At 58.3% G+C, this 56,011-nt stretch carries 58 protein-coding genes, 2 pseudogenes and 1 riboswitch (2 of these 61 running past the window's edge); of the genes and pseudogenes, 28 read left to right on the forward strand and 32 right to left on the reverse strand.

What is annotated here, in order from left to right:
* The 9 genes and pseudogenes from VHE58_07875 to metK all read right to left on the reverse strand — a co-directional run.
* Positions 1 to 52 carry the 5' end (the start) of a hypothetical protein gene (locus VHE58_07875; protein ID HVS27198.1) on the reverse strand. 626 nt of this gene lie to the left of the window's left edge, so the window shows 52 of its 678 coding nt (coding positions 1-52); it begins with the start codon at positions 50 to 52; its stop codon lies off the left edge, out of view.
* A 140-nt stretch (positions 53 to 192) separates the two neighbouring features.
* Positions 193 to 1,053: a M48 family metalloprotease gene (locus VHE58_07880; protein HVS27199.1), complete on the reverse strand. Its 861-nt coding sequence runs from the start codon at positions 1,051 to 1,053 to the stop codon at positions 193 to 195.
* Positions 1,050 to 1,574, reverse strand: coding sequence for an SH3 domain-containing protein (locus VHE58_07885; GenBank protein ID HVS27200.1), 525 nt, complete (start codon positions 1,572 to 1,574; stop codon positions 1,050 to 1,052). The genes VHE58_07880 and VHE58_07885 overlap by 4 nt, the downstream gene beginning before the upstream one ends.
* Positions 1,571 to 1,963 (reverse strand): adenylate/guanylate cyclase domain-containing protein, encoded by a 393-nt coding sequence (locus tag VHE58_07890; protein HVS27201.1) that lies wholly within the window; start codon positions 1,961 to 1,963, stop codon positions 1,571 to 1,573. Before VHE58_07890 ends, VHE58_07885 begins: the two co-directional genes overlap by 4 nt.
* A gap of 40 nt (positions 1,964 to 2,003) precedes the next feature.
* A pseudogene (locus VHE58_07895) lies at positions 2,004 to 3,464 on the reverse strand (CHASE2 domain-containing protein).
* A gap of 5 nt (positions 3,465 to 3,469) precedes the next feature.
* A complete protein-coding gene (locus VHE58_07900) occupies positions 3,470 to 4,405 on the reverse strand; it encodes a hypothetical protein (GenBank protein HVS27202.1) in 936 nt (311 codons plus the stop codon).
* A gap of 19 nt (positions 4,406 to 4,424) precedes the next feature.
* Positions 4,425 to 5,840 (reverse strand): adenosylhomocysteinase, encoded by a 1,416-nt coding sequence (gene ahcY / locus VHE58_07905; GenBank protein HVS27203.1) that lies wholly within the window; start codon positions 5,838 to 5,840, stop codon positions 4,425 to 4,427.
* 18 nt (positions 5,841 to 5,858) lie between these two features.
* Positions 5,859 to 5,942, reverse strand: a riboswitch (S-adenosyl-L-homocysteine riboswitch).
* 13 nt (positions 5,943 to 5,955) lie between these two features.
* A complete protein-coding gene (locus VHE58_07910; protein HVS27204.1) occupies positions 5,956 to 6,099 on the reverse strand; it encodes a hypothetical protein in 144 nt (47 codons plus the stop codon).
* A gap of 7 nt (positions 6,100 to 6,106) precedes the next feature.
* The gene (metK, locus tag VHE58_07915) at positions 6,107 to 7,294 is read right to left on the reverse strand and encodes a methionine adenosyltransferase (GenBank protein ID HVS27205.1); all 1,188 of its coding nucleotides are present in this window, start codon (positions 7,292 to 7,294) and stop codon (positions 6,107 to 6,109) included.
* 133 nt (positions 7,295 to 7,427) lie between these two features.
* Between metK and VHE58_07920 the strand changes: the two genes are divergently transcribed.
* From VHE58_07920 to VHE58_07990, 15 genes are all read left to right on the forward strand, one after another.
* Positions 7,428 to 8,297: a lipid A biosynthesis acyltransferase gene (locus VHE58_07920; GenBank protein ID HVS27206.1), complete on the forward strand. Its 870-nt coding sequence runs from the start codon at positions 7,428 to 7,430 to the stop codon at positions 8,295 to 8,297.
* A 146-nt stretch (positions 8,298 to 8,443) separates the two neighbouring features.
* Positions 8,444 to 9,274 (forward strand): diaminopimelate epimerase, encoded by an 831-nt coding sequence (gene dapF / locus VHE58_07925; protein ID HVS27207.1) that lies wholly within the window; start codon positions 8,444 to 8,446, stop codon positions 9,272 to 9,274.
* A 12-nt stretch (positions 9,275 to 9,286) separates the two neighbouring features.
* Positions 9,287 to 9,937: a DUF484 family protein gene (locus VHE58_07930; protein HVS27208.1), complete on the forward strand. Its 651-nt coding sequence runs from the start codon at positions 9,287 to 9,289 to the stop codon at positions 9,935 to 9,937.
* A gap of 17 nt (positions 9,938 to 9,954) precedes the next feature.
* A complete protein-coding gene (xerC, locus tag VHE58_07935; GenBank protein HVS27209.1) occupies positions 9,955 to 10,872 on the forward strand; it encodes a tyrosine recombinase XerC in 918 nt (305 codons plus the stop codon).
* Between the two features lie 153 nt (positions 10,873 to 11,025).
* The gene (locus VHE58_07940) at positions 11,026 to 12,204 is read left to right on the forward strand and encodes a class I SAM-dependent rRNA methyltransferase (protein HVS27210.1); all 1,179 of its coding nucleotides are present in this window, start codon (positions 11,026 to 11,028) and stop codon (positions 12,202 to 12,204) included.
* A gap of 328 nt (positions 12,205 to 12,532) precedes the next feature.
* Positions 12,533 to 12,841, forward strand: coding sequence for a hypothetical protein (locus tag VHE58_07945; protein ID HVS27211.1), 309 nt, complete (start codon positions 12,533 to 12,535; stop codon positions 12,839 to 12,841).
* Between the two features lie 67 nt (positions 12,842 to 12,908).
* Positions 12,909 to 14,330: a hypothetical protein gene (locus VHE58_07950; GenBank protein ID HVS27212.1), complete on the forward strand. Its 1,422-nt coding sequence runs from the start codon at positions 12,909 to 12,911 to the stop codon at positions 14,328 to 14,330.
* Between the two features lie 31 nt (positions 14,331 to 14,361).
* The gene (locus VHE58_07955) at positions 14,362 to 15,267 is read left to right on the forward strand and encodes a zinc ABC transporter substrate-binding protein (protein HVS27213.1); all 906 of its coding nucleotides are present in this window, start codon (positions 14,362 to 14,364) and stop codon (positions 15,265 to 15,267) included.
* Positions 15,264 to 16,025, forward strand: coding sequence for a metal ABC transporter permease (locus VHE58_07960; protein ID HVS27214.1), 762 nt, complete (start codon positions 15,264 to 15,266; stop codon positions 16,023 to 16,025). The genes VHE58_07955 and VHE58_07960 overlap by 4 nt, the downstream gene beginning before the upstream one ends.
* Positions 16,026 to 16,147: 122 nt before the next feature.
* Positions 16,148 to 16,474: a hypothetical protein gene (locus tag VHE58_07965; GenBank protein ID HVS27215.1), complete on the forward strand. Its 327-nt coding sequence runs from the start codon at positions 16,148 to 16,150 to the stop codon at positions 16,472 to 16,474.
* Entirely contained in the window at positions 16,444 to 17,268 is an 825-nt protein-coding gene (locus VHE58_07970) for an STAS domain-containing protein (protein ID HVS27216.1), read from the forward strand. The genes VHE58_07965 and VHE58_07970 overlap by 31 nt, the downstream gene beginning before the upstream one ends.
* An 11-nt stretch (positions 17,269 to 17,279) precedes the next feature.
* Complete coding sequence (locus tag VHE58_07975) at positions 17,280 to 17,657, forward strand: DUF2946 family protein (protein ID HVS27217.1); 378 nt, start codon at positions 17,280 to 17,282, stop codon at positions 17,655 to 17,657.
* Between the two features lie 95 nt (positions 17,658 to 17,752).
* Positions 17,753 to 18,304 carry a hypothetical protein gene (locus VHE58_07980; GenBank protein HVS27218.1) on the forward strand — a complete coding sequence of 184 codons (552 nt, stop codon included), beginning with the start codon at positions 17,753 to 17,755 and terminating at the stop codon, positions 18,302 to 18,304.
* A gap of 8 nt (positions 18,305 to 18,312) precedes the next feature.
* Positions 18,313 to 18,690: a hypothetical protein gene (locus tag VHE58_07985; GenBank protein HVS27219.1), complete on the forward strand. Its 378-nt coding sequence runs from the start codon at positions 18,313 to 18,315 to the stop codon at positions 18,688 to 18,690.
* A 6-nt stretch (positions 18,691 to 18,696) separates the two neighbouring features.
* Positions 18,697 to 19,062 (forward strand): copper resistance CopC family protein, encoded by a 366-nt coding sequence (locus tag VHE58_07990; GenBank protein HVS27220.1) that lies wholly within the window; start codon positions 18,697 to 18,699, stop codon positions 19,060 to 19,062.
* Here VHE58_07990 and VHE58_07995 read toward each other — a convergent pair whose 3' ends face one another.
* The 6 genes from VHE58_07995 to VHE58_08020 form a co-directional block, all read right to left on the reverse strand.
* Entirely contained in the window at positions 19,063 to 19,971 is a 909-nt protein-coding gene (locus VHE58_07995) for a septal ring lytic transglycosylase RlpA family protein (GenBank protein HVS27221.1), read from the reverse strand.
* Between the two features lie 9 nt (positions 19,972 to 19,980).
* On the reverse strand, positions 19,981 to 21,075 hold the full coding sequence (gene rodA, locus VHE58_08000) for a rod shape-determining protein RodA (protein ID HVS27222.1): 1,095 nt from the start codon (positions 21,073 to 21,075) through the stop codon (positions 19,981 to 19,983).
* Positions 21,068 to 22,969 (reverse strand): penicillin-binding protein 2, encoded by a 1,902-nt coding sequence (gene mrdA / locus VHE58_08005; GenBank protein ID HVS27223.1) that lies wholly within the window; start codon positions 22,967 to 22,969, stop codon positions 21,068 to 21,070. The genes rodA and mrdA overlap by 8 nt, the downstream gene beginning before the upstream one ends.
* Positions 22,966 to 23,487 (reverse strand): rod shape-determining protein MreD, encoded by a 522-nt coding sequence (mreD, locus tag VHE58_08010; protein ID HVS27224.1) that lies wholly within the window; start codon positions 23,485 to 23,487, stop codon positions 22,966 to 22,968. The genes mrdA and mreD overlap by 4 nt, the downstream gene beginning before the upstream one ends.
* Positions 23,487 to 24,392, reverse strand: a complete 906-nt coding sequence (gene mreC / locus VHE58_08015) for a rod shape-determining protein MreC (GenBank protein ID HVS27225.1) — start codon at positions 24,390 to 24,392, stop codon at positions 23,487 to 23,489. The genes mreD and mreC overlap by 1 nt, the downstream gene beginning before the upstream one ends.
* A 76-nt stretch (positions 24,393 to 24,468) precedes the next feature.
* Positions 24,469 to 25,512: a rod shape-determining protein gene (locus VHE58_08020; protein HVS27226.1), complete on the reverse strand. Its 1,044-nt coding sequence runs from the start codon at positions 25,510 to 25,512 to the stop codon at positions 24,469 to 24,471.
* Positions 25,513 to 25,656: 144 nt separating this feature from the next.
* On the opposite strand from VHE58_08020, the gene gatC reads away from it, so the two are divergent.
* The 5 genes from gatC to gatB all read left to right on the forward strand — a co-directional run bounded on the left by gatC (position 25,657) and on the right by gatB (position 30,622).
* On the forward strand, positions 25,657 to 25,944 hold the full coding sequence (gene gatC, locus VHE58_08025; GenBank protein ID HVS27227.1) for an Asp-tRNA(Asn)/Glu-tRNA(Gln) amidotransferase subunit GatC: 288 nt from the start codon (positions 25,657 to 25,659) through the stop codon (positions 25,942 to 25,944).
* Positions 25,945 to 26,054: 110 nt separating this feature from the next.
* Positions 26,055 to 27,512, forward strand: a complete 1,458-nt coding sequence (gene gatA, locus VHE58_08030) for an Asp-tRNA(Asn)/Glu-tRNA(Gln) amidotransferase subunit GatA (GenBank protein HVS27228.1) — start codon at positions 26,055 to 26,057, stop codon at positions 27,510 to 27,512.
* Positions 27,513 to 27,537: 25 nt separating this feature from the next.
* Entirely contained in the window at positions 27,538 to 28,404 is an 867-nt protein-coding gene (locus VHE58_08035) for a site-specific DNA-methyltransferase (GenBank protein HVS27229.1), read from the forward strand.
* Between the two features lie 53 nt (positions 28,405 to 28,457).
* On the forward strand, positions 28,458 to 29,120 hold the full coding sequence (locus VHE58_08040) for a PmeII family type II restriction endonuclease (protein ID HVS27230.1): 663 nt from the start codon (positions 28,458 to 28,460) through the stop codon (positions 29,118 to 29,120).
* Complete coding sequence (gatB, locus tag VHE58_08045; protein ID HVS27231.1) at positions 29,120 to 30,622, forward strand: Asp-tRNA(Asn)/Glu-tRNA(Gln) amidotransferase subunit GatB; 1,503 nt, start codon at positions 29,120 to 29,122, stop codon at positions 30,620 to 30,622. Before VHE58_08040 ends, gatB begins: the two co-directional genes overlap by 1 nt.
* A gap of 12 nt (positions 30,623 to 30,634) precedes the next feature.
* Here gatB and VHE58_08050 read toward each other — a convergent pair whose 3' ends face one another.
* Together VHE58_08050 and pyrE are read right to left on the reverse strand one after the other, a co-directional pair.
* Positions 30,635 to 31,264 carry a DUF4124 domain-containing protein gene (locus VHE58_08050; protein HVS27232.1) on the reverse strand — a complete coding sequence of 210 codons (630 nt, stop codon included), beginning with the start codon at positions 31,262 to 31,264 and terminating at the stop codon, positions 30,635 to 30,637.
* A complete protein-coding gene (gene pyrE / locus VHE58_08055) occupies positions 31,254 to 31,907 on the reverse strand; it encodes an orotate phosphoribosyltransferase (protein ID HVS27233.1) in 654 nt (217 codons plus the stop codon). Before pyrE ends, VHE58_08050 begins: the two co-directional genes overlap by 11 nt.
* Before the next feature lie 27 nt (positions 31,908 to 31,934).
* Here pyrE and VHE58_08060 point away from each other — a divergent pair, with 27 nt between their 5' ends.
* Both VHE58_08060 and VHE58_08065 read left to right on the forward strand, forming a co-directional pair.
* A complete protein-coding gene (locus VHE58_08060; protein HVS27234.1) occupies positions 31,935 to 32,711 on the forward strand; it encodes an exodeoxyribonuclease III in 777 nt (258 codons plus the stop codon).
* Positions 32,712 to 32,789: 78 nt separating this feature from the next.
* Positions 32,790 to 34,031 carry an MFS transporter gene (locus VHE58_08065; GenBank protein HVS27235.1) on the forward strand — a complete coding sequence of 414 codons (1,242 nt, stop codon included), beginning with the start codon at positions 32,790 to 32,792 and terminating at the stop codon, positions 34,029 to 34,031.
* Positions 34,032 to 34,106: 75 nt separating this feature from the next.
* Here the strand turns inward: VHE58_08065 and metW are convergent, their stop codons facing one another.
* The 11 genes and pseudogenes from metW to VHE58_08120 form a co-directional block, all read right to left on the reverse strand.
* Positions 34,107 to 34,739, reverse strand: coding sequence for a methionine biosynthesis protein MetW (metW, locus tag VHE58_08070; protein HVS27236.1), 633 nt, complete (start codon positions 34,737 to 34,739; stop codon positions 34,107 to 34,109).
* Complete coding sequence (locus VHE58_08075; protein HVS27237.1) at positions 34,736 to 35,914, reverse strand: homoserine O-acetyltransferase; 1,179 nt, start codon at positions 35,912 to 35,914, stop codon at positions 34,736 to 34,738. Before VHE58_08075 ends, metW begins: the two co-directional genes overlap by 4 nt.
* 198 nt (positions 35,915 to 36,112) lie before the next feature.
* Entirely contained in the window at positions 36,113 to 37,837 is a 1,725-nt protein-coding gene (gene ptsP, locus VHE58_08080) for a phosphoenolpyruvate--protein phosphotransferase (GenBank protein ID HVS27238.1), read from the reverse strand.
* A 101-nt stretch (positions 37,838 to 37,938) separates the two neighbouring features.
* Positions 37,939 to 38,208: an HPr family phosphocarrier protein gene (locus tag VHE58_08085; protein HVS27239.1), complete on the reverse strand. Its 270-nt coding sequence runs from the start codon at positions 38,206 to 38,208 to the stop codon at positions 37,939 to 37,941.
* Positions 38,189 to 38,602 carry a hypothetical protein gene (locus VHE58_08090; protein HVS27240.1) on the reverse strand — a complete coding sequence of 138 codons (414 nt, stop codon included), beginning with the start codon at positions 38,600 to 38,602 and terminating at the stop codon, positions 38,189 to 38,191. The genes VHE58_08085 and VHE58_08090 overlap by 20 nt, the downstream gene beginning before the upstream one ends.
* A gap of 343 nt (positions 38,603 to 38,945) precedes the next feature.
* Positions 38,946 to 40,095 (reverse strand): annotated as a pseudogene (locus tag VHE58_08095) (FAD:protein FMN transferase).
* A 42-nt stretch (positions 40,096 to 40,137) separates the two neighbouring features.
* A complete protein-coding gene (gshB, locus tag VHE58_08100; GenBank protein HVS27241.1) occupies positions 40,138 to 41,088 on the reverse strand; it encodes a glutathione synthase in 951 nt (316 codons plus the stop codon).
* 9 nt (positions 41,089 to 41,097) lie between these two features.
* Positions 41,098 to 42,390, reverse strand: a complete 1,293-nt coding sequence (gene gshA, locus VHE58_08105; protein HVS27242.1) for a glutamate--cysteine ligase — start codon at positions 42,388 to 42,390, stop codon at positions 41,098 to 41,100.
* A gap of 124 nt (positions 42,391 to 42,514) precedes the next feature.
* Positions 42,515 to 43,981 (reverse strand): ammonium transporter, encoded by a 1,467-nt coding sequence (locus VHE58_08110; GenBank protein ID HVS27243.1) that lies wholly within the window; start codon positions 43,979 to 43,981, stop codon positions 42,515 to 42,517.
* Positions 43,926 to 44,264, reverse strand: a complete 339-nt coding sequence (gene glnK / locus VHE58_08115) for a P-II family nitrogen regulator (GenBank protein HVS27244.1) — start codon at positions 44,262 to 44,264, stop codon at positions 43,926 to 43,928. Before glnK ends, VHE58_08110 begins: the two co-directional genes overlap by 56 nt.
* Before the next feature lie 27 nt (positions 44,265 to 44,291).
* Positions 44,292 to 45,476: an outer membrane beta-barrel protein gene (locus VHE58_08120; GenBank protein ID HVS27245.1), complete on the reverse strand. Its 1,185-nt coding sequence runs from the start codon at positions 45,474 to 45,476 to the stop codon at positions 44,292 to 44,294.
* A 216-nt stretch (positions 45,477 to 45,692) separates the two neighbouring features.
* On the opposite strand from VHE58_08120, the gene VHE58_08125 reads away from it, so the two are divergent.
* The 6 genes from VHE58_08125 to VHE58_08150 all read left to right on the forward strand — a co-directional run bounded on the left by VHE58_08125 (position 45,693) and on the right by VHE58_08150 (position 53,251).
* Positions 45,693 to 45,938, forward strand: a complete 246-nt coding sequence (locus VHE58_08125; GenBank protein HVS27246.1) for an accessory factor UbiK family protein — start codon at positions 45,693 to 45,695, stop codon at positions 45,936 to 45,938.
* A 39-nt stretch (positions 45,939 to 45,977) separates the two neighbouring features.
* A complete protein-coding gene (locus VHE58_08130; GenBank protein HVS27247.1) occupies positions 45,978 to 47,480 on the forward strand; it encodes a YifB family Mg chelatase-like AAA ATPase in 1,503 nt (500 codons plus the stop codon).
* A gap of 51 nt (positions 47,481 to 47,531) precedes the next feature.
* A complete protein-coding gene (locus VHE58_08135) occupies positions 47,532 to 48,164 on the forward strand; it encodes a MalM family protein (protein ID HVS27248.1) in 633 nt (210 codons plus the stop codon).
* 4 nt (positions 48,165 to 48,168) lie between these two features.
* Positions 48,169 to 49,218 (forward strand): VIT1/CCC1 transporter family protein, encoded by a 1,050-nt coding sequence (locus VHE58_08140; protein ID HVS27249.1) that lies wholly within the window; start codon positions 48,169 to 48,171, stop codon positions 49,216 to 49,218.
* Positions 49,219 to 49,394: 176 nt separating this feature from the next.
* Positions 49,395 to 53,075, forward strand: a complete 3,681-nt coding sequence (metH, locus tag VHE58_08145) for a methionine synthase (protein HVS27250.1) — start codon at positions 49,395 to 49,397, stop codon at positions 53,073 to 53,075.
* Positions 53,076 to 53,110: 35 nt separating this feature from the next.
* A complete protein-coding gene (locus VHE58_08150) occupies positions 53,111 to 53,251 on the forward strand; it encodes a DUF2905 family protein (GenBank protein ID HVS27251.1) in 141 nt (46 codons plus the stop codon).
* Positions 53,252 to 53,257: 6 nt separating this feature from the next.
* On the opposite strand, the gene VHE58_08155 is transcribed toward VHE58_08150, so the two are convergent.
* The 4 genes in view from VHE58_08155 to VHE58_08170 are tightly spaced (each overlapping or abutting the next) and all read right to left on the reverse strand, a layout consistent with a single transcriptional unit that may run on beyond the window.
* Complete coding sequence (locus VHE58_08155) at positions 53,258 to 54,316, reverse strand: spermidine/putrescine ABC transporter substrate-binding protein (GenBank protein HVS27252.1); 1,059 nt, start codon at positions 54,314 to 54,316, stop codon at positions 53,258 to 53,260.
* A complete protein-coding gene (locus VHE58_08160) occupies positions 54,313 to 55,092 on the reverse strand; it encodes an ABC transporter permease (GenBank protein ID HVS27253.1) in 780 nt (259 codons plus the stop codon). Before VHE58_08160 ends, VHE58_08155 begins: the two co-directional genes overlap by 4 nt.
* Positions 55,085 to 55,984 (reverse strand): ABC transporter permease, encoded by a 900-nt coding sequence (locus tag VHE58_08165; GenBank protein HVS27254.1) that lies wholly within the window; start codon positions 55,982 to 55,984, stop codon positions 55,085 to 55,087. Before VHE58_08165 ends, VHE58_08160 begins: the two co-directional genes overlap by 8 nt.
* Positions 55,977 to 56,011, reverse strand: partial view of an ABC transporter ATP-binding protein gene (locus VHE58_08170; GenBank protein HVS27255.1) — the 3' end only. The gene runs 1,051 nt beyond the window's last position; only the last 35 of its 1,086 coding nucleotides appear in the window; its start codon lies off the right edge, out of view; it ends in the stop codon at positions 55,977 to 55,979. The genes VHE58_08165 and VHE58_08170 overlap by 8 nt, the downstream gene beginning before the upstream one ends.

Here is a 56,011-nt window from a genome sequence, read left to right on the forward strand (position 1 = left end):
GGAGCGCGCGCCGCACCGCGCCGGATTTCGCTTTTTTTGATTTTCGGGTCACGCTGCGCGCGATGCTTTTATTTGCGCCTGCCGCCCGCGGGCTCAAGCGTGCCGGCAAAGCGCGCGGCCTGCGCAGGAAAACAGAAGGCTGCGAACAGGATCAAGAGGAAAATTCGGCTTCCCATTCGCAACCCCGGGGAATTACTGCGAGGAGAGATGCAACTTCCCGGTGTACTGCTGGAAGCGCATCATGTTCTGCGGCGCCTTGATGCCGTCGAGCGTGGCCAAGCCGGGCGCGAGCTTGTCGAGCCGGTCCTGCGGCAGCGGGTGGGTCTTGTACAGCAGCGTTAGGTAATTATCCTTGGGATCGGCGCTGGCGAGCGTGGTCAGCACCGCCGGCAATCCATACGGATCATAGCCCGCCCGCGCCGCCAGCACCACTCCCATACGGTCGGCTTCGTATTCGTCGGTCTTGTCGAGACCGCGGGCGTAGAGCTCCTTGGTTGGACCCGCCAACTTCTGCACCAGATCGGCGTGCCGGCTTTCGGCGGTAGCCGCCGCCGCCCCCGCGCTCAGCAGATTCATCACGGCGGACTTGCGCAACGCCTTGAGATGATGCTTCTGCGTCACGTGCGCCACTTCGTGACCGAGCACACCGGCAAGCTCGGCTTCGTTGCGCAACTGCTTCATCATGCCTTTGGTGACAATGATGTAGCCGCCCGGCGCAGCAAACGCATTGATGTGGTCCGAATCGTTGACGCCGAAATGCCAAGGCAGGTCCGGCCGTTCCGACTGCTGTGCCACCCACATGCCGACGGCATTCACGTAGCGCTGCAGCTCTGCGTCATTGAACAGCGGGCGGGCACCGAGCAGCGTTTCGGCAATGCCGTCGCCGATTTCGATCTCCTCGGCCTGCGTCGGCTCGCGCAGGTTCTTGAGCGATTGCTGCAGACCGCCCGACTCGTTGATGTTGCGAAAGAAGGCCTGGGTCTGTTGTTGCGAGCAGCCACTGAGCGCCAACGCCGATAGGAGCAGAATGAAAGCAAAGCGCATCGAGCTCATTTTGTTTCCTTAAGCGGCTTGCCGTTTTCGTCGAAGTAGGCGACCTGGTGTTGCCCTAGTTTGCCCTTGGCGGCCAGTTGCTGCGCGTTAGCCGGGGTCGCGGCAAAGCCCTTCATCTTTACCACTTCAGCGGGATTCGGCGCGGCTTTGGCGAGATCCTCCTCGGAGAAGCCGCGCACGCCGGTGGTCACCGTCGCGGTCGTCACTGGTCGCGGCCGGTTGGAGAATCCAATGGCCGACAACAGATTGCCGCCCTGGGGTTTCTGGTCCGGATTGCCGAGGCGCACCGACAGCATGCGCACCCAGCCCTGCTGCTCTTCCTTGGTCTTGATCTGCATCCAGGCGCCTTGGCGGGTCAGGATCTCAACCTGGGATTTCTCAGCGAGCGTCGTCACCGTTTCCGCGTCTAGAAAAGGCTTCGCCTTCAATTCGGTCGGGCCCAGCGTGTAGCCGGTTTCGGCTGTGTGTGCCGGCGGGATGAACAGGGTAAGTACGGCGGCAAGCCATGCCCAGCGTTTCATGCGGATTTTCTCTCCGGTTCGAACAATTCGACCTCCTGCGTTCTGCCTTTGACTTTATAGCGTCCGCGTGGAACAAAGTCAAAGGCGTCTGGGCACAGCCGCAGGGTGTCTTCGGAAACCAGAATTCTCGCCACGCCCTTGGTCAGCCCTTCGATGCGGCTCGCCAGGTTGACCGTGTCGCCGATGGCGGTGTACTCACGCCGCTGGTCGGAACCGATTAGGCCCACCACCGCCGAGCCCGAGTGGATGCCGATGCCGGCGTCGAATTCGCCACCCATGTCGCCGAGTTCCTTCCGGAATGCCTCGAGCGTGTCTGCCATGTCCAGTGCGCAGCGAATTGCATTCTCGGCGTGCTTCGGGTCGTCGAGCGGCGCACCCCAGATCGCCATGAGGGCGTCGCCGATGAATTTTTCGAGCGCACCCGCCGTGGCGGAAGATCACGTCCACCTGGCGGCTGAAGTAGCGGTTGAGCAGATCCACAACTTGTTGGGGGGTGCGGGATTCCGACAAGGCGGTAAAGCCGCGAATGTCGGAGAATAGCAGCGTCACCTGCCGGCTCTGGCCTTCGCGTGACAGTCCGCCGTGCGCCATCAGCTCCTTCACCACGTGCGGATTGACGAAGCGGGAAAACTGCGCGATTGCCTGCTCGCGCCCGCGCCGCTCGCGCAGATACTCCTGCAACGCGGCGATGAAATAGAACGCCCAGCCGAACAGCAGCGGCCGCAGCACCGGCACCAGCAGCAACTTGCCGACTGCGAGGTACTGCCCGATTAGCAGAACGGCCGAAGCCCCCGCCAGCGCCGCGCCGATCTTCAGCGTATTGAATCGGGCGCGAAATCCCGCATACAGCAGCGCCAGCACGATCAAGGTCAAAGCCGCCGGCCAGGCAACCGATACCTGCGACAGGTAGTTTCCGTTCTTGAGGTTGTCGATCGCCGTGGCGAGGATATCGACGCCATCCGAGCGTATGTTCACCGGAGTGGGTCGGATGTCGTGCAGCCCGGTCGCCGTGACGCCTATGATGACGATCTTGTCCTTGAACTCGTTCGGATCACGCTTGCGTTTTTGGCTGTTGAAATCGACGTAGAGGTCGGCGTAGGAGACGTACGCTCGTGCAGCCTTGCCACCCGGCCAGCTCAGTAGGATGGACTTGACATCAGGCACCGCCAGTCCGAGGTCCTGCGCCACCCTGGCGGGAAGAGAAGGAATCTTCCAGCCATACGCGTCCTGATACACGAAGTACCGCCGCCCGACGCCATCGCGGTCGGCAAGAAAATCGATTGTGCCCAGGCGCCAGTTCTCCGGCAGCAACGCCTTGGGCAGGCCGATGTTCAACGTGGCCTTCCGGTCGGCCCGCGCACCGGCGACCGCGCCGAGCGCGCCTTGCATTTCCGCGAGCGGCACGCCATAAGGGTCTGCCGCGGCATCCTGGCGTGCAGTCGGAAAGAACACGTTCTTGTGGGGAGAGATTGCCTTGTTGAACAACTCGTCCGCATCCAACCGGTAGGTGTCCGGCTCGAAAAACAGGATGTCGAATACGATGGCGCGCGGCTTCTGTGCGGCGAGGCCCTGCACCAGTTCGCCATGCACGGAGCGCGGCCACGGCCAGCGCCCCGCGTAGTCGGCCATTCGCTCCAAACTGTCCTCGTCGGCGACGACGACGACTATATCGGGATCCGGCCTGAGTCTCTCCGCCTGACCGGCGACGAAAAGATCGGAGAAGCGTGCCTCCGGCGTGCGCAGCCAGTTCAGCCAGGAGAATTCGACGACCACGGCAAGCACGATGGCAAGCGCCAATAGATTGAGAGGGTCGCCGAGGGTGCGCTTCGCCTCGACGCGGCCGAGGCCCGCGATCAGTTCCAGCACGTGCGCGACGAAGGCGTCGGACATGGTCTCTAGCGCGTGCGCGCGGCGAGCACTTCGGAAAGTGCGTGGAACAGGTCCACCGAGGCGTCGATCTCGTCGCGGTTGATCGAGACGCTTTCCACGTTGATGCCGAGCGGCACCTTGCTGAAATAGTCGTGTTCCAGGATGCGGCGCAGGTTGTCGCGGCAAATCTCGATCGATTTCGCAAGCGGCTTCGCCGCGCCGAGGATCTCGCGCTCGGTCTCGGGCGGGACGTTCACGCCGAGCCACTTGATGAACGCCAGGGTCTTCGCGCGTCCGACCGGCGAGAAGGTGAGCACCACGCGCTGCGGCTCGACGCCTGCGCCGCGGCAGTCGCGCAGGTAGTCGCGCAGCAGCCGCTCGGTGGCGCGCGCGTGGTACACGGTCTGCGAGATGAAATAGCCGCAGCCTTGCAGGCCCTTGGCGAGCATGCGCGCCGATTCGCTTCTTTCGGCCGAATGCCGCTCGGCGATCACCACGCAGCCGACGGTGAAGCGCGCCTCGTGGCCGGCGGCAAGCTGGATTGCGCGCGACAGCGCGAGCGGATAGCGCACGCCCGAGGTCGGCCGGCCGACGATGGACAGGAACCCGATGCCGAAGTCGCGCGCGCTTTCGGTGAGCCACGCGTTCCACGCGTCCTCGGGCATTTCGCCGACGCACTTGTAGGTGATGGCCGGCTTTCCGGCGAGCCGCGTCAGCACGCGCGAATATTCACGCGGGTCGATCGTGCCGGTGAACGCGAACGGTCGCGGCGACTCCTTGCGGCCCGACTCGTCCTGGATGTCGTAGACGACGACCGCGTCGATCGGAAGCGTCGCGAGCCGCGCGGCCAGCTTCCCGGCCGCAGCCTGAACGGCGTCTTCTGTGGAACCCGCGCGCGGCGGCGTGGTGCCGTACAGCAGCACCGTGTGCCGTGCGTCGAGCAGCCTGATTTTGAGGTCCATCTGGCACACCCGCGCCGGGTCAGTACCGGTAGTGATCGGACTTGTACGGGCCGTATTTGGACACGCCGATGTATTTTGCCTGTTCGTCGGTGAGCTCGGTGAGCTTGGCTCCGATTTTCTTCAAGTGCAGCCGCGCCACCTTTTCATCGAGGTGCTTGGGCAGCACGTACACCTTCTTCTCGTATTTGGCGCCATGCTGATAGAGCTCGATCTGCGCAATGACCTGATTGGTGAAGGAATTGGACATCACGAATGAAGGATGTCCCGTGGCGCAACCCAGGTTCACCAAGCGTCCCTCGGCAAGTACGATGAGGCGCTTGCCGTCGGGGAAAATCACATGGTCCACTTGCGGTTTGATGTTCTCCCACCGGTACTGGCGAAGCGATGCGATGTCGATTTCCGAATCGAAATGACCGATGTTGCACACGATGGCGTTATGTTTCATTTTCTTCATGTGCTCGAGGGCGATGACATGCAAGTTGCCGGTGGCGGTTACAAAAATATCCGCCTTGTCGGCCGCGTCCTCCATCGTCACCACGCGATAGCCTTCCATCGCCGCCTGCAGCGCGCAGATGGGGTCGATTTCGGTGACCCACACCGTTGCGCCGAGGCCGCGTAAAGACTGCGCGCAGCCCTTGCCCACGTCGCCATGGCCGCACACCACGGCGATTTTGCCGGCGATCATCACGTCGGTCGCGCGCTTGATGCCGTCCACCAGCGATTCGCGGCAGCCGTAAAGGTTGTCGAACTTGGACTTGGTGACTGAATCGTTGACGTTGATGGCGGGAAACGGCAGCCGCCCTTCCTTCTGCATCTGATAAAGGCGCTTGACGCCAGTGGTGGTCTCCTCGGTCACGCCCTTGATATTTGCCAGCGCTTTGGAATACCAGCCCGGTCTTCCGTCGAGGCGCTTTTTGATTGAAGCGTAGAGCGCCTTTTCTTCCTCGTTGGCCGGTTTGGCAATCACCGTCGGGTCTTTTTCCGCCTTTGAGCCCAGGATGACCAGCAGTGTGGCATCGCCGCCATCGTCGAGAATCATATTGGGAAAGCCGCCGTCCGCCCATTCGAAAATGCGGTGGGTGTAATCCCAGTATTCGTCCAGCGTTTCGCCCTTGTAGGCGAACACCGGCGTGCCACCCGCCGCAATCGCCGCCGCCGCGTGATCTTGCGTCGAGTAGATATTGCAGGAAGCCCAGCGCACCTCCGCACCAAGTGCTTTCAGCGTTTCAATCAGCACCGCGGTCTGGATGGTCATGTGCAGCGAACCGGCGATGCGCGCGCCCTGCAACGGCTGCTGCGCGCGGTATTCCTCGCGCACGCTCATTAAGCCGGGCATTTCGGTTTCGGCGATCGCGATTTCCTTGCGGCCCCAGTCGGCCAGGGAAATATCCGCGACTTTGTAGTCCTGTTGGGATTTGAGTACAGCGCTCATAATGTTTCTCCATTCAAAAAATCTGAATGGGCGCCGTTGCAACTTTAGATACCCCCTATTCCGAGCCTGGCGGATATAAACCCCGCTGCAGCGCCCCTCAGAACGGCAGGTGTTCGAATTATGCGATCATGGTTTCGCGTTTCATACTGGCGGTGTCGGCGAGCGCCATCGTCTTATCGGTGCTCTGGCTCCGGTCGCCGAAAAGCGGCTTAACCCGCACAATGCGCGGGTTAGCCTTCGCCGAAATGCGGACAAGTGGCATTATGCCCTCAGGCGTGAACCGCCTCGCGATTCACGCCTGCGTCAGCGGCAAGCGCCGCCGCCTTGTCCAAATTTTCCCACGTGAATTCGGGCTCATCGCGGCCGAAGTGTCCGTAGGATGCGGTCTTGAGATAAATCGGTCGCAGCAGATTGAGCGACTGGATGATGCCTTTGGGTCGCAGATCGAAATGCACCTCGATGAGTTTTACGATCTTGTCGTCGCTGATTTTGCCGGTGCCGAAGGTATTGACCATCAGCGACACCGGGCGCGCCACGCCAATCGCGTAAGCGACTTGCACCAGGCATTTGGAGGCGAGCCTGGCGGCAACGATGTTCTTCGCCACATAGCGCGCGGCGTAAGCGGCGGAACGGTCCACCTTGGACGGATCTTTGCCAGAAAACGCGCCGCCCCCGTGAGGCGCCGCGCCGCCGTAGGTATCGACGATGATTTTGCGGCCGGTCAGGCCGCAGTCGCCCTGCGGGCCGCCGACCACGAATTTTCCGGTAGGATTGACCAGATACTTGATGCCGGCACCGACCATGTTTTTCGGCAGCACCGGCTTGATGATTTCCTCGATTACCGCTTCCTTGAGCTTGTCGTACCCGATGTCCGGAGCGTGCTGGGTCGACAGCACGACGGTGTCGATTTCTTTCGGTTTGCCATCCACGTAGCGGATGGTGACCTGCGACTTGGCATCGGGGCGTAGCCACGGCAGGCGCCCGTCGCGACGGATCTCCGACTGGCGCTCCACCACGCGGTGCGCGAGGAAGATCGGTAGCGGCATCAGCTGTGGAGTCTCGTCGCAGGCGTACCCGAACATCAACCCCTGGTCGCCGGCACCCTGGTTGAGAGGATCGTCCTGCGCTTTGTCCACGCCTTGCTTGATATCGGGGGACTGCTTGTCGTAGCAGACCATCACCGCGCAGCCCTTGTAGTCGATGCCGTACTCGGTGTTGTCATAGCCAATGCGCCTGATGGTCTCGCGCGCTACACCGATGTAGTCGATGTTGGCGCTCGTGGTGATTTCCCCCGCCAGCACCACCAGCCCGGTGTTGCACAGAGTTTCCGCGGCGACTCTGGAGGTTTTGTCTTGCGCTAGAATAGCGTCCAGAATAGCGTCGGAAATCTGGTCCGCGACCTTGTCCGGGTGCCCTTCCGAAACCGATTCGGAAGTAAACAGATATTCGTTCATGATAACCTCGAGTGCGGCCGATAAAAGACCGTCTAGGATACCAAATTAGCCCCAATAACGAAAGCCGTTTTCTCTCTAAAGCCATGCTGCAATGGGTGTTATTTGAGCGGCCGCCAGGTTTTATTTGGAGGTGCGCATGATAGTCCGCATTGGCCTTGCGCTGGTGTGGCTGCTGCATTTTTTGCCGCTTGGCGTTTTGGTCAAGCTCGGCGAATGGATGGGCATGCTGCTGTTTGTGCTCGGCCACGAACGCCGCCACGTGGCTCGCACCAATCTACAGCTGTGTTTTCCGCAGTGGAGCGATGAAAAGCGCGAGAACATATTGCGCCAGCATTTCCGCGCCTTCGGCCGCAATTTTCTGGAACACGGTATTTTGTGGTGGTCATCGCGTGAGCGCATTGAAAGACTGGTGCGCATCGAAGGTCTGGAAAACTGGCAAGCGGTGCGCAACCAGCCGGTAATCTGGCTTGCGCCGCACTTCGTGGGACTCGACATGGGTGGCGTGCGCATCACCAGCGAATATCCCCTTGTGTCGATGTACAGCCAGCAGAAGAATTCGCTAGTGAACGGCCTACTCCTGCATGGGCGCACACGCTTTGGTACCGCGATACTGGTATCGCGGCAGGAAGGCATCCGTCCCATCATCAACGCATTGCGTGAGGGCGTGCCGTTTTACTATTTGCCGGACATGGATTTCGGGCCCCGCGATTCCCTGTTCGTGCCTTTTTTCGGCGTCCCTGCCGCAACCATTCCTGGCTTGTCGCGGCTCGCGCGCATGACCGGAGCGAAAGTCGTGCCTTGTGTGACCCGACAGCTTCCAGGCGGTGCGGGTTATGTGCTTAAGTTCTACCCTGCGTGGGATGATTTTCCAGGCGATAATATCGAAGCCGACACGCGACGTATGAACGCCTTTATCGAAGAACGGGTGCTGGAAATGCCGGAACAGTATTACTGGTTGCACAGGCGCTTCAAAACCCGCCCCTCGGGGGAGCCAAAGCCTTACTAACCCCAAGAAACATTGGAATCTTGACTTACATTTAAGATATAACCTCGACGCACCTTGGGGTCTATGGCAGACTATGTTTTCTCAAGGAATCAATCTGTTACGAAAATTACGTCAACTTCTGTGATTTACACACATTTTGCATCTAAATGCTTCTAAAATTCACTAAAATGCACGGATTGGGCAACGATTTCGTTGTTTTAGACGGGATTTCCCAACGCATCATACTGACTTCAAACCAATACCGCGCAATCGCCGACCGCCATTGTGGGATAGGCTGCGACCAGATTTTGCTGGTGGAAAAAACCGCAAGCGCCGACGCCGATTTTTGCTACCGGATTTTTAATGCCGACGGCAGCGAAGTTGAGCAATGCGGTAACGGCGCCCGTTGTTTCGTGCGTTTCGTTCGCGACAAGGGGCTCACCAATAAAACGGAAATCCGCGTGGAAACCAGGGGCGGAATTATCGTTCCCCGCCTTGAAGCTGACGGCCAAGTCACAGTCAACATGGGTGTACCGCGTTTTGCGCCTGAAAAGATTCCTTTTGAAGCAAAAAAGCGTGCGCTTACTTACTCGATAATGGTTAAGGGACGACAGATTAAAATAAGCGCCGTCTCCATAGGGAATCCTCACGCCGTGCAAGTGGTGAAGGACGTGGACAAGGCTGCGGTGAGCACTCAGGGTCCGTTGATTGAAAAGCACGCGCGCTTTCCACAAGGAGTGAACGCATGTTATATGCAGGTTGTGGATCGCGGCCGCATCAAGCTCAGGGTCTATGAGCGCGGGGCGGGGGAGACGCTCGCCTGCGGCACTGGCGCCTGCGCCGCGGTGGCGGCGGGCATCCAGCGTGACCTGCTTGATAAGCGTGTAGTGGTGCAAACGCAGGGAGGAGAGTTGACCATCTGCTGGGAAGGCGAGGGTAAGCCGGTATGGATGACCGGCGACGCGGCCACGGTTTACGAAGGCACAATCAAAATCTAAAAAGGGGCAAGGATGAAAATAAAAGCGGAAGACGTGGCGGCCTATCTTGAAGCCCATCAGGAATTTTTCGAGGATTACGCGGATTTACTCGCCAACATTTACGTTCCACACCCGCATGGCGGCCGGGCAATTCCCATCAGCGAGCGGCAGATTCTCACGCTGCGCGAGCGCAACCGCCAGATCGAAAACAAGCTCAGGGAGTTGATCCAGTTCGGCGAGGAAAACGACGCCATCGGCGAGCGCGTGCACCGCATGGCGCTGGCGCTGCTCGGCGCGCGCAACCTGGAAGGCCTTTTGCACTCGCTGTATTTCAACTTGCGCGAGGATTTTGCCGTACCGCACGTGATGCTGCGGCTGTGGGGCGTCAACGGCAACCCGCAAGCGCTGCCGGAATTCGGCGAAGTCAAGGAAGAACTGCGCGCCTCTGCCGAAGCCCTCATCAACCCCCATTGCGGCGCGCAGTTTGAGGGCACAGACTGGTTTGGCGAAGACGCCACAAGGCTGCGTTCATTCGCGCTGGTGGCGCTGCGCAGCGAGCGCGCCTTCGGCCTGCTTGTGCTGGCGAGCGCGGACGCGCAGCGCTTCTACCCGGAGATGGGAACCTTGTATCTGAAGCGTCTTGGTGAGCTTGCCAGTGCGGCACTCCTGCGCCATTTGACGTGAAGAGTCAGGAGTGAGGAATGAGGAGTAAAAGCACGGAAGGTGGCATTGCGCGGAGTTCGCGCAATGACCACCTCGCGCGCTATCTTTCGCACCTCGCCACTGAGCGACGCTTGAGCCGCCATACCTGCGAAAACTACGCGCGCGATGTGGCGATGCTGCTGCAACTCGCCGGCACAACGCCTCTCAAGGACTTGCAGATCCAACATATCCGCCGTTTTGTGGCGCAACTGCACGCGCAGGGCTTGAGCGGCAAGACGCTCGCGCGCATGCTCTCCGCCTGGCGCGGGTTCTACCGTTATCTTGCGCGCGATAGCGGCTTTACGCATAACCCCTGCCAGGGCTTGCGCGCTCCGAAATCGGCCAAGACCCTGCCGCACGCGCTGTCTCCCGACGAAGCGAATCGGCTGATGGAAATCTCAATGGACGGCCCGCAGGCGTTGCGCGACAAGGCGATACTTGAATTGTTGTATTCCTCGGGCCTGCGCTTGAGCGAACTGACGGGATTGCAGGTGCTGGATGTAAATCTCGACAATGCCACGGTGCGCGTCACCGGCAAGGGGAGCAAAACCCACATCGTGCCGGTGGGCAGTCACGCGCTAAACGCGATTCGCGCCTGGCTGAGCGAGCGGGATAAAACCGCCAGAAGCGACGCGTTGTTTGTGAACAGGGACGGCAAGCCCATAAGTGCCCGCGCCATCGAGTATCTCGTCAAAAAATGGGCGGTGAAGCAGGGGATCAGCAGCCATGTTCATCCGCACATGCTGCGCCACTCGTTTGCCTCGCATCTATTGCAATCGAGCGGCGATTTGCGCGCGGTACAGGAGATGCTGGGGCACGCCAGCATTTCCACCACGCAGATTTATACGCATTTGGATTTCCAGTACCTGGCCAAAGCCTACGACAAGGCGCATCCCCGCGCCAAGAAGAAACCGTGAAACCGCTGAACCGCCAAGGAGGCCAAGAAAATGTACCCTTGTCATCCTGAGCGCGGCGAAGGATCGGCTTGTAAAATCAAAAAACAGATTCTTCGGGTTTTACCTTCAGAATGACGAACTGAGTACCTTGGCGATGGCGGCTCACAACGATCAATGAACGAACTTATTCTCAAGCCGGGGCGCGAGAAATCGCTGCTGCGCCGTCACCCCTGGATTTTCTCCGGCGCGGTGGAAAAAATTCAAGATTTGCCACAAGCGGGCGATACCGTAGAAATTGTTTCATCCAACGGGGAATTTCTCGCCCATGCCGCCTTCAGTCCTCACTCGCAAATCGTGGCACGGGTGTGGGATTGGCAAGAGCAAGGCCGCATTGATGCCGGATTTTTCCGTTCCCGTTTAGCCCGAGCCTTTGAGACGCGAAAAAATCTGATTCAGGATACTGATGCCCTGCGACTGGTGCATGGCGAATCGGATGGTTTGCCCGGCTTAATTGTTGACTGTTACGGCGACACATTGGTGTTGCAAGCCTTGAGCGCGGGCGCCGAGCGCTGGCGCGAGACCTGCGCCGATATTCTGATCGAATTGACCGGCGCGACGAGAGTCTTCGAGCGTTCGGATGCCGAAGTCAGACAACTGGAAGGCTTGCCCCCACGCATGGGTGTGTTGCGCGGCTCGCCGCCGTCTGAAGTCATCAAAATCAGAGAAGGGCGGTTACAATTCCAGGTAAACGTGCAGGCAGGGCAGAAAACGGGTTTTTACCTCGATCAGCGCAGCAACCGTGCGCACATAGGCGAACTTGCAGAAGGCAAGGAAGTGCTGGACTGTTTTTGCTACAGCGGCGGCTTCAGCGTCCATGCGCTTGCCGGCGGCGCGAAATCGGTGATGTCTGTGGATGCTTCAGCGGATGCGCTTACGCTGGCGCGGCAAAATCTCGAGCTTAACCAATTGGCCCGGAAAAATGCTGAATTGCACGAAGGCGATGTATTTGAAGTTTTGCGCACGCTTCGTGACCGGAGCAAACGCTTCGATCTGATTATTCTCGATCCGCCGAAATTCGCGCCGACCGCAAAATTTTCCGAGCGCGCGGCGCGCGGTTACAAGGATATCAACCTGCTCGCTTTCAAGCTGCTGCGCCCGGGTGGCTTGCTTGCCACATTTTCGTGTTCAGGTGGAATATCGGCGGAACTCTTTCAGAAAATCGTCGCCGGCGCGGCGCTGGATGCCGGAGTGGACGCTCAAATCGTCGAACAGTTTGCCGCAGCCCCCGATCATCCGGTGGCGCTCAATTTTCCTGAAGGCGCTTATTTGAAAGGCTTGCTTTGCCGCGCTTAAGCGGGCTTTCGGCCACCGTTTCTCAACGCCGGGCTGGGCACCACGATCACGCTCGGCGCCAATCCAACTGCGGCTACCGGCCAACCGAACGCCAACGCCTTCGACGAGAGTGACATGAAGACCTATCAAACTCTGCGCTTGGCGGCGAATGATAATTGATGCGTGATGCAGCTGCCCTGCGTCAATCCGGTGAGTTGGCTGGTGCAGGAGCCGAAGAGTGGGACTGCAGCTGGGCACGAATTGACAGTGCTGCGCGGGCTTGGGAAAACATGGAAAACGGTATAAAATTGCCGACGGTGCTCAGAACCGGCAAAGAGTAAGCGCAAAAATGAAGCTCCGACAGTGTTTTTACGCCGCCCTCGCGGCCTTGTTGCTCTTCGCGCAGCAAGGCTCGCTGCTGCACGCGGTTACGCATGTCCCGTCCCAAACGCCGGCGCAGCACGAGCGGCAGCTTCCCCATTCCAAGGTGTGCGACAAGTGCATTGCCTATGCCGAATTTGGCAGTGCGCTAAATTCCGCCAATCCGATTTTGCTGCTGGCGGATTTCGGCGCGGTGCTCGCCGGCGATATCCCGCAATCTTTTTTCACTGCGCTTCTTCACGCTTTTTCCTCCAGGGCCCCGCCCGCTTTCCTCTGAACCGCTGACAATTCGCGCACCCTGAAGCCACGGGTTGTGTTGTTGTGTTTGTTCGGAGGAATAAATCATGATGAAGCTCATTGCGGCCGCGCTTTCGGCCGCCATAGCACTTGGTCTGTCGCATGCGGCCCGCGCCGCCAATGACGCGGAGCTGCAGGCCATACGTGAGGAAATCAAGCAGCTCAAGCAAAGTTACGAAACGCGCATCGAGGCGCTGGAAAAGCGCTTGCACGATGCGGAAGCCAAAGCCGCCCAGGCAGAAGCGAGCGCCGCCCAGGCGCAAACTGCGGCTGTGGCCGCCGCGGCCCGGCCCGTTTCGGAGAACGCATTCAATCCTGCGATCTCGGTAATTTTGCAAGGCACTTTCAACAATTTTTCAAAAGATCCCAACACATTCCGTATCGGCGGCTTTATCCCGTCGGGAGGCGAAGGCTTGGGCAAGCGCGGTTTCAGCCTCGGTGAATCTGAATTGGATATCACCGCCAACATTGATCCGTATTTCCGAGGCAACCTCACCGTCGCCCTGACGCCGGACAACAGCGTGGATGTCGAGGAAGCGTTTTTCCAGACGCTCGGGCTGTCGAACGGCCTTACCCTCAAAGGCGGACGCTTCTTTTCCGGCATCGGTTATTTGAACGAAATCCACCAGCATGCCTGGGATTTTGTCGATGCGCCGCTCGCTTACCAGGCATTCCTAGGCACCGGTGCGCGCGGCAATTACAGCGACGACGGACTTCAGCTTAAATGGATCGCGCCCACCGATTTGTTCATCGAGCTGGGTGCGGAAGCAGGGAGCGGCAAAAACTTTCCGGGAAGCGATCGCGGCAAGAACGGCATTGGCTCGGCAGTCCTGTTTGGCCATGTGGGCGGGGACATCGGTGACAGTTACGCCTACCGTGCCGGGGTTTCCTCTCTCTGGACTTCGCCGCGCGACCGGCAATTTAATGACCTCGATTCCGCGGGCAATGCGGTGGTGAACAGCTTCAGCGGCGACAGTCGCTTGTGGGTTGCCGATTTCGTCTTGAAGTGGGCGCCCAACCGCAATTCCACCGTTACCAACTTCAAGTTGCAGGGTGAGTACCTGCACCGCATCGAAACCGGAACACTTAATTTCGACGTGAACGGCATGGGCTTGCTCGGGATGCCGGTTGCGGGCGCATACAGTTCGAACCAGAGCGGCTGGTATCTGCAGGGTGTCTATCAATTTGCGCCGCGTTGGCGGGTGGGCTTGCGCCATGATCAGTTGCAGGCGGGAACGGTCAACATCGCACAGGTGCTAAATGGCACCCTTACGCCGCAGGACTTTCCCGCCCTGGCGAGCCACACTTCCAGGCGCAATACGATGATGTTCGACTACAGTCCCAGCGAATTTTCCCGCATCCGGCTGCAGTACGCCCGTGACGAGTCCCGGCCTGATGGAGTTGAGGACAACCAGCTGTTGCTGCAATACATCTACAGCCTGGGCACGCATGGTGCGCATAAGTTTTAGTCCGAAGGCATGACTACGAAAGGATATCCAAATGAACAAGTGGTTTGAATTTTTGGCCTTGGCGTTGCTGTCCAGCTTAAGCCAAGCGGCTCCGGCCGCTCTCAATGTGTTTGCCTGCGAGCCTGAGTGGGGAGCACTGGCGTGGGAACTGGGCGGTGACAAAGTGAGCGTTTATAGCGCGACCACTGCCTTGCAGGACGCGCACCATATCGAAGCGCGCCCCAGTCTGATTGCCAAGGCGCGCAGCGCCGATTTGCTGATTTGCACTGGCGCGGAGCTTGAAATCGGCTGGTTACCGCTTTTGCTGACGCAGTCAGGCAATGGCAAAATCCAGCCTGGAACGCCGGGCTATCTGGAAGCATCGAATTTCGTGCTGAAGCTCGAAGTCCCCAAGCTGCTTGACCGCGCGCAAGGCGACATTCACCCGGCAGGCAATCCGCATATTGATCTCGACCCACGCAACATCGCCAGAGTGGCAGAGGTGATCACTGATCGGCTATCGCAACTCGATTCTGTGAACACGGCAACCTACCAAGCCCGCGGCAAGGCGTTTCAAGAACGCTGGCAAGCGGCGATTCAGCGCTGGGAACAGGAAGGAGCGCCGCTCAAAGGGCTGCCGGTCATTACCCATCACAAAGACATGACTTATCTCATCCACTGGCTTGGTATGCGCGAAGTCGGTAACCTGGAGCCCAAGCCCGGTTTACCGCCGACCGCGGGGCATCTGGCGGAGCTCTTTTCCAACATGCAGCGCGACCCGGCGAAAATGATACTGCGTACGCCGTTTCAGGATACCCGGCCCTCCGAATCGCTGGCAAGCCGCGCCAAGATCCCCGCCGTCGTATTACCTTTCACCGTAGGCGGAAGCGACAAAGCGAAAGACTTGTTCGGCTTGTTTGACGACACTATTCAACGTTTACTACAAGCGGCGAAATGAACTTCAGCGCGCTCGATTTCAGCATACTTGCTCCGGCGTTCCTCGCGGGCCTGCTGGTGCTTGCTACCCATGTGCCGCTCGGCATTCAGGTTTTGAAGCGCGGCATCGTGTTCATTGATCTGGCGATTGCGCAAATTGCGGGAATGGGCGTGATTGCCGCGGATTTCATGGGTTTTGAACCGCAAGGTTGGGCGGTGCAGCTTGCTGCGGTGAGCGCGGCGCTATTCGGCGCGCTGCTATTGACCTGGACCGAGCGGCGCTGGCCGGAAGTACAGGAGGCGCTAATTGGCGTGCTGTTCGTGCTCGCCGCCACCGGCGGCATTCTGCTGCTCGCCAACAATCCGCATGGCGGGGAGCATCTGAAGGATTTGCTGGTCGGCCAGATTCTATGGGTGAGCTTCGCGCAACTGATTCCGGTGGCGGTATTGACTGCCGTGATTTGCATCCTGTGGTTCAGGTTCGAACAAAAACTCGGGCGCACCGGTTTCTATCTGCTGTTTGCCGTTTCGGTCACTGCCTCTGTGCAGCTGGTGGGCATTTATCTGGTGTTTGCCAGCCTGATTATTCCTGCTTTGGCCGCACGCAATTACGCGCGCCTGCGGCTGGCCGCGGGTTATGCGCTTGGCGCGGCGGGTTACGCCCTCGGTCTCGTATTATCCGCCCTGTTCGATTTGCCATCGGGAGCAGTGATCGTTTGGGCGCTCGCCGCACTGGGTATCGTGTTTTATTTGTTGCAGGGGGAAACAACCCGGATTTAAAAGCGACCCGCAATGATTTTCTGGTCTAATTGCGAGGATCCGGTTGGTGTTATAAAATTCAACTGCAGTATCGCCCGCCCAACATCCCCATTCTCACGAAATCACTAGAACTAAGGTGGCAAGTGGTTTTTCCATTTTTTCGCAAGAAAGATCAGGAGGAGGGCAGGTCTGATCGCACCTCAGGCGCGAAGAAGGACAAGGCCGGCTCTCGAGCCGCTAAAACCGAGTTCGGCACCGACACCGAAATGGAAGTCCTTGATAGAACCAGCGAGCTTTCCGCTGCGGCTGAAGAAGCGGCGTTACTCTATGCCAACAACCTGACCGAGCTGGCTTACGAGTTATTGTTAACCACAGTCAAGGCGGGCGCACCCGACCTCGAAGCCTGGCTGATGCTGTTCGATCTTTACCAGCAAAGGGGATGCAGAAGGAATTCGAGGAGTTGGCGCTGAAATTTGTAGTCAAGTTCGAGCGCTCGCCGCCCGCCTGGCGCGAAATCAAGGCGGCAAGCTCCGCGCTCGCCCAGCAAGACGGCACCTTTGCCTTGTCCGGGGAGTTGAACGCAGCTTCCGGGTCGCAGTTCGATGAGATAGCGAGAATTGCCGAAAACACGGATCAGTTGCACCTGGATTTCAGCGAAATTGAAAGTGTTGCACCCACGGGGTGCGTGCTGCTGCTGCAAACCTTGCGCAACATCCGCAAGAGCGGGCACCGCATTGCGATTATCGGCCTTGGCCACCTGGTGCAAATGATACAAAGCGCAACCAATCCGGTTTCCGAACGAGAGCAGCAAATACTGTTGCTAGAACTGTATCAAGTGAAAGGCATGCAGACGGAGTTCGAGGACCTGGCTTTGCAATACGCGGTGAAGTTTGAAGTCTCGCCGCCCTCGTGGGAACCTTTGCCACAAGAGCAGGCGCTTGCAGGAAAAGACAGCCCGGAACCCGCGCCGGCAGCACCTGAAGCCGACCCGGAGAACTATGCCATGCACGGCGAGGTGGTCGGCTCCACCGATCCGCAATTGCAAGGCATCACTGGATATGCCACGCAGCGGCAGGACGTGAATATCGACATGTCGGATGTGAGCCGCATGGATTTTGTCAGCTGCGGAATGTTCCTCAATATCCTCGCCAGTTTGAAGCAGGGCGGCAAAAACATTACTATCACCGGCGCCAACGAAATGATCCTCGCCCTGTGCCGGGTGATGGAGGTGCACAAGATGGCAACCCTCATTCGAAAAAAATAACCTACCAGACCATGCCTTGCCCAACCCGCCAACTCGTCCGCCGTATCGTGCTGTTCGCGCTGGTGTTCAGCGCAATTTCACCCGCGCTTGCGGCGTTGCGCTTCTACGGCAACGCGGAAGTTTTGACGAACATCGCCAGCGTTCACACGGCGGCGCACAACTCGGCAGAGCACCAGCATTCCGGCCACACAAAATCCGGGGCAAACGGGATTTATTGCTCGTTTTGTCTGGACGCGGCATCGGTTCAGGCGCTCACGCTGGCCGCGCCGCATTTGCCGCTCTCCGCAATGGCGGTGGAACCACCGCCCCGCGCTGTTCCGCACAGCGTTGAGCCGGCGCCCTATTACTCCCCGCAACATTCCCGAGCTCCTCCCGTAGTCCTAGCCTGATTTCGGCGGGCGGCCAGGCCAAAAGCTCGCCGAGTCTCGCGCGTTGTGCGCGGCTTGGCGTGGTTCCATTTTCTATTCGTTTAGGGAGGAACAAAATGCAGGTGTTGGAGCGGGGGTTTTTGTTCTTGACAACTTTTTTCCTGCTTGCCGCGACCGAAGCTTGGGCTCATGGTTTCGCCGGCAAGCGATTCTTTCCCACCACACTGGCGGTGGACGATCCTTTTATTTCCGACGAGCTGACATTTCTGACCAATCACATTCGGGAGCCTGACCAGGTGACCAATGAGTTCTCGATTGCTTACTCAAAGCGCATCACGCCAAACTTCGGGTTCGAGCTGGGCGAGACGTACCAACACCTGAAACCGAATGAAGGCGGAAGCAAAAACGGCTTCGCAAACCTTGAGGTGGGCGCCAAATATCAGTTTTTCACAAGCGAGGTTCACGAGGCCATCCTTTCCGTCGGGCTCGACGCCGAGCTCGGTCGCACGGGCAGCCGCAGCGTGGGCGCCGAGTCGTTTTCGACGCTTTCCCGACCTTCTTTTTTGGCAAGGGTTTGGGTGACCTCCCCGAATCATTCAGGTACCTCAAGCCTGTTGCAATCACAGGCGCTATTGGCCCCAGCTTCCCGACGCGCAAGACCAATGTGACAACCACCATGGATCCCGTTACCGGAGATATCGACCAGGACATCGAGCGCAACCCGACAAGTTTAAACTGGGGGCTCACTTTCCAATACAATCTTCAATATCTGCAATCCTTCGTGAAGGATATCGGGCTCAAAGAGCCGTTTAGCCGGATGATCCCCGTGGTGGAGCTCGCCCTCAGTACTTGCCTCAACGCAGACTGCAAAGGACAAACCACCGGTACGGTGAATCCGGGCATCATCTGGTTCGGCAAGCATGTTCAACTCGGGCTCGAGGCGCAGATCCCCGTCAACCAAAGAACGGGAAACTATGTCGGCGTGTTGTTCCAGATGCATTTCTTCATTGACGATCTGTTCCCGCAAAGCGTGGGGCGGCCGCTGTTTCGTTAACCGCATATGAAGAATGTCTTTCAGGTCGTGGCAGCCATGCTGCTTGCCGGGTGGACCGCAGCGGCCGTAAGCCATGCCATGCCCCAGCGCGAAGAGCCGGCTGCGGGAAGCGTGGTTGAACATTCACCTGACTTGGTGCAAATCTGGTTCGATGCCGAGCTTGAGCCCGGGCTGTGCAGTTTGCGCGTGGTGGATGGGCACGAAAACCAGGTCAGTCGCGGGAAAGCGGAGGTCGATCCGGCCAACCCGAGTTTGCTCAAAGCCAGCATGCTGCCATTGCCAGTCGGTGTGTACCGGGTTTACTGGCGCGTGCTTTCCAAGGACGGCCATATCACACAGGGCGACTACCGTTTTACCGTTCGTACGAAATAGCTAGCGCACCAGTAGCAGCGGCTTGAAGCCGAGCGCCTCACCGATTTTTTCCGCGGCCTGCTGTGCATCATTGCGGTTGGCGTAAGGGCCTGCGTGCACCCGGAACAGGCCGTCCCTGGTGAAGATCGAGAGCGTTTCGCTTAAGCCAGCAAGCTGCGAGCGCAGCCGCGCGAGAAACTGTTCCGCGTTGCCCTGTGAGCTGAACGCGCCGAGCTGCAAGTAGATGCCGCTGCTATCCGCCGCCGCCGGCAACACTTGGGCGGGAGCGGGCGGCGGCGCAGCGGGTTCGACCGGCTTCGGCGCTTGCGCCACCAGCGTTTCCATGCCGGGCATCACGCTTTCCACTTCTACCCAGCTGCTGCCCAGAGCAGTGATTCCCAGCTTGTATGCAGCGGCGTAGGAAAGATCGATGACGCGGCCGGCATAAAACGGCCCGCGGTCATTGATGCGTACGATCACCGACTTGCTGTTCCTGAGGCTGGTGACCCGCGCATAGCTCGGTATCGGCAGCGTGGGATGCGCCGCGGTCATGGCGTACATGTCGTAGGGTTCTCCCGAGGAGGTTTTCTGGCCGTGGAATTTTCTGCCGTACCAGGAAGCGATGCCACGCGCCTTGTAAGGGACAAGCCGGGTCTCGGGAACAAAGGTTTTGCCGAGTACGGTGTAAGGACGGTTGGCGTACTTGTTGAGCGGCTCTGCCCGTGGTTTAGCGTCGGGCAGCAAATCGAGATTGGGCGGCGGATTATCGCCCGGGCCGTCGTCGAGGTAATAGCCTTTGCCGGTTTTGCCGGCGGCGGATTCGGAAGCGCGTTTGGGAGAGCTGCCGCAAGCGGCGAGAGCGAAGGAAATAAGAAGAAAAAGAATTAAGCGGGGCCAAGCGTGCGATGCGTTCTTCTCTTCACCCCTCACCTTCACTCCTCACGATTTGACCAATTTCTGGTGCGCCTGGATGCTCATCAAAATACCAAAGCCCAGGCAGATTGTCACCAGCGAAGTGCCGCCGTAGCTCAGGAGTGGCAGCGGCACGCCGACCACCGGCAGGATGCCGCTTACCATGCCCATGTTGACGAAGGCGTAGGTAAAAAACGTGAGCGTGATTGCCCCCGCCATTAATCGCGTAAAGAACGTCGAGGCATTGCTGGCGATAACCAGTCCCCTGCCGATCACCAATGCGTACAGGAACAGCAGCAACAGGTTGCCGAGCAGGCCAAATTCCTCGCCGAACACGGCGAAAATGAAATCAGTGTGGCGTTCCGGCAGGAACTCCAGGTGCGACTGCGTGCCGTTCAGCCAGCCCTTGCCGGTTACGCCGCCCGAACCGAGCGCAATGTTGGATTGAATGGTGTGATAGCCCGCGCCCAGCGGATCGGTGGAAGGATCGAACAATGTGAGAATGCGCTGCCGCTGGTAGTCGTGCATCACTGACCACAGCACCGGCAGACTCGCCAGCCCCAGCGCGAGAAAGCCGAGCATGATGCGCCAGCTCAAGCCCGCGAGAAACAGCACATAAAAGCCGGAGGCGGTGATAAGTATGGCGGTGCCGAGATCCGGCTGGCGCGCAATCAGCGCTACCGGCACCAGCAGCGACAAGATCGCCACCACGTAATTCTGGAGTTTCAGCGCCGTTTCGTGCTTGTCGAAATACCAGGCGAGCATCAACGGCACCGCGATTTTCATCAGCTCGGAAGGCTGGATGCGGGTCACGCCCACATGCAGCCAACGCCGCGCGCCGTTCACCACATCGCCGAACAGCGCCACGCAAATCAGGAGCACCATGCCTATAACATACATCGGCAGAGACAGGCGCATCAGGTAATGCGGCGGCATCTTGGCAATCGCCCACATCAGCGCGAGCGCGATCAGCATGCTGACAAGCTGGTTGCTGACGCGGCTTAAGTTTTGCCCGGTGGCACTATAGAGCACGAACAGTCCGAGCAGCATCAGCACGCACACCGTAGCGAGGAGAAAACCATCAATATGCGCGGTGAGATGATGCCACAAGCGTTTAATCATTGGCTTCGTCCTTTTTGTCCAGTTTGGGCAGAGGGCTTTGCGGGCGTTTGCCGAGCAGATAAAAATCCAGCACCTGGCGGGCGAGCGGCGCCGCAGTGGAGGCGCCGTGGCCGCCATTTTCCACTAGTACCGCCAGCGCAATCTGCGGCTTGTCCGCCGGCGCGTAGGCGATGAACAGCGCATGATCGCGCTGACGCTCCGCCACCTTGCTCTCATCGTATTTTTCGTTTTGCTTTAAGGCGATGACCTGCGCAGTCCCGGTCTTGCCGGCAATCGGGTACAAGCTTTCGGCACCGGCGCGCGCCGCAGTGCCGCCGGGACGCATGACGTCGATCAGCGCTTTTTTCACCAGCTCCAGATTCGACTGTTTGAGGTTGAGTGCATAGGACACTTTATTGGAAACGCCGCGCAACTGCCCGGTCTTGCCGTTCTGTATGTTGTGCACCAGATGCGGGCGGAAGGCAATGCCGTTGTTGGCGAGAATCGCGGTGGCGTTGGCGAGCTGCAGGGGCGTCACCAGGTTGTAGCCCTGGCCGATGCCGACGGACACGGTGTCGCCCGCGAACCATTTTTCCCGGTAGCGATTTTGCTTCCATTCCTGCGACGGTAGAATGCCGGCCGCTTCGCCTTCGATGTCGATGCCGGTCTTGCTGCCCAGGCCGAACTGGCTAATGAAGGAATGAATGTTGTCGATGCCCAATTCGTTGGCGAGGCCGTAGTAATAACTGTCGCATGAAATCACCAGCGACTTGTGCAAATCGACGATGCCATGGCCGCCGGCTTTCCAGTCGCGGTAGCGGTGAGTGCTGCCGGGAAGAGTGAAATAGCCCGGATCATAGATGGTGTATTGCGGCGAGCGCTTGTTGAGCTCAAGTCCGGCCAGCGCCATGAATGGCTTGAAGGTCGAGCCGGGCGGATATTGCCCATGCATCGCGCGATTGGTGAGCGGCTTGTCCGGGGAACCGTTGAGCGCATCCCAATTTTGCGGATCGATGCCGTCGACGAAGAGGTTCGGATCAAAACCCGGCTTGCTGATCAAAGCGAGGATCCCGCCGCTCGCGGGCTCAATCGCCACCAGCGCGCCCCGATAGTTGCCGAAAGCTTTCTCCGCAAACTCCTGCAGCCGCGCATCCAGCGAAAGCAGCAGATTGTTTCCGGAAATCGGCGGCGTGCGATCGAGCGTGCGCACGGCCCGCCCGCCGGCATCGATTTCCACCTGCTCGAACCCGGCCCGGCCGTGCAATTCCATTTCATAGCTTTGCTCGATGCCGGTCTTGCCGATGTAATCCGAGCCGCGGTAATTGGGAAGCATGCCCTGCTCCTCCAGCCACTCGAGGTCGTCGTCGTTAATGCGGCTGATGTAGCCGATGACGTGCGAGGCCCTTTCGCCGAGCGGATAATGCCGGAACAGGCGCGCCTTGATTTCCACGCCGGGGAAGCGGTAGCGGTTCACTGCGAAGCGCGCGACCTCCACGTCATTCAGGCGGGTGCGGATCGGAAGGCTTTCGAAATTCTTGCTTTCCTCGAGAAGTTTCCTAAAACGCTTGCGGTCCTTCGGTGTGATTTCCACCAGCGTGGCGAGCTGATTGATGAGCGCTTCGAGGTTGTCCACCCTGGACGGCGTGATTTCCAATGTGTAGGCGGAATAATTGTGCGCCAGTACCGCGCCGTTGCGGTCGAGAATCAGCCCGCGGTTGGGGACGATGGGCACCACGGAAATGCGGTTGTTTTCGGCGAGCGTGTGGTAGTGCTCGTGCTGAATGACTTGCAGGTAAAAAAAACGGCCAAACAGCAGAAAGAAAAAAAACAGCACGAAGCCCGCCGCAATCGCGAGCCGCAGCTTAAAATAAAGGAGCTCGCGCTGATGATCCTTGAGCTCGACGCTGCGGCTCATATCTCTTCAGGATCGGGCTTGGGGCGCTGCGGAAGCAAAAGCAATATCGAAAGTGCTGGCCACAACAACGCGCCGGTGATGCTGCTCAGGAAAATCCCCCAGCCGATGAAATTCGCACCGCTATAAATGTTGATGAGGAGTATGGCCATCTGGGTCAGCAGCAATACCGGCAAAACATGCCAGATCTGCTTGCGCAACCCGAACATCAGCACGCGGCGATGCAGCAGGATGGCGAGATAAGCGAGCAGCGCGTAAGCGAGCGCGTGCTGGCCGAACACCGCGCCGTCAGCGATATCCATCAATAATCCCATGAACCACGCCGTCCAGAAACCGACCTTGTGCGGCCGGTGAATGCACCAGTAGAGCAGGGTGAGCGCGACGAAATCGGGGCGCACAAAAAGCATCACGCCCGGCCACGGCAGTAGGTTAAAAAACAGCGCCGCAATCAGTGACACGGCGATCAAGCCCGGCTTGACCGGCGAAAGAATTTCATGGGCTCGGGCGGCGGGTACTGACATCAGTTGAACCTCTTCTTTTTGCTTTTGCCTGCAGATAGCGGCGCGGGCTGCCCCAATGGATTGTCCGCTATTTTTGGCTCCAGCGTGAGCACCAATATCTGGTGGTGGCGGTCCACGCCCGCTTTCGGGATGCAGCTGATGCGGGCGAATGCGTACGCGCTGTTGCGCTCGATTTTGGTCACTACCGCGACCGGCAGGCCGCGCGGATACAAGCCATCGATTCCCGAAGTCACCAGCTCATCGCCGTTCTGGATTTCCACGTTGACCGGCATGTAGCGCAGTTCGAGTTCGCCCGGTTCGCCGGCGCCGAACAGCACCGCGCGCAGGCCGTTGCGCGCCACTTCCACCGGAACCGTCTGCTCCTTGTCGGTAATTAGCGTCACTTCGCTCACGAAAGGGTAAACCCGCGTGACCTGGCCGATGACTCCGATATCGTCGACCACCGCTTGCCCCGGCTTGATGCTGCTTTGCATGCCCTTGTCAATGACGATGCGGCGTGAAAACAAATCGCGGCCGGTGTAGAGGATTTCCGCCAGCGCGGCATTGCCCTGAAAGCGATCGCGGGTATTCAGCAGCCGCCGCAAGTGGTTGTTTTCTTCCTGCAGCGCCTGGTAACGCTGCAGCATCGCTGCATTGGCGAGGTTCTTCTCGTTTAATCGGGCATTCTCGGCCGTAAGATAGGATTGGGTGGCAAAGAAATCACCGGCCTGCCCGAGCAGATAGCCCGGCGTGGTGCCGAGCTTTTGCAGCGGGTAGATGAGTACCGAAAGTGCGGCGCGCACCGCATCGAGGTACTTGAAGCGGGCGTCGGTGGAGAGAAGCAGCAGGGACAACAGAGTGAAAATCACCAGGCGGATAAAAGGACTGGGACCGCGTTTGAAAAATGGCGGAAGCTGGGTGTCCATGAATCAGCCTTCAGTTATCAGCTTTCAGCCCCATCATGATGCCGCCGACATGCTGAACGCCGAATGCCGAAGTCCATCAGTCATCTGTGAAAATATTGCCGAGCTTGTCCATTTTCTCCAGCGCCCGTCCACAGCCGCGCACCACGCAGGTCAGCGGATCGTCGGCGACAATCACCGGCAAGCCGGTTTCCTCCATCAGCAGCCGGTCGATGTCGCGCAGCAGCGCGCTGCCGCCGGCCAACACCATGCCTTTTTCCGCGATGTCTGCGCCAAGCTCGGGCGGCGTCTGCTCCAGCGCGGACTTGACCGCGCTGACGATGCTGTTGAGCGGATCGGTAAGTGCTTCCAGGATTTCGTTGCTGGAAATGGTGAAGCTGCGCGGGATGCCTTCGGCGAGGTTGCGCCCTTTCACTTCCATCTCGCGCACTTCGCTGCCGGGGAAGGCGGAACCGATTTCCTTCTTGATATTTTCGGCGGTGGTCTCCCCGATCAACATGCCGTAGTTGCGGCGGATGTAGTTGATGATGGCTTCGTCAAATTTGTCCCCGCCCACCCGCACCGAATTGGCGTAGACGATGCCGCCAAGGGAAATCACGCCGACTTCGGTGGTGCCGCCGCCGATGTCTACCACCATCGAGCCAGTTGCTTCGGCCACCGGCAGATCCGCGCCGATGGCTGCCGCCATCGGCTCTTCAATCAGGTAAACCTTGCTGGCGCCGGCGCCAATCGCCGATTCGCGGATCGCCCGGCGTTCCACCTGGGTCGAGCCGCACGGCACGCAGATGATGATGCGCGGGGAGGGGCTGAACAGCCGCGAGTCATGCACCTTCTTGATGAAATGCTTGAGCATCTGCTCGGTGATGGTGAAATCGGCGATCACGCCGTCCTTCATCGGCCGGACGGCGGTAATGTTTCCGGGGGTGCGGCCGAGCATCTGCTTGGCCGCCAGTCCGACTTCCTGGATGACTTTCTTGCCGTTGGGCCCCCTGTCCTGGCGTATGGCCACGACCGAGGGTTCATTCAAGACGATGCCCTTGCCGCGGACGTAAATCAGGGTGTTGGCGGTGCCGAGGTCAATCGCCAGATCATTGGAAAAGTAACCTTTTAGGAATCCAAGCATGTCAAAGTTCCGTTTTCTAGGGTGAGGTGCGCCAGTCAAATAAGTTATAATACCTTTTATGCTCGCAGGTTTAAAGCTCCCTGAGGCCGGTTTTTCGGAGCGCCTGCCGGCCCGCCCCCAATCTGACTCAAAACGTTCTGAACCATGCCGCTTTCCCTGGATGATGTAAAGCGCATTGCGCACCTTGCGCGCCTCGAGGTCTCTGAGCCCGAGGCGGCCACGGTGCTCAAGCAGCTTTCCGGAATTTTCGCGCTGATTGAAGAAATACAGGCGGTCGACACCAGCGGCATCGAACCGATGGCGCACGCCCAGGATGTGGTACTGAGGTTGCGCGAAGATGCGGTGACCGAGTCCGACCAGCGCGAGCTGTTCCAGTCCGTCGCCCCGCAAGTGGAAGCAGGCTTGTATCTGGTGCCGAAAGTAATCGAATGATGAGTGAATGAGGTGAAAGAGTGAAGAAGTGAATAGAGAACACCTCAGCCACTTGCTTCACCGCGCGCAGCGCGACTCACTCCTTCACTTCATTTACTTGAATTTTCCGAATGCTTAACTCCAGTTTAAAACAATTGTCCGGCCTGCTGGCCGCGAAAAAAATATCCAGCGTCGAACTCACCCGCGAATTTCTCTCGCGCGCCGCGAAACTCAATCCTGAATTGAACGCGTTTATCACGCTGAACGAGGAAGTGAGCCTGAGGGAAGCGCGAGCCGCGGACGTGCGGATTGCTCAAAGCCGGGCGCAGCCGCTCACCGGCATACCGATTGCGCACAAGGACATCTTTTGCGCCAAAGGCTGGCTGACCACTTGCGGTTCGAAAATTCTCTCCAACTTTGTTGCGCCCTACGATGCGCATGTTATAGAGCGCTGCAGAGAGGCGGGGATGGTCACTTTAGGCAAAACCAACATGGACGAATTCGCCATGGGGTCAAGTAACGAAACTTCTTATTATGGGCCGGTGAAGAACCCGTGGGACGTGAGAACGGTGCCGGGAGGAAGCTCGGGTGGTTCGGCTGCGGCGGTTGCAGCGCGCATGGCGCCGGTCGCGACCGGCACCGATACCGGCGGCTCGATCCGCCAGCCGGCAGCGCTCACCGGGATTTCCGGCATCAAGCCGACCTACGGCATGGTCTCGCGCTACGGCATGATTGCGTTTGCTTCCAGCCTGGATCAGGGCGGGCCGCTGGCGAAAAGCGCGGAAGACCTGGCGCTCATGCTCAACGTGGTAGCGGGATTTGATGCCCGCGATTCCACCAGCCTCAACCGGCCCCGGGAAGATTACACCCGCGATTTGGCTAGGCCGCTGGCCGGCTTGAAGATCGGTCTGCCCAGGGAATATTTTGCCGAAGGCTTGAGCAAAGATGTGGCGCGCGCGGTGGAGGCGGCAATCGCCGAATACAAAAAGCTTGGCGCCGCCACGGTCGGGATTTCTTTGCCCAACACCCGGCTTTCCATTCCGGTGTATTACGTGCTGGCGCCGGCGGAAGCATCGAGCAATCTTTCGCGCTATGACGGCGTGCGCTACGGCTACCGCGCACCGCGATACAGCGACCTGCTCGACATGTACAAAAAAACCCGCTCCCAGGGTTTCGGCGCGGAAGTTAAGCGCCGGATATTAATCGGAACCTACGTGCTGTCGCATGGCTATTACGACGCGTATTACCTCAAGGCGCAGAAGCTGCGCCGGCTGATCGCCCGGGATTATGCCGACGCATTCAAGAAATGCGACATCGTCATGGGGCCGACCAGTCCGACCGTCGCTTTTGAGCTCGGCGCCAAAGCGGCAAACCCGGTGGAGATGTATCTCTCCGACATCTACACCATCGCGGCGAATCTCGCCGGGCTGCCGGCGATGTCCATCCCTTGCGGCTTCGGCGACAACAGCCGGCCCGTCGGACTGCACATCGTCGGCAATTATTTTGCCGAAGCGAAAATGCTCAACGTCGCGCACCAGTACCAGCAGGCGACGGATTGGCATCTTCGTCAACCCCCAATAACGGAGTAAAATCCTCTTTGATGAGGACGTGGCGATGAGATTTATTGCGGAGATTCATCAAGGCGATTGTGCTGAAATCCTGCGTGAATATAAGGATTCCAGGTTCGACCTTATTGTCACGTCCCCACCCTACGCGGACCGCCGGACGCATACCTATGGCGGAGTAAGCCCGGAGAAATATGTCGATTGGTTTTTGGTCCGTTCCGAGCAATTCTTTCGCGTGCTGAAGCCCACAGGTTCTTTTGTGCTCAATATCAAGGAAAAAGCCGAAAACGGCGAAAGACATACCTTTGTTTTGGAATTGATCCTTGCGTTGCGTAAGCAAGGCTGGCTATGGACTGAAGAGTATATATGGCATAAGAAAAACTGCTACCCGGGAAAATGGCCAAATCGTTTTCGAGATGCTTGGGAGCGTTGCCTGCATTTTACTAAGGCCAAGAAATTTAAGATGAATCAGACGGCGGTGATGGTGCCGATGGGAGATTGGGCTGACACCAGACTGAAAACCCTGGGTAAAAATGACGTTGTGCGCTACGACTCTCAAGTCGGCAGCGGTTTCGGAAAAAACATCGCGAATTGGCTATCCAGAAACAAAGCCTATCCAACGAATGTTCTTCATTTGGCCACAGAATGCGGAAATAAAAATCATAGCGCTGCTTTCCCAAAAGCATTGCCTGAATGGTTCATCAAACTTTTTACCGATGAGGAAGACTGGGTGCTTGATCCATTTATGGGTTCAGGCACAACCCTCGAGGTTGCGAAGGAGCTACACAGAAATTCAGTGGGCATTGACGTGCTGCCAGAATACTGCGAGATGGCAAACGCAAATGTTATGAATAAACAGTTCATGCTATTGCAAGAACGGAAATCTTATGGCCAATCTGAGAACGGAAGACATTAAAGACATTCATCGCAAAAAACATCCCGGACTTTCACCGGAAGCGTCTCGAAAGCCTGGCCGAATTAAAGCTTAAACGAGTTCTTCGGCGCAAGAATCCATATCTGTTTAAAGCCAAGAATGTTGAAACAGCCGAAGTGCTGGTGAGACAGTTTCTAGATGCCCATCTTTCTTCCCAGGAGGAAACGATATTTGGCGAATTTCTCGAGAAGTTAGCGATTTATGTTTGTGAAGAAACTTATAGAGGGCGCAAATCCAATGCGGAGGGTATCGATATAGAATTTGATCGGGATGGAATTCGCTACCTGGTTTCGGTCAAAAGCGGACCGAATTGGGGAAATTCAAGTCAAATTAAAAAGATGCGCGAGTACTTTCGACAAGCAAGAAAAATTTACGGCACCCAAAAGCATTTGGTGGCGATCAACGGTTGTTGCTATGGCAAAGATTCTAGCCCTGATAAGGGTGATTATCTAAAATTATGTGGCCAGACTTTTTGGGAGCTTATTTCTGGCAACAAGAGAATGTATCTGGATATCTTTGAGCCGCTTGGGCATAAAGCCAAGGAACGAAATGAAGAGTTTCGCGGCGAGTATGCGAAGGTTGTGAATCGATTTACCGCTGAATTTATTAAAGCTTTTTGTTTGGCGGATGGTGGTATAGATTGGAAAAAAGTTGTTGCCTTCAATTCTTCCGCAGCCAACCTTAGCTCGAAGCAGTGATGAATTGGGAAACCGTCGTCGGGCTTGAGACGCACGTGCAGCTTTCGACACGCTCGAAAATTTTTTCGAGCGCCTCCACCGCGTTTGGCGCCGCGCCCAATACCCAGGCATGCGCGGTAGATATCGCGCTTCCCGGCGTGTTGCCGGTTTTGAACCGCGCGGCGGTGGAAAAGGCTATCAAATTCGGCGTTGCCATTGGTGCAACCATCAACCGCCGTTCGGTATTCGCTCGCAAGAATTATTTCTATCCCGATTTGCCCAAGGGTTACCAGATCAGCCAGTACGAGCTGCCCATCGTGCAGGGCGGCCAATTGCAGATTGTGGTGGGCGATGCCGAAAAAACCGTGCGGCTAACGCGCGCGCATCTGGAAGAAGACGCGGGCAAGTCACTGCACGAAAATTTCCAGGACATGTCGGGGATTGATCTTAACCGCGCCGGCACGCCGCTGCTGGAAATTGTCTCGGAGCCTGACATGCGCTCGGCCGAGGAGGCGGTGGCTTACGCCAAGGCTTTGCATACGCTGGTACGCTGGATCGATATCTGCGACGGCAACATGCAGGAAGGATCTTTCCGCTGCGACGCTAATGTCTCGGTGCGCACCGCCGGCTCAGTCAAGCTGGGCACGCGCTGCGAAATCAAGAATCTTAATTCCTTCCGCTTTCTGGAACGGGCGATTGAGTTTGAAGCCAGGCGGCAAATCGAAATTCTGGAAGACGGCGGGGCGATCGAGCAGGAAACACGGCTCTACGATCCCGACAAAGACGAGACCCGCTCGATGCGCACCAAGGAAGATGCGCACGACTACCGTTATTTCCCCGATCCTGATTTGCTGCCGCTGGAGATCAGCACGGAATGGATCGATAAGGTCGCGCGCGATATACCAGAGCAGCAGGACGCAATGCGGATGCGTTTCGTGCACGAGTATCAAATCAAAGACGATGAAGCCAATTTGCTAACAGCCACGAAAGCGACAGCGGAATACTTTGAAGATTCAACAAGGCGACTACTTGAGTTGAACCCGGCTGAGTGGAGCGAAGGCGGTACTGGCCCCACTGATGCGCGTTGGATGTACGGAGGAGCGATTGCCAGAGGTGTTATTGGGCTGCTTGCCGCACAGCTCAATCGAGAAGGCCTTGAGATCGACCAATCACGCGTTACAGCCGGCCAGTTTGCCGTACTGCATGCCCGCATGATAGATAACACCTTGAGCGCAAAGTCAGCGCGAGAAGTTTTTCAAGCGTTGTGGGAAGCAGGCACCCAGAGCGAAGACACGGTAGACGCTGTCATTGAAGCGAAGGGGCTAAGACAGATTTCCGATGCCGGCACGGTCGAGAAAATTGTGGACGATGTCATTGCTGCCAATCCCGCTCAGGTTGCCGATTACCGGGCGGGCAAGGAAAAAGCCTTCAACTTCCTTGTCGGGCAGGCGATGAAGGCGACTAAGGGCAAGGCCAATCCAGCGCAGCTCACTGAGATATTAAAGCGCAAGCTGGCGGACTGAAAGGCGGGGAAATTACTTTTTCGAGTCGGGCGCGTTCTGAGACAGCTCGATGTAGCGCTTCTTGTCTTCCTCAAAGCGCGCGCGGATTTCTTTCGCTTCCGCGCGTTTTTGCAGAATGGCCAGTTCCGCGTTCTGCTTGTTTCGTTCCACTAAGTCAATGTCCGCTTGCAACTGTTCGGGCACCGGTTGGTCGTTTAGGGCATAAGCTCTAGTCTGCTTGCGGCTTGCATCCAACTCGGCCTCCATCCCCTTCAGCCGTATCTCCATGTCTTCGATGGCCGGCTCGATTTGTTGCAGATTGCGGTCGCGCGCGAGATCAATTTCATCGACGCTGGTATAGGTTCTCATCAAGATTGAGTCCCTGCGTTTTTCCTCCGCTTCCTGCCTGCGTTTTACCAGTTCCGCCTCTTTGGCCTTGAGCTGCTCGGGTGTTAGCGCCGGTGCATTCTTTTTGAGGATCACGCCCCCCTTGTTCATCTCGGTGCTGGCGCGGTCGCGGTATTCGGTGGGGATGTTGTCGCCGTAATGGGTGACGCCATTCTCGTCCACCCACTTGTAAGTTACGGCAAAAGCAGGCAGGCCCGGCATGAGAAGGAGCAAAACCCAGGCCAGGTTTTTGGGGATGAGAAACTTAGACAGCATTTGCGTTTACACCGTACATGTCGCGGTATTTCTGCACCGCCAGCAAATTATGCACTAATTCTTCCCGGCTTTGTAGATAGCTTAATACATCGTTCAGGGTGGCGATGCTGATGACCGGCAGCCCATAGTTTTTCCGCACTTCCTGCACTGCCGAAAGCCCGCTGCCGCCGCGTTCCATGCGGTCGAGCGCAATCGCCACGCCACAGGGTTCCGCGCGGCTCAAGCGAATCAGTTCCACCGATTCACGCACCGAGATGCCGGCGGAGATCACATCGTCCACGATCAGCACCCGCCCTTTAAGCGGGGCGCCGATGATAAAGCCGCCTTCGCCGTGCTCCTTGACTTCCTTGCGGTTGAAGCTGAACGGCACATTGCGCCCTTTTTGCGACAGGGCGATGGCAATGCTTGCTACCAACGGAATGCCCTTGTAAGCCGGGCCGAACAGCATGTCGAAGGGCATGTCAGCGGAGAGAATAGCTTTGGCGTAGAATTGCGCAAGTTCAATCAGGGACGCGCCGTCGTGAAACAGACCGGCGTTGAAAAAATACGGCGACTGGCGGCCGGCCTTAGTCTTGAATTCGCCGAAGCAGATGACCTTGTGGTCGGCCGCAAATTTTATGAATTCCTGTCCCAGGACCGACAAGTTGATCCGTCCTCATGAGATTTCATAGTGCTGCGTATTATAACTCTTAACCTCAACGGCATCCGCTCGGCGGCGAAAAAGGGGTTTTTCGAATGGCTGGCGAAAACGCACGCCGATGTCGTCTGCGTGCAGGAAGTGAAAGCGCAAGCCGCGGACATGACGCCGCAAATGCTTAAAACACGAAATTACAGCGGATACTTCCACTACGCAGAGAGAAAAGGCTACAGCGGCGTGGGGCTCTATTGCAGGCACGAGCCGGATAAGGTGATTACGGGGCTGGGCATTGCCGACATCGATGCTGAGGGGCGCTACCTGCGCTGTGATTTCGGAAACCTGAGCGTGGTTTCGGTTTATCTGCCTTCCGGCTCCAGCTCGGAGGAACGCCAGCAAATCAAGTTCAGCTTCATGGGAAGATTTTTTCCGCACCTGCAAAAGATCGTGAAAAGCGGCAGGGAATTCATTCTGTGCGGCGACTGGAATATCGCGCACCAGGAAATCGACTTGAAAAACTGGCGCGGCAACCAGAAGAATTCCGGCTTCCTGCCCGAGGAGCGGGCGTGGCTTACTCAAGTGTTCGGCGAGCTGGGCTGGGTGGATGTATTCAGGCGTTTGAACAAGGAACCTGAGCAGTACACCTGGTGGTCGAACCGCGGCCAGGCCTGGGCCAAGAACGTCGGGTGGCGTATCGATTACCACCTCGCCACGCCGGGCATTGCAGCCAAGGCAAAAAAGGTGGCGATATATAAGGAACGACGATTCTCCGACCATGCGCCGCTCACCATAGACTATGATTACACCTTATGACTTGACACAGAGGCACCGGGAACTCGAAGGATTCAAGTTGCACTTTTTCTCTGCGCCTCCGCGGTGAAAATAACAAGAATGAATTCGAATCCCTATCTTGCAATTTTCCGCAGCCGGCGCATCGCGGTGGTGCTGCTGTTCGGCTTTTCGTCGGGACTGCCGCTCGCGCTGACCAGCAGCACGCTGCAGGCCTGGCTCACGGTTTCCAATATCGACATCCAGACCATCGCCTGGTTTTCCTGGATCGGCGTACCGTATCTGGTGAAATTTCTCTGGTCGCCGCTGATGGACCGCTTCGTGCCGCCGTGGCTGGGACGGCGGCGCGGCTGGATGCTGGCGACCCAGCTTGGTTTGTTCGCCGGCATCGCCTGCATGGGACTCACTTCGCCCAACGATTCACTGCTGCTCGTGGGCTGCTTAGCGCTTTGGGTCGCATTCGTTTCCGCTTCCCAGGATATCGTGGTGGACGCGTACCGCACGGATTTGTTGGCGCCGCCCGAGCGCGGCATGGGCGCAGCGGTCGGCGTGCTGGGCTATCGCGTTGCGATTCTGGTTTCAGGCGGGCTGGCGCTGATTCTTGCCGACCACATCGGCTGGAGAACCGCTTATTTTTTAATGGCGCTCCTGATGGGCGTGGGAATGCTGACCTCCTTGTTTGCTCCCGAGCCGCAAACGCTTGCCGCCGCGCCGCGCACCTTGCAGGCGGCGGTGCTCGAGCCGCTCAAGGATTTTTTTTCGCGCAAAAACGCGCTGCTCCTCTTGCTCCTCATCATCCTCTACAAGTTCGGCGATGCGCTGGCGGCGACCCTCACCACCGCGTTTTTGATTCGGGGAGTGGGCTTCACGCCGACCGACGTGGGGGTGATTAACAAGGGGCTGGGACTCGCGGCGCTGCTTTTGGGTGCGCTTGCCGGCGGCACGCTGCTCACCCGGATGAGCCTTTACCGCGCGTTGATGTGGTTCGGCTGGCTACAGGCGATTTCCAACCTCTCCTTCATGTTCCTCGCCTGGGCGGGGAAAAGCTATGGCTGGCTGGTGTTCGCAGTGGGGTTTGAGAATCTCGCCAGCGGCATGGGCACGGCGGCGTTTGTCGCACTCATCATGAGCCTGTGCAATCACAGCTTCAGCGCGACGCAATACGCGCTGCTTTCCGCGCTGGCCACGCTAGGACGCGTCCTGTTCGGCCCGCTCACCGGGGAACTGGTGAATCTGATGGGCTGGTCGAATTTCTTCCTAGCGACTTTTTTCGCCTCGCTGCCGGGCCTATGGCTGCTTTGGCGGCTCCGCCGGGAGATTCCGGCAATTGAGAAAAGCAATTAGCGCCGTTCGCCCCGAACCCGTCGCAGAGCGAACAGGGCGTTTATGATTCGATAAGCTCATCACGAACGCCCGGATTTATTTTTTCTGTTCGAAGCGGTACACAGCCAGGCTGCCCAGCAGATTGGGAAATAGCGTGACGATACTGTCATTGGTCATCACCACCCGTTCGAGTATGCGCACGCCATGCTTCGCGCAGAATGCCTCGAAATCGTCGATGGTGCACAGATGCACATTGGGCGTGTCGTACCACTGGTAGGGGAGATTTTTTGACACCGGCATGCGGCCGCGGGACACTTGCCAGCGCGCGCGCCAGTAGCCGAAGTTGGGGAAGGTGACGATGCCTTCGCGCCCCACGCGCAGAATTTCCTTGACGATGCTCTCGGTGTGGCGCATCGCCTGCAGCGTCTGCGACAGAATTACATAATCAAACGAGTTTGACTCGAAGCCGGAAAGCCCGGTTTCAAGGTCATTCTGAATCACGTTCACGCCATTCCTGACGCAGGCGAGAATGTTGGCGTCGTCAATTTCCACGCCGTAGCCGCGCACCGAGCGCGATTGTTTGAGATAGCGAAGCAACACGCCGTCGCCGCAGCCGAGGTCCAGCACTTTCGAGCCGGGCCTGATCCAGGCGGCGATAGCGGCAAGGTCCGCCCGCTCCTTCAGCGCCGGATCGTGCAGGAGGGTCTCGCTGAGTTCAAGCGCGCTCATAGCTTGATGTTCTCGAAGTAGGCGCGCAGCAGCGCGTGGTAGTGCGGATCGTCCAGCAGGAACGCATCGTGTCCGTGCTGCGCGTTGATTTCGGCATAACATACATCGAGGTTATTGTCGAGCAGCGTTTTCACAATTTCCCGCGAGCGCGTGGGGGCAAAGCGCCAGTCCGAAGTGAACGAAGCGACAAAAAATCCCGCCCTGGCGCGGGCGAGCGCCGCGGTGAGATCGCCGTGGTAATCGTGCGCCGGGTCGAAGTAATCGAGCGCCTTGGTCATCAGCAAATAAGTGTTGGCGTCGAAGCGCGAGGCGAACTTGTCGCCCTGATAACGCAGATACGATTCAATTTCAAATTCGACATCGAAATGGAAATTGTATGTTCCGGAACTGAGCGCCCGGCCGAATTTTTCCATCATTACGTCGTCGGAAAGATAAGTGATGTGGCCGAGCATGCGCGCCACGCGCAGCCCGCTTTTGGGTATGACGCCATGAGCGTAATAGTTTCCGCCGTGAAAATCCGGGTCGGACATGATGGCCTGGCGCGCGACTTCGCTGAAGGCGATGTTCTGCGCCGAGAGCTTGGATGCGGCGGCAATCACCAGCGCATGACGCATGCGGTCGGGGAGGGAAAGCGTCCATTGCAGCGCCTGCATGGCGCCGAGGCTGCCGCCAATGGACGCGGCAAAGCAGTCGATACCGAGGTGGTCGGCGAGCCGCGCCTGCGCCGTCACCCAATCCTCCACCGTCACCACCGGGAAATCCGCGCCGTAGGGCCTGCCGGTTTTGGGGTTGATGCTGGAAGGGCCGGTGGAGCCGTGGCAGCCGCCGAGGTTGTTTACGCCGATGACGAAAAACCTGCCGGTATCGAGCGGTTTGCCCGGGCCGATAAGATTGTCCCACCAGCCGATGTTCTTCGGGTCATCGGCGTAGTAACCCGCGACGTGGTGCGTGCCGGAAAGCGCGTGGCACACCAGCACTGCGTTGGATTTCGCCACATTCAGCTTACCGTAAGTTTCATAAACAAGGTCATAGCTGTCCAGCACCGCACCGCACTTGAATGCGAGCGGCGTGTCGAAGTGCGCCTTCTGCGGCGTCACGATGCCGACGGAATTTTCGGCGGGAGGACGATCCGCCGTGGCGGGATCAAAAAGCCGGTTGGAAATGCCCGGATCCATCAATTACCTCGGCGATAAAAATAAAAAACCCGCAATCGGTCGGATGCGGGTTTGTCTTTTAGCTGTATTTATTAAGCGCCCGCAAGCCGGCACAAATCGGCGCTTGATTGCAGATTACTTTGGAGGTCGGCGTTTGTCAAGCGGACAATCCGCCTCGAGTTGCGAGAGGGCTGCTTTTTGCTTTTCGATATGATGATTCTAGCTATTCAGGCGGGACAGCAACTCCCGCACTTTTTCCGGCTCGTCGGTTTTGAGGATTTTTTGCGTGACGCCGCTAATTTCCGGCAGATTGGTTTTGAGCACCTGCTGCTTGACGGGGAGCAGGTACGCCGGATGCATCGAGAACTGGCGCAGGCCAAAGCCGAGCAACAGACGAGTGAATGAAACATCGCCCGCCATTTCTCCGCACACCGCGATGGGTATGCCGTTTTTGTTGGCGGTGGCGATGGTATGCGCGACCAAATGCAGCACCGCGGGATGCAGCGGGTCGTAGAGATGGGCCACCGTATCGTCGGCGCGGTCTATCGCCAGCGTGTATTGAATCAGGTCGTTGGTGCCGATGGAGAGGAAATCGAGTTTTTTTATGAATGAACTCAACGCTAAAGCCGCAGCCGGTATTTCTATCATGCCGCCGATTTCAATGCGTTTGTTATAGTGAATGCGGTCTTTGTCGAGGCTCGCCTTGGCCTGCTCAATCGCCTGCAGAGTCTGGTTGAGTTCGGCGATGTTGGAGAGCATCGGAATCAGGATGCGGACGTTGCCGAAGCCGGAGGCGCGCAAAATAGCGCGCAATTGCGTGTGGAACATCTGCGGCTCGGCGAGGCAGAAACGAATGGCGCGTAATCCCAGCGCCGGATTGGTGAGGCTGCGATCGGCGCCGTTGATGCTCTTGTCCGCGCCGAGGTCGAGGGTGCGGATGGTGACCGGCAATCCGCGCATTTTCATCGCCACTTTGCGGTAGGCTTGGTACTGCTCGTCCTCGCTCGGCAGGTCGTTGCGATTCAGAAACAGGAACTCGCTGCGGAACAGGCCGATGCCGGTCGCGCCGTTTTCCTTGACCTCGTCAATGTCCTCCGGCAGTTCGATGTTGGCGTGCAGCTCCACCGGCGTGCCGTCGATTGTGGTGGCGCGGGTAAGCTTGAGTTTCTTGAGCTTCTGCCGCTCGAGTTCCCTCTGCGTCTGGCGCAGCTTGTATTCGGCGAGAATCCGCTTGTCGGGATTGACGATGACCACGCCCTGCGTGCCGTCGACAACCACCGTGTCGTCTTCGCGCACCAGCTGCCGCGCCTGGTGCAGCGCGACGATGGAGGGAATGTTGAGGCTGCGCGCGACAATCGCGGTGTGCGACATCGGCCCGCCGATGTCGGTGATGAACGCGCCGAAATGGTGCTGCTTGAACTGGATGACTTCGGCGGGACTCAAATCGTGCGCGATGAGGATGCTGTTCTGCTCGCGGTCCTGTGGCGGCGGGGCATGGCCGGGATGCCCCAGCAGCGACTTCAGCACGCGCTCGCCGACCTGGACCACATCGGCTTTTCTTTCGCGCAGGTAGTTGTCTTCGATCCGGTCGAACTGCTCAAGCAGCTCGTCCATTTGCTGCTTGAGCGCCCACTCGGCGTTGCAGCGGCTTTCTTCGATGCGTTTCGGCGTTTCCCTGGAGATGATGGGGTCGGCAAGAATCATCGAATGCAGGTCGAGGAATGCGGCGAGCTCAGCGGGAACGTTGGCCGCCATGTTCTCGTGCAGCGTTTCCAACTCGCCCTGCACTTCCTTGATGGCGGCGTGAAAGCGCGCAATTTCCCCGGCGACTTCACGCTCGGGCACGTTGTAATGCGCGACCTCCAGCGTCGCATGCGATACCAGATGCGCCTGGCCGATAGCGATGCCTTCGGATACGCCTATGCCATGCATGGTAAAACTCATCGCAAAACCCCGTGAGGAGTGAGTAGAGTTGAGAGTTGAGGGTTGAGAGTAAGCTACCCTCAACACTGAACACTCAACACTGATCTTGGCTCCTCGCCGCTTTATTCGCCTTCCCCAAAGCAATTCCCGATCAAGTCCAGCAATGCCTGCATCGCTTCGTTTTCGTCCTCGCCCTCGGTCTCGATGGCAATCGAAGCCCCCTGGTTCGCCGCCAGCATCATCACGCCCATGATGCTTTTGGCGTTGATCCGGCGGCCGTTGCGCGACAGCCAGATTTCACTCTTGAATTTTCCCGCAAGCTGGGTGATTTTCGCCGCCGCGCGCGCATGCAGGCCCAGCTTGTTGACAATTTCAGCTTCCCGTTGCCGCATTGCAGACATCGACGTTCATGTGCAAAACACCTTCGCAGCCGCCGGAAAGCGCCTTTTCCACCACGGTTTTCAGCGGCTCGTTGCGATAGGTGAGCGCGCGAATCAGCATCGGCAGATTGACGCCCGCCACCCCTTCCACTTTTCCCGGAATCAGCAGTTTGGCCGCGATATTGCACGGCGTCGCGCCGTAGATATCGCTCAACACCAGCACGCCCTTACCCTGATCGAGCTGTTTCGTGAGTTTCAGCGCCTGAGGCAGAATCGCCTGAGGGTCGTCGTGCACCGTCACCCCGATCTGCATCACGTTCAGCGGGCGGCTGCCCAGCACATGGCTGGCGCAGTGAATCAGGCTTTCGCCCAGCGTGCCATGCGCAACTATCAGTATGCCTACCATTTCGGTTTCCTCGAAATCAAAATCGGTTAAGGAACCTCTGATTAAGTCCTCCGCGGATTGCGTTGCTGGCAAAATGCGGACGGATGCAAGGCGCGCGACGAAGGTCGTAGCCAGGACTACGACACCGAGGAGCGTAACGACGCAGACGCCGCATCTTGCCGCAACCCGCAGGGACGGGGCAATCCGTGCGCATGGCTTTGTTGTTCGTCGCTGGTTTGGCCTCCACCAAACGGTGCTCCTCACGCCTCGCCCTGCACCCGGATTGCAACACCGTCGCAACCGCGTTGGACTTAATCAGAGGTTCCCTAATTTTACTCCAGCGCCGTTGACAAAGCAGCAAGCCCTACGGAATCTCGTGGATTAACAGGCTTTTTTCCTGAAATTCGAGGCGCTGCTTAAGTGCCCAGGTGACATAAACCTCGCCGCGTTCATCGATCAGCATGGCAAGCTCCACGCCGAGCTTTTTGGCGGCTCCGCGCCAGCCGGCTACGCCCTCGATGAAAGGCGGCTTGGAAGCGGCGTCTGACAACGCTCCGGCATGCACTCCCGGAGAAATCACCACGGTTACCGCCTGCACGCCCTGGACCGGGAAGCCCGTGCGCGGGTCGATGATGTGGCAATAACGCATGCCGTCGCGCGTAAAGTAGCGCTGATAATCGCCCGAGGTGCCTATCGCTTCACCGTCCTTAAGTTCCAGTGTGGCTATCGCCGACGGCTGGCGCGGATGCTGGATGCCGACCCGCCAAGCGCGATCCCCGTGCTTGCCCAGCGCCATGATGTTGCCGCCGATGTTGATGAGCGCGTTTTTCACCCCTTGCGCGCGCAGATAGGGCGGCGTCGAGCGCATAGCCCTTGGCGTAACCGCCGAAATCCAGCTGTACTTTAGGGTTTTTGCCGTAAATCTCTTCGCCTTCAACCACTACATCGCTCATCTTCGGTTTGGCCGACACGATGCGCGCAATTTCCTCGGGATCGGGATTGGCGGGAAGAAACTCGTCGCTGTGAAAACCCCACAGGCCAACGAGTTTGCCGATTGCCGGATTGAAGAGTTCACCCGATTGCTCGGCCACTTCGGTCGCATGGCGGATAATGGCGGCCATCTCCGGCGTAATCGCCGTTCGCTGCGGGCTTTTAGCGAGAACGGCGTTGATGCGCGTGAGTTCGCCCGGCTTCCAGGCGTGCAGCAGGTGATGCAGCCGGTCAAAACCGGCAAGCACCTGCTTTGCTAATTGCTTCGCCCGCGCTTCATCCTCGCCGTAAATGCTGACTTCAACCAAAGTTCCAAAAACGAAGGATTGTTCCTGGTAGAGCGGTTCCTTGCCGCAGCCGGCAAGCCCAAGAAGGAGTGAAGCGGGAATAATAAATCTGCGGAAAAGAGCGAGAAGTGAGAAGTGAGAAGCGAGGGGTAACCTCATCCTCATCCCAACTCTCTCTCTGCGGGAGAGGGAGATTCTATGGCTTCGAGCTTTGGTAACAATGCCCTTCCCATGCATGGGGGGAGGATGAGGGCGGGAGGTGGTCTCACCCCTCACGCCTTACGCCTCACCTCTCACGGTTTTTTCCAGGGCGTCAATCATCATGCCGGCGACATTAAAGCCGGTCTGATCGGCGATTTCGCGCATGCAGGTGGGGCTGGTGACATTGATTTCGGTGAGGTAATCGCCAATCACGTCGAGGCCGACCAGAACCAAGCCTTCTTTGCGCAGCTCCGGACCGAGCGCTTCGGCGATTTCCCGGTCGCGCCTGGAGAGCGGCTGCGCCCTGCCTTCCCCGCCGGCGGCGAGATTGGCGCGGGTCTCGCCCGGCTTCGGGATCCGCGCCAGCGCGTACGGCACCACTTTGCCGTCAATCAGCAGGATGCGCTTGTCGCCTTTGACGATTTCCGGGATGTAGCGTTGCGACATGATGGTCCGTGTTCCATGCTGCGTCAGCGTTTCGATGGTAGCGTTGAGATTCACATCCTGTTCGCGCACGCGGAATACCGATCGCCCCGCCATTCCGTCGAGCGGCTTGAGAATCACGTCTTGATGCTGTGCCAGGAATTTCAAAATCAGTTCGGCCCGGCGCGTCACCAAGCTCGGCACGGTAAATGCGTTGAATTTGGCGATGGCGAGTTTTTCGTTGTAATCGCGCAGCGCCCGCGGCCTGTTGAACACTTTTGCGCCCTGCACCTCCGCGAGTTCGAGGAGATACGTGCTGTAGATATACTCCATGTCAAACGGCGGGTCCTTGCGCATCAGCACGGCATCAAAGCGCTCAAGCGGCATGACTTCAATCTCGCTGACCCGATACCAGTCGTCTTCGTCGTCGGTGAGCGTGAGTTTGCGCGCATGGCCCAACACTCTGCCCAATTGCAACACTATGTCCTGCTGCTCCATGACATAGAGCAGGTGGCCGCGCGCCGCGGCTTCGCGCATCATGGCAAAACTGGAGTCTTTATAGGTCTTGATTGAATCGAGCGGGTCGAGGATAAAAGCGAATTTCATGGGGCGGCGCTAGGCGGTTGCTTTTTCGAAAACCTTTTCACCTTGCTCAAGCTCAACGGCGGCGGCAACTAGGGCGAGGCGCGCAATCACGCCGTAAACATAAAAGCGGTTAGGCACGCAGCCCGGCTTGGTCGGATCGGGGAGCACGCAGGGGCTTTCAAACGCCAGCGGCACGAATTGCATGCCGGGCGAATTGAGATTCTCGTCCACGCCGCGACCGGTGTGCACGCGGTAGAAGCCGCCCACCACGAAATGGTCAATCAGGTACACCACCGGCTCGGCCACCGCTTCGTTGACGCTTTCAAAGGTGTACACGCCTTCCTGCACCATGACTTCAGTGACCGCTAGGCCTTCCTTCACCACCGCCATCTTGTTGCGCTGCTTGCGGTTGAGATCTCGTACTTCCGAGGCGTCCTTCACCGTCATGATGCCCATGCCGTAGGTGCCGGCATCGGCCTTGACGATGACGAAGGGTTCTTCCTTGACGCCGTATTCTTGATATTTCTTGCGGACATCCCGCAGAATCTGGTCCACCCACGACGCCAGACATTCTTCCCCGCGCCGTTCCTGGAAATTGATTTCGCCGCAGGTCGCGAAATAGGGATTAATCAGCCAGGGATCTATATTGACGAGCTTGGAAAATTCCTCAACGACCTTGTTGTAATAGGCGAAATGGTTGGATTTGCGCCGCGTCACCCAGCCGGCGTGCAGCGGTGGCAACAGGGCCTGCTCAAGATTTTTCAGGATATCCGGAACGCCCGCCGACAAGTCGTTATTGAGCACCACCACGCAGGGGTCGAAGTCGGCAAGGCCCAGACGGTTGTTCTTGCGCACCAGCGGCTCCAGCGTAAGGCTGCCGCCGTCGGACAGTTTCATGTCGGTGGGCGCGGTGATTTCGGGAAGCAAGCTGCCGACGCGCACATTCATTCCCGCCTGGCGCAGGATGGAGGCGAGCATGGCCACGTTTTGCAGATAAAAGGTGTTGCGCGTGTGGTTTTCGGGAATAATCAACGCGCCCTTGGCGTCGGGGCAGATTTTTTCCACTGCCGTCATCGCCGCCTGCACGCACAGCGGCATGAAATCGGGATTGAGGTTGTTGAAGCCGCCGGGAAAGAGATTGGTGTCCACCGGCGCGAGCTTGAAACCGCTGTTGCGCAAGTCCACCGAGGCGTAAAACGGCACGCTATGCTCCTGCCATTGGCCGCGCAGCCAATGCTCGATGGCGGAAACCTTCTCCACCAGTTTTATTTCCAGTTCGGGCGCCTGCCCGGGAAGTGCAGCGGTTAAATGGGGAACGGCCATGGGAAATGCAGCCTCGAAAAGGGAAAGGCTATTGTAACGGAAAGCGCAAGGCCGCGTCAGGAGCGGCGGGCGAAAAAAGGGGGCGCTGGTGCGCCCCCGTCAGGAGAACTTCTTGTTATGACGTTTACATCACTTGCTCGCCGTGCAGGGCGATATCCAGCCCTTCGCGTTCCTGCTCTTCGGTGACCCTTATGCCCATCACCATATCGAGCACCTTGAAGATGATGAGGCTCATGACGAAGCTGAAGATGAGAGTCGAGGAAGCGCCGATGAACTGAATGAGCAACTGCCCGGGATTTCCTTCCAGCACGCCGGCGGTGCCGCCGATGTCCTTCACTGCGAACACGCCGGTGAGGAGCGCGCCGGTAAAGCCGCCTATGCAGTGCACCCCGAAGGCATCGAGCGAGTCATCGTAGCCGAGCTTGTTCTTGAGCCAGCTCGTGGCCCAGAAGCAGAATACGCCAGCGGCGACGCCGATCCACAGAGAGCCGATCGGGGCGACGAAGCCTGACGCCGGGGTAATCGCCACCAAACCTGCTACCGCACCCGAAGCGATGCCGAGAACGGAGGGTTTGCCTTTGACGATCCACTCGGCGAACATCCAGGCGAGCGCCGCCGCGGCGGTGGCGATTTGGGTCACCGCCATCGCCATGCCGGCGCGGCCATCCGCGGCGACCGCGGAGCCGGCGTTGAAGCCGAACCAACCCACCCACAGCAAAGATGCGCCGATGACGGTGAGCACCAGGTTATGCGGCGGCATCGCTTCCTTGCCGTAACCCACGCGTTTGCCCAACACCAGCGCCGCGGCGAGGCCCGCGATACCGGAATTGATATGCACCACCGTGCCGCCTGCGAAGTCGAGCACGCCCAGCGCGGCGAGCCAGCCCGAGGGCTCCCACACCCAGTGCGCGATGGTCGCATACACCACCACCTGCCAAATGCCCATGAACCACAGCATTGCCGAGAATTTCATGCGGTCGGCGAACGAACCGCAAATCAGCGCCGGCGTGATGATGGCGAATGTCATTTGGAAGCACATGTACACCGATTCGGGAACGGTGAGCCCCAAGTGCGAGACCGCGATCTTCGAGCCATTCTGGAATATCATGCCGTGCAGGAACAGGCGGTCAAAACTGCCAAAGTAAGGGGTACTGCCTGGCGTAAAGGCCAAGCTGTAGGCTACGATCATCCACACCACTGTCACCAGACAGGTCACGGCAAAACTCTGCATCACGGTGGCCAGCACGTTTTTCTTTCTTACCATGCCGCCGTAGAAAAGTGCCAGGCCGGGAATGGTCATCATCAGCACCAGCGCGGTCGAAGCCAGCATCCACGCCGTGTCGCCAGAGTTGATCTTGGCGACGTCGACCACCACCGGAGCGGTGGGCGCCGCCGGAGCGGCAGCCGGAGCAGCTGCAGCAGGCGCGGCAGCCGGAGCAGCAGGTGCTTTTTGCTCTTCAGCGAGCGACATGCCGCTGAAACTCATCGCGGCAAACAGGGCCAGAGCGGTAAATAAACGTTTCATGGTGCTCTCCTTATAGCGCCTCCGCGCCGGTCTCGCCGGTGCGGATGCGGATAACTTGCTCCAAATCGAAGACGAAAATCTTGCCGTCGCCGATCTTTCCGGTGTTGGCGGCTTTTTCTATCGCCTCGATGACCCGTTCGAGCATCTCGCTTTTAATCGCGGCCTCGACTTTCACCTTGGGCAGAAAATCCACCACGTATTCCGCACCCCGATACAGCTCGGTGTGCCCCTTTTGCCGCCCGAAGCCCTTGACTTCGGTGACGGTGATCCCCTGCACGCCCATGTTGGACAGGGTTTCACGCACCTCGTCAAGCTTGAACGGCTTGATGATGGCTGTGACTAATTTCATGTTGACTCCTTAAAGTGAGTGAGCAGCTTAAAACTTGAACAGCGCTTCGAGGGCGACCGACGATTGGCCCTTGCCTGTGCCTCTAGTCGCTGCGAAGCCGGGATCCTCGAACGGGCCACTGGGCGGGTTGCCGTTCGAACGGTCATAACGCACTTCGCCACGCAGTTCGATGTTCTTGGTCGGCAGATAGGCCATGGTATAGGTCACTTCCTTCCACTTCTGTACCACGCCGGTGCGGTAGCCGTCCTTGTCATCGAAATACTCGGCCCGCAGCGTGCCGCGCCATTGGTCGGTGAACTGATAAACGGCATAGGCCGCAATCCCCCACCATCTTGCCGTGTTGTTGCCTGTGACATCAGCCGTGGAGGCGTTCTGTTGCATGGCCAAGTCAGGGTTCAGAATCAAGGTCAACTTGTCGGTGGCGTTATAGGTCACGAGCGCATCCACCAGTCCGCGGTTGCCTGCGGCGCCCCCAGGTGTACCAACGCCGCCCCCCGGAGCCGGGAAGACCTGTTCTTTGCCAAAATAGCCTTGCGTGGTCACGGTAAGGTTTTTGAGCGGCGCGTAGGAAAAACCCGCCTCAATGGTTTTCGCGCTGTTCGCGTCCCTCAGTTGGTCCCAGCCATTGTTCACACCAAGGATCAGGCTTACCTTGTCGTTGACCGCGTAGGTGCCGCGCACGCCGGTGTGGGTGAACGGGATTGCATAACCGAACAGAATTGAGCGCGAGAAATTCGTGTCCTGCGTGGGGTTAATCACTTCCGCGCCAGCCAGCGTCACATATTTGCCACCAATCAGCGTATACGGCCCCTTAGCGTATTGCACAAAGGCTTGCGTGACATCGAAGTTGGTGGTGCCGGCTGTTCCAAGAGCATGAATGATGTCGGCATCCTCACCCGCGATCAGGTTAACCAAAGCACCAAATCCTTCTTTTGGCTGCTTGGCGAGTGTGAATGCAGCTTGATGCACGCTGAACGAATCGCGCCTTGCATCAAACACCCGGTTCGCAAAACCACCGACGAAAAATCCGTTGCTGGTGAGATGCGAGTAAGAAACGTCGAGGTAGCCGTTAAGCGACAACCCCCAGGCATCCAGCACATCGTCGAGCGCGGGGATGGGTATTTTCGGTTTCGCCGGAGCATCCTCGGCCAATACCAAAGCCGGCATACTCAACAAACCCGCTGCGACCAGAGCGTGAGTGAGTTTTCTCATGGTTGTTTCCTTTCTTGATTGGGAACGTAAAATTGCAGACATGCTCTAGCACGGCTTGTGCCAGATTAAATTGGTTTGTGAATCAAGTCGTTGAAACGAAGACCGGGGATCGCTCAAAATTCCGTGCACCAATTCAATGCCGAATCGTTAGGCCACGCACAGATACGGTGCGAGCCGCAAATTTGCTACACTGCTTGCAAAGGCCAAGGAGAAAACATGCTTAACCAAAAAATTCTCGACGAGATGAGCAAGCGGGTGAGCGATGCGCTGGCGCAAAGCCCGGCCAAGGATATTGAAAAAAATCTGCGTGCGCTGCTCGCTTCGCTGTTTGCGCGCCTCGATCTGATTACCCGCGAGGAATTCGACGTGCAGCAGGAGGTCTTGAAACGCGCCCGCGAAAAACTCGCTGTGCTCGAAGCCCGAATCGCCGAGCTTGAGAAAAGTAAACGAGTGAACAAGTGAACGAGTGAACAGGTAAACTCGGAATTCGGAACTGACTTCATGCCCCTCGCCGTCCTCTACAGCCGTGCGCTGGCCGGCATGGAAGCGCCGCTGGTTACCGTGGAAGTGCATCTTGGCTCCGGTTTGCCAAGCTTTACCATCGTTGGCCTGCCCGAGGTGGAAGTGAAAGAAAGCAAAGACCGGGTGCGCGCGGCGCTTTTGAATTGCCGTTTTGAATTTCCGGCGCGGCGCATCACCGTCAACCTCGCGCCCGCCGATCTGCCGAAAGAAAGCGGGCGTTATGATTTGCCGATTGCATTGGGCATACTCGCCGCTTCGAGACAAATTCCCGCTGAACGGCTCGCCGAATACGAAATCGCCGGAGAACTGGCGCTGACCGGCGAGCTGCGCCCGATCCGCGGCGCGTTGGCGATGACTTATTCCGCCGCGCGCTCCGGCCGCGCGTTTATTCTTCCGGTCGAAAACGCCACCGAAGCGGCTCTGGTTTCGGAAGCGGAAATCTTTCCCGCGGCTACGCTCATGCAGGTCTGCGCGCATTTGAACGGAGCCGAACCGCTTGACCGCTGCACGGAAAAACCTCACGCCGCCGCTCCGTCTTATGAAGACATGCAGGAAGTCAAAGGCCAGGGCCACGCCAAGCGCGCGCTGGAAATAGCCGCAGCTGGCGGCCACAGCATGTTGATGGTCGGCCCGCCGGGCACCGGCAAAAGCATGCTGGCCTCGCGCTTTCCCGGCATCCTTCCGGAAATGACTGAGGAGCAGGCGCTGGAATCGGCGGCGATGCAGTCGCTTGCTTCCGGCGGCTTCAAGACCGAAAACTGGAGAAAGCGGCCCTACCGCGCGCCGCATCATACGGCATCAGCGGTGGCGCTGGTGGGCGGCGGCGGCAATCCGCGTCCCGGCGAAATTTCACTCGCGCTGCACGGTGTGTTGTTTCTCGATGAGCTGCCCGAGTTCGACCGCAAGGTTCTGGAAGTTTTGCGCGAACCGCTGGAATCAGGGCGCATCACCATCTCACGCGCCGCGCACCAGGCGGATTTTCCGGCGCAGTTCCAGTTGCTGGCGGCGATGAATCCCTGTCCCTGCGGCTATCTCGGCCATTTCGGCGGAAGATGCAAATGCACGCCTGATCAAATCTGGCGTTACCGCGGCCGCATCTCCGGACCGCTTCTGGACCGCATCGATATCCAAATCGAAGTGCCGGCGGTGCCGGAAGCGGAGCTGACGCGGCAGGCAAGCGGAGAATCCTCGGGCGCAATGCGCGAGCGCGTGGAAGCCGCATACCGGCGCCAGCTCGCGCGCCATGGCAAGCCGAACGCGCAATTGACGACCCGCGAAGTCGATGAAATTTGCGTCCCGGATGTGCAAGGACTGCAGTTGCTGAAGCAAGCCATCGGCCGCCTGAACCTCTCCGCACGCGCCTATCACCGCATTCTCAAAGTCGCGCGCAGCATCGCCGATCTCGCCGAGACGCACACTATCTCATCTTCGCATATCGCCGAAGCTGTGCAGTACCGGAGGTTCTTCGATCGGGCCGGATAGCCGATTTGACTGAGAGCCGAATATGTTTCAAAGTTGCGCTTCATGCGAAAAGTGATACTGAAAACTTTGAGCGCAGCCGTGCTGCTCGGCCTGTTTGCAACATACTGCGCGACAGTGCGGCCGTTGGACGCCGCCAAGCGGGAGCTCGCAACGGCGGCAGAGTGTTGCGCGAGCTATGCGCAATTCTATTTCGAGCCGCTCAATTTCAGTGAGACTGAAAGCATCACGATTAATCGCGAAAGCCCCGCTTTTCAGTTTGATACCGGCAAAAGCTATTTCAAGGCGTTTCGCCTACCGGTCACGGACAAACCCTATGCGATCATCGTCCAAAGTTATTTCATCGAGGACACAACCCGTTCCGGAGCGTCGTTTGTTTTCAGCCCGGCGGTGATGTTCCTCGATGCAGGCTACGGTGTGACCCGCAGGCTGGATAATAGCCTGGATGCGGCGATCGACACCGGTGACAGCCTGAGCAAAGCCAAGCTGGAAACGCGAATACCCGTCAATCCCCGCTCCGCAGAAGAAAGGTTCGTGGTCATCTATACTACCGCCGCGCTGCTTGATAAAGCGACAATTCTGAAAGTCTACAAATACGCACGAGGGGGGACGATTGAAGACCATTATCCGCTGCCGAACGCGCCAGTCGGCGAACTCAAGGTGAGCCTGACTCCCAGGCGCAATTAATTCGATGAAAGAAGACGCGGCGGACGTGGTAGAAAACTGGCGCGAGGAAAAGCGCTCGGCCTATCTTTACCGTCTGGTGGCGCAGGCCGAAAGCGGCACGCCACGCCAGGCGCTGTTTCTCGGGCTGGCGAACGCGGCTGAAAAGCAGGCGGGACTCTGGGCAAAAAAAATCCACGATAACGGCGCCAGCGTGCCGGAACAGTATGCCCCCGATCTGCGTACGCGGGTCGTTGGACTCCTCGTCGGGATTTTGGGACCGCGCCGCATGCGTCCGGCGCTGGCGGCGATGAAAGTGCGCGGCATGTCGCTTTACATCAAGGCGCAATATGGCCACGCCATGCCGGTGAGCGTCGAAGAGGTCGGCCGCCGCCATCGCAACATGGGCAGCGGCGGCAACCTGCGCGCTGCGGTGTTCGGCGTGAACGACGGGCTGGTGTCGAACGCCAGCCTCATCATGGGCGTGGCGGGCGCCACATCGGATGCCGGCGTGGTGCTGCTTTCCGGCGTGGCGGGCTTGGTCGCCGGCGCGTTTTCCATGGCGGCGGGCGAATATGTTTCGGTGCGCTCGCAGCGCGAGATGTATGAATACCAAATTGGTCTGGAGCGCGAAGAACTCGACCTGTATCCTGAAGAAGAAGCCGCGGAACTTGCGCTGATTTACGAAGCGCGCGGCCTGAAGAAAGAGGAAGCAGAGCACCTCGCCAAAGGTATTTTCACCGACCCCGACAAGGCGTTGGATGCATTAGCGCGCGAAGAACTGGGCCTGAATCCGGAGGAGTTGGGTTCGCCCTGGGGCGCGGCCCTATTTTCCTTTTTTTCATTTGCTTTCGGCAGTGCCATTCCTGTTTTGCCGTATCTGTTCCACGCCGGGGCATCCAGCCTGCTCACTTCCATCGCGCTGAGCGCAGTCGCGCTGTTTACCGTCGGCGCCACACTGAGCCTGTTCACCGGTAGGCATGCCTGGCTCGGCGGTTTGCGCATGCTGACCATAGGCGCCGCGGCCGGAGGCGCGACCTATTTTATCGGCAGGCTGCTCGGCGTAACACTGACTTAAAAGTTGACAAGCCCGGGTCTAGCAGGTAATTTGTCGCCCGAACTGCGCCGATTTGATTTCAGCTTGCGGGCGCGGGAACCTGGCACAGGTTCCAACAAATACTGCTAAAGCGAGACTGGAACCCGTCCGCGTTAAGCAGAACGGGTTTTTTATTTTTATCAAGGCGAATTTGAAGCATGCACGCTTCCTTGCTCGAGGGACTGCTTAAACAGCGTATCCTGATTCTGGATGGCGCGATGGGTACGATGATCCAGGGCCACAAGCTCGCGGAAACGGATTATCGGGGGAGCCGCTTTGCCGATTTTGCGCATGACTTGAAGGGCAACAACGATCTCTTGACGCTCACCCGGCCGCAGGTTATCCGCGACATACATTCGGCGTACCTGGAAGCGGGCGCGGACATCATCGAGACCAACACCTTCAATTCCAACGCGCCGTCACAGGCGGATTACCATCTCGAGCATCTGGTCTACGAACTCAATTTAAGCGCGGCCAAGCTCGCGCGCAAAGTGGCGGAGGAGTTCACCGCCAAAACGCCGGACCAGCCGCGCTTTGTCGCGGGCGCTCTCGGCCCCACCAACAAGACCGCCTCGATCTCGCCGGATGTGAATGACCCGGGTTTCCGCAACATCACGTTTGACGCGTTGGTTGCGGCTTACTCCGAAGCCGTGCGCGGTTTGTTCGACGGCGGCGTGGATATCCTTTTGATTGAAACCATTTTCGACACGCTCAACGCCAAGGCGGCGATTTTCGCCGTCGAGCAGTATTTCGAGGAGTACAAGCGGCGCGTGCCGGTGATGATTTCCGGCACCATTACCGACGCCTCGGGGCGCACACTCACCGGCCAGACTACTGAAGCGTTCTGGAACTCGGTGCGCCACGTCCAGCCAATTTCGATAGGCCTTAACTGCGCGCTTGGCGCGAAACTGATGCGCCCGTATATTGAGGAGCTGTCGAAGATTGCCGATACTCATGTTTGCGCCTACCCCAACGCCGGGCTGCCCGACCCGCTTTCGCCCACCGGCTTTCCCGAAGGGCCGCAAGACACCGCCGGATTCCTGAAGGAATTTGCGCAAAGCGGCTTTATCAACATCGTCGGCGGCTGCTGCGGCACCACGCCCGCGCACATCAAGGCGATACACGACGCGGTCAAGGACTTGCCGCCGCGCAGCGTGCCGAAGAGTGAGAAGAAACTGCGCCTTTCCGGCCTTGAGCCGCTCAACATCGGCGATCAGTCGCTCTTCGTCAACATCGGCGAGCGCACCAACGTCACCGGCTCGAAAGCCTTTGCCCGCCTCGTTCTCAACGGCGACTACGCGGAAGCGATTTCCGTTGCGCGCAGCCAGGTGGAAAACGGCGCGCAAATGGTGGACATCAACATGGACGAGGCGATGCTCGATTCCAGGCAGGCGATGGTGAAATTCCTGAACCTGATTGCTTCCGAGCCCGACATTTCGCGCGTGCCGGTGATGATTGATTCCTCGAAGTGGGAGGTGATCGAGGCCGGCCTGAAATGTGTGCAGGGCAGGTGCGTGGTGAATTCCATCAGCATGAAAGAAGGCGAAGCGGAGTTCCTGAAACACGCCCGGCTTGCGCGCCGTTACGGCGCGGCGGTGGTGGTGATGGCTTTCGACGAGAAAGGCCAGGCCGACACGCTCGCCCGCAAAATCGAAATCTGCGCGCGCTCGTATCATTTGCTGCTGAAGGAAGCGGGCTTCCCGCCCGAGGACATCATCTTCGATCCTAACATTTTCGCCATCGCCACCGGGATTGAAGAGCACAACAACTATGGCGTGGATTACATCGAGGCGACCCGGGCGATCAAGCGCGCCCTGCCGCACGCCAAGGTAAGCGGCGGGGTGTCCAACGTTTCGTTCTCGTTCCGCGGCAACGACGCGGTGCGCGAAGCGATTCACACCGTATTCCTGTATCACGCGATTCAAGCCGGCATGACCATGGGTATCGTCAACGCCGGACAACTCGGCGTGTATGAGGAAATTCCCGCGGAGTTGCGCGCGCGCGCGGAAGACGTGGTGCTGAACCGCCGACCGGATTCCGGCGAGCGGCTGGTCGAATTCGCCGAAACGGTGAAAGGACAGGGCAAAGTTCTGGTTGAGGACCTGTCCTGGCGTAAGGCCACGGTGGAAGAGCGGCTCAGCCACGCGCTGGTGAAAGGCATTGACGCTTTTATTATCGAGGACACCGAGGAAGCGCGTCAAAAAAACGAGCGGCCGATTCAAGTCATCGAGGGGCCGCTGATGGACGGCATGAACGTGGTCGGCGATTTATTCGGCTCCGGCAAGATGTTCCTGCCGCAGGTGGTCAAATCCGCGCGCGTCATGAAACGGGCGGTGGCGCATCTCGTGCCTTACATCGAGGAAGAGAAGCGCAAATCCGGCGAAGTGCAAAAACCCAGGGGCAAGATTGTCATCGCCACCGTCAAGGGCGATGTGCACGACATCGGCAAGAACATCGTCGCCGTCGTGCTCCAGTGCAACAACTACGAAGTGGTCAACCTCGGGGTGATGGCGCCCTGCGAGAAAATCCTGCAGACCGCACGCGAGGAGCGCGCCGACATCATCGGGCTCTCCGGCCTGATTACGCCCTCGCTCGAGGAAATGGCGCATGTGGCGAAGGAAATGCAGCGCGGCGGGTTCACCATTCCGCTTTTAATCGGCGGCGCGACCACTTCGCGCGTCCATACCGCGGTGAAAATCGAGCCGGGCTACAACGGCGTGACCATCTGGGTGCCGGATGCGTCGCGCAGCGTGGGCGTGTGCAGCAATCTGCTCTCGGATGAATTGCGCGAGGGCTACCTGAAGAATATTAAGATCGAATACGAAAAAGTGCGGCAGCAACACAAGGACAAGAAAGGCCAGCCGCTTTTGAGGCTGGCTGAAGCGAGAAACAACCGCTTCAAAATCGACTGGAAAAGCTGCGTGCCGCCGAAACCGCGCTTCACCGGCCGAAAAGAGTTCCGTGAGTATCCGCTTAAGGAAATCGTCCCCTGCATAGACTGGACACCGTTTTTCCAGACCTGGGAGCTTTCGGGCCGTTATCCGGCGATTTTGCAGGACAAAGTGGTGGGCGAAGCCGCGCGCAATCTGTTCCAGGACGCGCAGGCGATGCTCAAGCAAATCGTCGAGGAAAAATGGCTGACCGCGAACGCGGCAATCGGATTGTTTCCAGCAAACTCGGCGGGTGATGACGTCGATATTTACACCAATGAATCGCGTGCCAAAGTGGCGATGACGTTTCACAACCTGCGCCAGCAGAACGTGAAGCCGCAAGGCAATCCCAATCAATGTCTCGCCGATTTCATCGCGCCGAAAGAGACGGGCGTCAAGGACTATATCGGCGTGTTCGCCGTGACCACGGGCATCGGCATTGACACGCGGGTCAAGGCGTTTGAGGAAAAGCACGACGACTACAACGCCATCATGCTGAAAGCGCTCGCCGACCGCCTGGCCGAAGCGTTTGCCGAGCACATGCATCTGCGGGTGCGGCGCGAATTCTGGGGTTATGCGCCGGATGAGAATCTCGACAGCGAAGCGCTGATTGCCGAGAAATACCGCGGCATTCGCCCCGCGCCCGGCTACCCGGCTTGCCCGGATCACACTGAAAAGCCGGCGTTGTTTGATTTGTTGAAAGCGCCGGAGGTCGGCATCATGCTTACCGAAAGTTTCGCCATGCTACCCGCCGCTGCAGTGAGCGGATTTTATTTCTCGCATCCCGAATCAGGCTATTTCGCCGTCGGCAAAATCGGCAAGGACCAGGCCGAGGACTATGCGCGCCGCAAAGGAATGAGTTTGACGGAAGCGGAAAAGTGGCTGGCGCCGGTGTTGGCGTATGATTAAATTATCGGGGCAGCCAAACGGCCAGGGGTGTTGAGATGAACGACGTTGAGAAGTTTATTGTCAATCTCGGCTCGCCGGGCGTCGAGAGAAGGGGTTTTGTCTTTTACTTACCAATTACCAGCGGTCTGATTATTTCGGCGGCACTCACCCTGTTGCTCTGGATTTTCCGCCGCTAGGCGAGCTTATTTCAGCTTGATCTCGGTCCACATGCGCGACATGACACGGCGCTGCTTGCGGTCGAAGTCTTTCATGAACTCCAGATGTTTAGTGGTTTCCGCATCGGGGAAAATGGCGGGATTCTGCGCGATTTCCGGCTTGATGTAGGGGAGCGCCGCGGCGTTGGGATTGCCCGCACCGATCAGATTGGTGAGCTCGGCGGAATTTTCGCCCTCGAGCATGAAATTGATGAACTTGTGCGCGAGATCGGGCCGCGGCCCGGATTTGTGCAGGACCATGCTGTCCAGGCCAACCACCGCGCCTTCCTTGGGAATCCGCCAGCCGATACTGAACTTCCGCGCGGCTTTCTTCGCATCCAGCGCCGCCTGAAAAAAATCGTTGGAATAGCCGTGCGCGAGCCAGATGTTGCCCACTGTCAGTTCCTTGATGTAGCTCTGCGCGTTGAACGCCGCCCAGTACGGCTTGGCGCGGATTATGAGGTCGCGCGCCTGTTTCCATTTTTCCTCGTCGGTGTCATTGATTGAATAGCCCAGGTATTTCATCGCCGCCGCCATCAGCTCGCGCTGCGAATCAAGCACGGTGACGCGGCCTTTTACTTTCTGCAGATACTTCGGCTCGAAAATCACCGCCCAGGTGTCGGTGGGCAGCTTAAGCTCCTGCATCTTCTGCTCGTTGTAGCCAATGACCGTGGTGGAATAGGCATAAGGCGCCGAGTATTTATTGCCCGGATCGAAATCGCGATTCAGGAATTCGGGCTTGAGATTTTTTAGATTGGGCAAAAGCGACTTGTCGAGCGGGCGCAGCGCATTCTGCTTGATGAGCGAATCCACCGCGTTTTGGGTGGGCACGATGAGGTCGTAGCCGGTCGCGCCAGCGGCGAGCTTCGCCAGCATTTCCTCGTTGTCGCCGTAATAGTCCTGTACCAGCCTGCATTTGCAGAATTTCTCGAAACGCCCGACCGTGCCTTCGGAGATGTAATTGTTCCAGTTATAGAGATGCAGCGCGTCTTCAGCAAAAGCACCGCGGCAGCAGAGAAACACTAAAACAAACAGCCAGCGCTTCATCTGGCGGCACCGCGCAGCGCGTCGGGCGCGAATTTCGAGGCAATGATGATGGTAGTGAGTGTCAACAACATGAGCAGAGTGGAGACGGCGTTAACCTCGGGAGTGACCGCAATCTTGATCATCGAATAAATCTGCAGCGGCAGCGTGGTCACGCCGACGCCCACGGTGAAAAAGGTAATCACAAAATCGTCAATCGAGAGGGTAAACGACATCAACGCGCCAGCAATCACGCCGGGCATGATGAGGGGAAAGGTGACCAGCCTGAAGCTCTGCCACGGCGTCGCGCCGAGATCGCGCGCCGCCTCGAAAATGCTCTCGTCCATGCCGGCGAGCCGCGCCCGCACCACGATGGCGACAAAGCCGATGCAGAACGTGATGTGGGCGATGATGATGGAAAGCATGCCCAGCGTGAGGTTCAGCACCTGGATGAAAAACAGCAGCAGCGAAACGCCGAGCAGGATTTCCGGCATGGCGATCGGCGTCATGACCATGAACGGCAGAAACTTCAGCTTGTGGCGGTGAATGGCGATGCCCGCCATGGTGCCAAGCGCGGTGGCCGCGAGGCTGGAAACGACGGCGATGGTGAGCGAATTGATTGCTGCGCCTATCATCTGCTCGTCGTTGAACAAAACGCTGTACCAATCAAGCGTGAAGCCCACCCATTCGGCGTTGAGCCTTGAGTCGTTGAACGAATACACCACGACGATGACGAGCGGAACGTAGAGGAAGGCGTAAACCAGCGCCGCGATGATCCAGAGCATGGCGCTTCTATGCATTTCTTACACCTCTGCGGCTGATCCATGCGGTGATGCTCACGAGCGAAAGCACGGCGATGGTGAGCATGATGGAAAGCGTGCTGCCGAAAGGCCAGTCGCGCGTGCCGAGGAATTGGTCTTTAATCAGGTTGCCGATGAGAATATCGCCGGTGCCGCCGAGGATGTCGGGAATGGCGAACATGCCGAGCACGGGAATGAACACCAGCGCCGCGCCGGAATACACGCCTGGGAGCGACAACGGCCAAGTGACCTTCCAAAATCTATCCCACGCGTTGGCGCCCAGGTCTTGCGCGGCATCCAGCAATACCGGGTCATGCTTTTCCAGATTGGTGTAAAGCGGCAGCACCATGAACGGCAGGTGCACATAGACCATGCCGACCAGCACCGCGAACGAAGAGAACAGCAAAAGCACCGGCTCGATGCCGAAAAGTCCCAGGAAATGATTAATCACCAGGCTGAATGCCGATTGCGGCCCGAGGATAATCATCCAGGCGTAAACCCGAATCAGAAAATTGCTGGCGAAGGGCAGAATCACCAGCAGCACCATGAAGTCGCGGTGCCGCTTCGGGCTGCGCGCAATCAAGAGCGCCAGCGGATAGGCCATCAACAGGCATATCAGCGTAGTGGCGAGCGCCACGCCGAAGGACTTGATGAAAATCTGGGTGTAGATAAAGTCGCTGAAGAAGAATTGATAAGTCTCCAGCGTGAGGCCCGCTTCCTTTCCGGGTTCGGCGCCGAAAATCGGTGCCAGCCCGCCGTAATCGCCGGGATAGCGGAACGACGCCACCACCATGATGAGGCTGGGCAGCAGGAAAAAGAGGAAAAGATAAAGAAACGGCGGTCCGCTGATGAGCCACTTGGTGACGCGGGCGGGGTTCAACAAATTAAGCATTCAGAAAGATTCCCGCGTCGCGTCGCC

Source organism: Burkholderiales bacterium, assembly GCA_035543335.1.
In the GTDB taxonomy this organism is placed as follows: Bacteria; Pseudomonadota; Gammaproteobacteria; order Burkholderiales; family JAHFRG01; genus JAHFRG01.

Excerpts from the sequence above, each read along its gene's own strand:
- VHE58_08150 (HVS27251.1), top strand. The coding sequence starts at position 53,111 with ATGAACGACGTTGAGAAGTTTATTGTCAATCTCGGCTCGCCGGGCGTC.
- VHE58_08065 (HVS27235.1), top strand. The coding sequence starts at position 32,790 with ATGAATTCGAATCCCTATCTTGCAATTTTCCGCAGCCGGCGCATCGCG.
- ptsP (HVS27238.1), bottom strand. The coding sequence starts at position 37,837 with ATGAGTTTTACCATGCATGGCATAGGCGTATCCGAAGGCATCGCTATC.
- VHE58_07930 (HVS27208.1), top strand. The coding sequence starts at position 9,287 with ATGAAAATAAAAGCGGAAGACGTGGCGGCCTATCTTGAAGCCCATCAG.
- rodA (HVS27222.1), bottom strand. The coding sequence starts at position 21,075 with ATGATTAAACGCTTGTGGCATCATCTCACCGCGCATATTGATGGTTTT.
- gatB (HVS27231.1), top strand. The coding sequence starts at position 29,120 with ATGAATTGGGAAACCGTCGTCGGGCTTGAGACGCACGTGCAGCTTTCG.
- VHE58_07955 (HVS27213.1), top strand. The coding sequence starts at position 14,362 with ATGAACAAGTGGTTTGAATTTTTGGCCTTGGCGTTGCTGTCCAGCTTA.
- VHE58_08160 (HVS27253.1), bottom strand. The coding sequence starts at position 55,092 with ATGCATAGAAGCGCCATGCTCTGGATCATCGCGGCGCTGGTTTACGCC.
- mreC (HVS27225.1), bottom strand. The coding sequence starts at position 24,392 with ATGGACACCCAGCTTCCGCCATTTTTCAAACGCGGTCCCAGTCCTTTT.
- mrdA (HVS27223.1), bottom strand. The coding sequence starts at position 22,969 with ATGAGCCGCAGCGTCGAGCTCAAGGATCATCAGCGCGAGCTCCTTTAT.
- VHE58_08165 (HVS27254.1), bottom strand. The coding sequence starts at position 55,984 with ATGCTTAATTTGTTGAACCCCGCCCGCGTCACCAAGTGGCTCATCAGC.
- VHE58_07950 (HVS27212.1), top strand. The coding sequence starts at position 12,909 with ATGATGAAGCTCATTGCGGCCGCGCTTTCGGCCGCCATAGCACTTGGT.
- mreD (HVS27224.1), bottom strand. The coding sequence starts at position 23,487 with ATGTCAGTACCCGCCGCCCGAGCCCATGAAATTCTTTCGCCGGTCAAG.
- VHE58_08020 (HVS27226.1), bottom strand. The coding sequence starts at position 25,512 with ATGCTTGGATTCCTAAAAGGTTACTTTTCCAATGATCTGGCGATTGAC.
- VHE58_07920 (HVS27206.1), top strand. The coding sequence starts at position 7,428 with ATGATAGTCCGCATTGGCCTTGCGCTGGTGTGGCTGCTGCATTTTTTG.
- VHE58_07945 (HVS27211.1), top strand. The coding sequence starts at position 12,533 with ATGAAGCTCCGACAGTGTTTTTACGCCGCCCTCGCGGCCTTGTTGCTC.
- VHE58_07985 (HVS27219.1), top strand. The coding sequence starts at position 18,313 with ATGGATCCCGTTACCGGAGATATCGACCAGGACATCGAGCGCAACCCG.
- VHE58_07960 (HVS27214.1), top strand. The coding sequence starts at position 15,264 with ATGAACTTCAGCGCGCTCGATTTCAGCATACTTGCTCCGGCGTTCCTC.
- dapF (HVS27207.1), top strand. The coding sequence starts at position 8,444 with ATGCTTCTAAAATTCACTAAAATGCACGGATTGGGCAACGATTTCGTT.
- VHE58_08035 (HVS27229.1), top strand. The coding sequence starts at position 27,538 with ATGAGATTTATTGCGGAGATTCATCAAGGCGATTGTGCTGAAATCCTG.
- gshB (HVS27241.1), bottom strand. The coding sequence starts at position 41,088 with ATGAAATTCGCTTTTATCCTCGACCCGCTCGATTCAATCAAGACCTAT.
- VHE58_08120 (HVS27245.1), bottom strand. The coding sequence starts at position 45,476 with ATGAGAAAACTCACTCACGCTCTGGTCGCAGCGGGTTTGTTGAGTATG.
- gatA (HVS27228.1), top strand. The coding sequence starts at position 26,055 with ATGCTTAACTCCAGTTTAAAACAATTGTCCGGCCTGCTGGCCGCGAAA.
- xerC (HVS27209.1), top strand. The coding sequence starts at position 9,955 with ATGAGGAGTAAAAGCACGGAAGGTGGCATTGCGCGGAGTTCGCGCAAT.
- VHE58_07900 (HVS27202.1), bottom strand. The coding sequence starts at position 4,405 with ATGGACCTCAAAATCAGGCTGCTCGACGCACGGCACACGGTGCTGCTG.
- metH (HVS27250.1), top strand. The coding sequence starts at position 49,395 with ATGCACGCTTCCTTGCTCGAGGGACTGCTTAAACAGCGTATCCTGATT.
- glnK (HVS27244.1), bottom strand. The coding sequence starts at position 44,264 with ATGAAATTAGTCACAGCCATCATCAAGCCGTTCAAGCTTGACGAGGTG.
- VHE58_08085 (HVS27239.1), bottom strand. The coding sequence starts at position 38,208 with ATGCGGCAACGGGAAGCTGAAATTGTCAACAAGCTGGGCCTGCATGCG.
- VHE58_07910 (HVS27204.1), bottom strand. The coding sequence starts at position 6,099 with ATGCCACTTGTCCGCATTTCGGCGAAGGCTAACCCGCGCATTGTGCGG.
- VHE58_08140 (HVS27249.1), top strand. The coding sequence starts at position 48,169 with ATGAAAGAAGACGCGGCGGACGTGGTAGAAAACTGGCGCGAGGAAAAG.
- VHE58_08125 (HVS27246.1), top strand. The coding sequence starts at position 45,693 with ATGCTTAACCAAAAAATTCTCGACGAGATGAGCAAGCGGGTGAGCGAT.
- VHE58_08130 (HVS27247.1), top strand. The coding sequence starts at position 45,978 with ATGCCCCTCGCCGTCCTCTACAGCCGTGCGCTGGCCGGCATGGAAGCG.
- VHE58_08050 (HVS27232.1), bottom strand. The coding sequence starts at position 31,264 with ATGCTGTCTAAGTTTCTCATCCCCAAAAACCTGGCCTGGGTTTTGCTC.
- VHE58_07990 (HVS27220.1), top strand. The coding sequence starts at position 18,697 with ATGAAGAATGTCTTTCAGGTCGTGGCAGCCATGCTGCTTGCCGGGTGG.
- VHE58_08090 (HVS27240.1), bottom strand. The coding sequence starts at position 38,602 with ATGGTAGGCATACTGATAGTTGCGCATGGCACGCTGGGCGAAAGCCTG.
- VHE58_08075 (HVS27237.1), bottom strand. The coding sequence starts at position 35,914 with ATGGATCCGGGCATTTCCAACCGGCTTTTTGATCCCGCCACGGCGGAT.
- VHE58_07980 (HVS27218.1), top strand. The coding sequence starts at position 17,753 with ATGCAGGTGTTGGAGCGGGGGTTTTTGTTCTTGACAACTTTTTTCCTG.
- VHE58_08155 (HVS27252.1), bottom strand. The coding sequence starts at position 54,316 with ATGAAGCGCTGGCTGTTTGTTTTAGTGTTTCTCTGCTGCCGCGGTGCT.
- VHE58_07975 (HVS27217.1), top strand. The coding sequence starts at position 17,280 with ATGCCTTGCCCAACCCGCCAACTCGTCCGCCGTATCGTGCTGTTCGCG.
- VHE58_07880 (HVS27199.1), bottom strand. The coding sequence starts at position 1,053 with ATGAGCTCGATGCGCTTTGCTTTCATTCTGCTCCTATCGGCGTTGGCG.
- metW (HVS27236.1), bottom strand. The coding sequence starts at position 34,739 with ATGAGCGCGCTTGAACTCAGCGAGACCCTCCTGCACGATCCGGCGCTG.
- VHE58_07970 (HVS27216.1), top strand. The coding sequence starts at position 16,444 with ATGCAGAAGGAATTCGAGGAGTTGGCGCTGAAATTTGTAGTCAAGTTC.
- VHE58_07885 (HVS27200.1), bottom strand. The coding sequence starts at position 1,574 with ATGAAACGCTGGGCATGGCTTGCCGCCGTACTTACCCTGTTCATCCCG.
- gatC (HVS27227.1), top strand. The coding sequence starts at position 25,657 with ATGCCGCTTTCCCTGGATGATGTAAAGCGCATTGCGCACCTTGCGCGC.
- VHE58_07890 (HVS27201.1), bottom strand. The coding sequence starts at position 1,963 with ATGGCGATCTGGGGTGCGCCGCTCGACGACCCGAAGCACGCCGAGAAT.
- VHE58_07940 (HVS27210.1), top strand. The coding sequence starts at position 11,026 with ATGAACGAACTTATTCTCAAGCCGGGGCGCGAGAAATCGCTGCTGCGC.
- gshA (HVS27242.1), bottom strand. The coding sequence starts at position 42,390 with ATGGCCGTTCCCCATTTAACCGCTGCACTTCCCGGGCAGGCGCCCGAA.